Raw genomic sequence first — 57,671 nt, 5'->3', positions numbered from 1 at the left:
CGTTCGAGCAGCTCACCCGCCCCGCCTTCCCGCTGCCCGACAAGGAGCGCGAGGCGAACGACCTGGCGCGGTTCGAGGGCGCGACCGTCCCGGTGCGGACGCTGCTGCGGCTGCAACGGCGCGGCTGGCGGCGCGGCGAGGCGCAGGGCAACGGCCGGGAGCGCTGGATCTCCCGCAGGCTCGCCCACGATCACTACCTGGTGCTGGAGTTCGGTCCCGGCATCAGCCCCGGCTTCGACGAGCAGGACCCCGACCAGCGCGTCGAGCACGTGTGGCTGGCCGCCGCGCCCGGCCGCCACGGCAAGGTGCGCCCGGTCGGGGTGTTCGGCGACCTGGACCCCGTGCTGGCCTCCGAGCTGCTGCTCGACCTGACCACCCTGACGGAGAACACGTGAGCGACGAGAACCCCCTGGTCCTGCCCGAGGACTGGCTGGCCGAACTGCACCCCCGGCGCGGCGGCCTGCCCGTGCCCGGCGTGCGGATCGGCCACGACGTCCTCCAGTCGGCGGCGGCGCTGACCGCCAAGGCGATGCCCGAGGTCGAGAAACGGCTCCCCGACGGCGACCCGGAACTGTCCGAGCGCGCTCGCGCGCACCTGGCGGGAACGCCCGACCCGGTCGGCGCGGCCGTGGTCGCCGCCGTCGCGGCGACGCTCAGATTCGACGGCCGGATGGCCCGGGTGATGCAGGCCTGGACCGTCGAGCACGGCCTGCCGTTCGCCGTCTGCGCCTACGCGGAGCTGAACGACATCTGGCCGGGCCACCGCCCGCACAGGCGCGGACGCGACGACGCCCGCCTGCGGAGGACGGGCATCGACGACCACCGGCTGTGGAGCTGGTGGGCGCGCGAGAAGGTGGCGCGCCCGTTGCGCGTGCTGATGGCGGCCGCGTCCGAGCAGGAGTACCGCGCGGCGGTCGACCGGCTCGCGGAGCACCGCGCCACCCCGGCCCAGCGGGTGGTCGCCGCCTATCTGGTGCCGTCCCGGCAGGACTGGGTGGACGACGCGTGCGCCGCGCCGCTGGCCGAAGGGACCTGGGAGGAGTGCGGCTGGATGCTGCTCAGCTCGCTGGGGTCGGCCGCACAGCTCGCCCTTCTGGGCGACAGGGCCCTGCCGGACTGGTACGGCTGGCCGCGAAGCGTGCTCGGCTCGCTGCTGGAAGGGCTCGGCCCCGCCGCCCTGCCCGTCCTCACCAAGGCTCTGGACCGGCATCCGGGAGCCGAGGAGGAGGCCCAGCACTTCCAGGCGCTGGCCCTGCTGCCCGCCGACGACGCGTTCCGCGCGGTGCTGGACCGGCTCGGCCGCAAACCGGCCCGCCCCGCCCTGATCGAGGCGGCGCGGCGCGCACCCGCCCGAGCGCTGCGGCTGCTGGCGGCGACGGCGGCCGGATCGGGCAAGCACGCCGGTACCGCCGCCGACCTGCTGGACGCGCACCTGCGCGACCACCCCGACCTGCCCGTGGACGAGCTGCCCGACAACGTGCGCACGTTCGTCGAAACGCTCCCGGCCCGGCGGACGCGCGTGCCCGAGGCCCCGCCGGAGGCGCTGCCGCCGCTGCTGGTCGAACCGCCGTGGACGCGGCGTCGCGTCAAGACCGAGCCGATCGTCGTGGCGGGCCTGACCCCGCCCGACGGCACGGAGTTGGTCTGGGCACCGGGCGAGCGGGACGTCTGGACCGAATCCCGGGGTCCCGTCTACGACCCGCCCGACGACGTCGAATGGACCGAGCTGGTCGCCGGTTACCGTGAGGGGCGGCTCAGCCTGTGGGAGCGGGAGACCGTCCTGGTGGACGGCCCGGCGGACCTGGTCCGGCCGCTGCTCACCAGCGACGTCGAGCATCCGGTCTACTCGGCCCGGGACTGGCTGCGGTCGGTGGTGGCACGGTTCGGGATGGACACGCTGCCGCTGGTGCTGGCGTTCGCCCGCGAGCGACCCGGCAGCCAGGGCCACTACCTGCTGCCGTTCCGCAGCGCCGAGATCGCGGTGCTGATGGCCGGCTGGCTGGTGCGGCTGAAGTCGGCGCGCCGCACGGCCCGCAAGTGGTTCACCCGCCACGGCCTCGCGACGGTCCCGATGCTGGTGCCCGACGCCGTCGGGGAACCCGGCGCGCGGCGGCGCAACGCCGGTGAGGCCCTGCGCCTGCTGGCGGCCAAGCACGGGAACGAGGCGGTCGTGGCGGGCGCGCGCCCCTACGGCGACCAGGCCGCCGCCGCGATCGCGACGCTGCTGGCGACCGACCCCCTGGACGTGCTCCCGGCGCGCATGCCGCGCGTCCCCGCCTGGGCCGAGCCGCGCCTGCTCCCGCAGGTCGTGCTGCGCGGCCGGACGGGCGCGCTGCCCGAGCGGGAGACCGGCCACCTGCTGACCATGCTGGCGCTGTCGCGGCCCGACGAGCCCTACCCCGGCGTCGCGATCGTCGCCGAGGCGTGCGACCCGGGCTCGCTGACCGAGTTCGCGTGGGCGTTGTTCCACCAGTGGGAGACGGCCGGGGCCCCGAGCAAGGGATCGTGGGCGCTGACGGCGCTCGGCCCGCTCGGCGACGACCGCGTCGTGCGCCGCCTCGCCCCGCTGATCCGCGAGTGGCCGGGCCGGTCCGCGCACGCCAGGGCCGTCGCCGGGACGGAGGTGCTGGCCAGGATCGGCACCGACGTGGCGCTGATGCACCTGCACGCGATCTCGCGCAGGGCGAAGTTCCACGGGCTGCGCGGCCGCGCGCAGGAGAAGATCGAGGAGATCGCGGCCGGGCTCGGGCTCTCGGAGGACCAGCTGGAGGACCGCCTCGTCCCCGACTTCGGCCTGGACGCCGAGGGCGGCATGGCGCTCGACTACGGCCCGCGCCGCTTCCGCGTCGGCTTCGACGAGCAGTTGCGGCCGTTCGTGACGACCGAGGACGGCAAACCGCGCCGCACCCTGCCCAAGCCCGGCGCGAAGGACGACCCGGTGCTCGCGCCCGCCGCCCACGCCCTGTTCGCCGGGTTGAAGAAGGACGTGCGGGCCGTCGCCGCCGACCAGCGCCAACGCCTGGAGCGGTCGATGACGGAGCGTCGGCTCTGGTCGGTCGAGGAGTTCCGCGCCTACCTGGTGGAGCACCCGCTGATGTGGCACTTCGCGCGGCGGCTGGTCTGGCTCGCCGACGGCGTGCCGTTCCGCCTCGCCGAGGACCGCTCCTACGCCGACGTCGAGGACGACGAACTGCCCCTCCCCGCCACCGCGCGGATCGCGGTCGCGCACCCCGCCGACCTCGGGGACGCGCTGCCGGAGTGGGCGAAGGTGCTGGAGGACTACGAGATCCTGCAACCGTTCCCGCAGCTCGACCGGCCCGCCTTCCTGCTCACCGCGCAGGAGCGGGCGGGCGACCGGCTCACGCGCTTCGAGGGCGCGGGCCTGCCCGCCGTCGACCTGCTGCGCCTGCTCTGGCGCGGCTGGAACGACGGAAGCGCCGACGGGGACGGCCGCCAGTACGCGATGAGCCACCAGGTGGACGGCGGGCGCGTCGAGATCACGTTCGGGCCCGGCATCAAGTTCGGCTACCTGGAGAACAACCCCGACCAGACGCTCGGAACCCTCCGCCTGCACGGCCCCGGCCGCTTCGGCGACCTGCCCCCGGCCGCCGTCTCCGAACTGCTGCTCGACCTGACCACCCTGACGGAGACCCCGTGACCGACGAGAACACCCTCGCCCTCCCGACCGCGTGGCGTCGCCGCCTGCACCCGCGCCGGGGCGGCGTCCCGGTCCCCAAGGCCAAGCCCGCCGCCGACGCGGAAGACGTGCCCGACGTGCTGGTCTCCCCGCCCTGGACCCGCACGCCCGCCCGCACCAAGCCCGCCGTCCGCACCGACCTGACGCCGCCCGCCGACACCACCGCGACCTGGGCGGACGGCGAGCGCGAGGAGTGGGCGGCCGTCCGGCGCGGCCGTTTCCTGCGCGACCCCCGCGTGGACTGGAAGCGCCTGGTCCGCGACTACGAGGCGGGCACCCTCCAGTACGGCGACACGACCCTGATGACCGAGGGCCCCGAAGAGCTGATCCGCGACCTGCTGCCCGACTGGCGCGGCTACTACCACGCCGACGCCGACCGCTTCCTGCGCCCGGTCGCGGCCAAGTACGAGACGGCCGTGCTCCCGGCGCTGCTGCGCTCGGCCGGGCGCAACCCGAGCGTGTGCGGCGAGTTCCTGCTGCCGTTCCGCGGCCCCGAGGTCGCCCGGACGATGGCCGACCACCTGGTGCGGTTGAAGACCGGGCGCGCGAACGCGGAACGCTGGCTCGACCGGCACGGCCCGGCCGCCGCCCGCCTGCTGGTCCCCGACGCGCTCGGCCGGGCGGGCAAGGCCCGTCGCAACGCCGAGAGCGCGCTGCGGTACCTGGCCGGACGGCTCGGCCCCGACACGGTCGTGGAGATCGCGCGCGAGTACGACGACGCGGCGGCGACGGCGGTCGGGGACCTGCTCGCCGCAGACGACGCGATGCCCGCCACGATCCCGACCGTCCCCGCCTGGGCCGACCCCGCGCTGCTGCCTCCGGTGCGGCTGCGGGGGAGCGGCCGGGAACTGCCCGCCGCCGCGATCCGGCACCTGGTCACCCTGCTCGCCATGACCGGGCCGGGCGGCGCACGCCCCGAGACGCGCGCCGTCCGCGACGCCTGCGACCCCGGCTCGCTCGCCGCGTTCGGCTGGGCGCTGTTCGAGCGCTGGCAAGAGGCGGGCACCCCGGCCGACCAGAGCTGGGCGCTCGCCCAACTCGGCGTGACCGGGGACGACGCCGCCGTGCGCCGCCTCACCCCGATCATCCGTGCCTGGCCGGGCAAGGGCGGCCACGCCAGGGCCGCCGCCGGGCTGGACGTGCTGGCGGCGATCGGCACCGACGTGGCGCTGATGCACCTGCACGGCATCGCGCAGAAGGTACGGTTCGCCGCGCTCCAGGAGCGGGCCGGGAAGAAGATGGCGGAGGTCGCCGAACGGCGCGGCCTCACCCCCGACCAGCTCGCCGACCGCCTGGTGCCCCGCCTCGGCCTGGACGCGTCGGGCGGCCTGACCATGGACTACGGGCCGCGCCGCTTCCACGTGGGCTTCGACGAACAGTTCAGGCCGCTCATCACTGACGAGGATGGCAAGCTCCGCAAGACCCTCCCCAAACCGGGCGTCAAGGACGACCAGACGCTCGCCACCGACGCCTACAAACGGTTCGCGGAGTTGAAGAAGGACGTCCGGACCGTCGCCGCGCAGCAGATCCGGCGCCTGGAGACGGCGATGGTGGACCGCCGCCACTGGACGCCCGCCGAGTTCCACGAACATCTCGTCGGGCACCCGCTGCTGTGGCACATCGTGCGCCGTCTGGTGTGGCTGGCCGACGGGACGCCGTTCCGCGTCGCCGAGGACCGCACCCTCGCGGACGTGGAGGACGACGCCTTCGCCCTCCCCGAGAACGCGCAGATCGGCATCGCCCACCCGCTCGACCTGGGCGAGGCCGTCAAGGCGTGGGCGGAGGTGTTCGCCGACTACGAGATCCTGCAACCGTTCCCGCAGCTCGGCCGCCCCGTCCACGCCCTCACCGACGCAGAGCGGAAGGCCCGGAGCCTCGGCCGCTTCACCGACGTGACGGTCCCGGTCGGCCGCGTCCTCGGTCTGGAGCGGCGCGGCTGGCGGCGCGGCACCCCGATGGACGCCGGTGTCCAGGAGACGATCTCCCGCGCGCTGCCCGGCGGCCGGGAGGTCACGGTCCTGCTCGATCCCGGCATCCCGGTCGGCTACGTCGAGGGTGCCGGTGACCAGCGGATCGAGGACGTCATGGTGGTGCCCGGCGTGTTCGGCGACCTGGACCCGGTTGCGGCCTCCGAGGTGCTGGCCGACCTCGCGGAAATCGTCAGGGAGACCCCATGAGCGCCGCGTTCCCCGTCGAGGCCCTTCCCGCCGTCTGGCGGCGCGGCCTGCACCCGCGCCCCGGCGGAGCCGTCCCGTCCCCGATCGTGCCCGACCCCTCGGCGGCGACGGACCTGCGCGACTGGATCACCGCGTCACGGGAGCCGATCGAAGCGGCCCTGGGCGACGACCTCACCGACCCCGAGCTGGCCGCCGCCGTCCGCGCCCACCTGGCGGGCGACGCCGACCCGCTCGGCGCGGCCGGTCTGACGACGATCCTGGGCCGGACCGGCGACGCCACACTGCACGAGGCCGTGCTGAGATCGGGCGACGCCTGGATCACCGAGCACGGCCTGGAGTTCGCCGCCCGCACGCTGGTGGAGCTGACCGGCGTCGACACCGAGTTCCAGTCCTGGAGCTCCAACCCCGACGACAGGCGCTGCACCCTGCGGCGGCCAGAACACAAGCATCAGCTCGGCGGCCTGTGGGAGGCGCGCGAGACGCCGCGCCGCGTCCGCACGCTGCTGACCGCCGCCGCCGAACCGGAGCGCCGGGCGGTGGAGGAACGCCTCGCCGAGATGCGCGAGACCCCGCTGCGCCGCGCCATGGTCTCCTACCTGACCCCCGGTCGGCGGGACTGGCTGGACGAGTGCTGCGCCACCCCGCTCGACATGTACGCGAAGGAGGGCATGGCGACGTGGCTGCTCTGGGCCTCGGTCGGCACCGCCGAACAGGCCGCCGCACTCGCAGCCTGGTCGCCCCTGGGCTACTACGAGCTTGAGGGTGGCCTGCTGGCCTCGGCCTACGAAGGGATCGGCGAAGCGCTCGTCCCGTACCTGGCGACGGCCCTGGACTCCACCTGGGACGCCGCCGGGCGCAAGGTCGCGCTCAACCTGCTGGCCGCCCTGCCGTCCGACGAGGCGTTCGCGCAGTTGGTGGACCGCTCAGACAACAAGCACGTCCGCTCGGTGCTGCTGACCGCCGCCAAGCGCCACCCCGAACGGGCGTTGCGGCTGCTGCCGGCCGCGCCCATGAGTGCGGCCGTCGCCAACGTCCTCACCGAACTCGCTCTGACCTGCCCTGACCTGGTCTCCGCACGGCTTCTCGAACTGCCCGACGAGGCGCGCGCCGTCGTCCGCAGGGTCCTGGACGCCTCGGCCCGAGGCCCGGAGGCCACCCCCGCCGACCTGCCCGATCTGCTGGTGTCCCCGCCCTGGACGCGGAAGCGGAAGGCCGCCAAGCCCGTCGTGCTGGAAGGACTCGTCCCGCCCACCGAACCGGAAGCCGCCTGGGCGGACGGCGAACGGGCACGCTGGCTGGCCTCCGGCGACGCCCCCACCACCCCCGACGCCGACTGGGCGGCCGAGGCCGCCCGCGCCCTCGACTCCCCGACGAGCTGGTGGTGGCAGGGCGCGCAGGTCCTGACGCACGCGCCCGCCGACCTGGCCCGCCCGCTGCTGGCGGACTGGACCCCCGGCCGCGCGTGGTGGGCCGGGAGCTGGATTCCGGCCGTCGCCGCCCGCTTCGAGACCGCCGCCCTGCCCCTGCTGCTGCGGATCGTGCACCAGAGCCCGGCTCAGAGCGGCGACGCGCTGCTGCCGTTCCGCGCCCCCGAGGTCGCCCGGCTGATGGCCGACTGGCGGGCCCGCTTCAAGTCGAAGCGGCCCCTCGCAACGCGCTGGTTCGGCAGGCACGGCGCGGCCGCCGCCCGCCTCCTGGTTCCCGACGCCCTGGGCGCGCCCGGCCAGGAACGCCGCAACGCCGAAGCGGCACTGACGGGACTGGCCGCCGCCCTGGGCCCTGACGCCGTCGTCGCCGCAGCCGCCGAGTACGGCGACGCGGCCGCGCGAACGATCGAAACGCTGCTGTCGGGCGACCCGCTCGACCGTCTCCCCGCCCGCGTCCCCAAGCCCGGAGCCTGGGCCGATCCCGTCCTGCTGCCCCACGTCCTGCTGCGCGACCGGACTCTCGCCCTCCCGGCGGACGCCACCCGGCACCTGATCACGATCCTGGCGATGTCCCCGCCGGAGGAGCCGTACGCGGGACTGGAAGTGGTGCGCGAGCTGTGCGACCCGGCGTCGCTGGCCGCGTTCGGGCGCGCCCTGTTCGCCCGGTGGCTGGAGGCCGACGCACCGTCCAGGGACGGCTGGGCGCTGACCCAGCTCGCGCTGACCGGCGACGACGAGACGGTGCGCGTCCTCGCCCCGCAGATCCGCGCCTGGCCTGGCGAAGGCAGCCACAAGCGGGCCGTCAGCGCCCTGGAGGTGCTGGCCGCCATCGGCTCGGACACCGCGCTGATGCACCTGGACGGCATCGCGCGGAAGGTGAAGTTCAAGGCCCTCAAGAACCGCGCGCAGGAGAAGGCGCAGGAGGTCGCCGACAACCTCGGCCTCACCCCGGACCAGCTCGCCGACCGCCTGGTGCCCGACTTCGGCCTGGACGCGGACGGCAGCCTGGTCCTCGACTACGGCCCGCGCCGCTTCACCGTCGGCTTCGACGAACGGCTCAACCCCTACGTCCTGGACGGCACCGGCAAGCTTCGCAAGGTGCTGCCCAAGCCCGGAGCCAGCGACGACGAAGCCCTCGCCACGGCCGCCTACCAGCGCTTCGCCGGGCTCAAGAAGGACGTGCGCACGGCCGCCGCCGCCCGGCTCCGCCGCATGGAGGCGGCCATGGTGGAGCGCCGCCATTGGACGTCCGCCGAGTTCCAGGCCCTGCACGTGGACCATCCGCTGGCGTGGCACATCGCGCGCCGCCTGGTGTGGTTCGCGGACGAGAAGCCGTTCCGCATAGCGGAGGACCGCACGTTCGCCGACGCGCAGGACGAAGTGTTCACCCTCCCCGAAGACGCCCGGATCCGCATCGCGCACCCCATCGATCTGGGGGAGGGCACGAAGGCGTGGGCCGAGGTGTTCGCCGACTACGAGATCCTGCAACCGTTCCCACAGCTCACCCGCCCCGTTCACACCCTCACCGACGCCGAGCGCGCCTCCGGCCGCATCGAACGCTTCGCGGGCGTCACGGTGCCCGTCGGCAGGATCTTCGGCATGGAGCACCTCGGCTGGGAACGCAAGTCGGGCGGCGGCTCCTGGGCGCAGGACATGATCGTCCGACCCCTGCCCGGTGGACGCCGCCTGGTCGTCGGCCTGGACCCCGGCATCGAGCCGGGCGCGGCGGCCGACCAGACGCTCGGAGCCGCGACCCTCGCCGGGAACGCCGGCCTCGGCGCGCTCGACCCCCTCCTGGCCTCGGAGGTCATCGCCGAACTCGACACCTTGGCCGGTTGACGAACTTCGCCGTTCAAGAACGTTTTTGTCGGAAGGCTCCCCTAAGTTGATCCCCATGACCGACCAGCCCCCCACCTGGGCCGACGAAGACGCCCTGGTCCTGCCCGAGTCGTGGCGACGCCAGCTGCACCCCCGGCGCGGCGGGACGTCCGAGACCGCCGTCCGTGTCGACGCGAAGGCGCGGGAACGCGCCGAGAGCCTGATCGCGGCGTCCGGGGCGGCGCTGGCCGCGCTGTCGTCGCCGGACGCGACGCTGGACGAGGCCGCCCGGCGCCACCTGGCGGGCGAGCCCGACCCGCTGGGCGCGGCGGTGGTGTCGGCGGTCGTCGCGCGGGCCGTGCTGGACAGGGCGGAGCTGCCGACCGCCGAGCTGAACACGTTCGTGGACGCCTGGGCCGCCGAGCACGGCCTGCCGTTCGCGGTGTGCGCGCTGGTCGAGGCGGTCCACGTCGTCAGCCTCCGGGACAAGGGCAGGGAACCCCGCGTCCAGAGCAAGGCGAACGACAACGTCGAGGCGGCCGGAGCCCTGCGGCGGATGCGGCAACTGCTCGCGACCGTGGACGACCACGAGCACACGGCGGTCGTGAAGTGCCTGGAGGCGCACCGCGGGAAGGGGATCCGGCAACTGGTGGCCGCCTACCTGGTCCCGTCGCGACACGACTGGGTGACCGAGGCGTGCGTGGCCTCCCTGCAGGGCGGCGGCTACTACACCGCCCGCCCGCTGCTCCTGACCTCCCTGAGCACCGCCGAGCACATCGCCGCGCTCAACGACTCCCAGCTGAACTGGGGCGAATGCAACCTCACCACCCTCGGCAACCTGCTCGACGGCCTCGGCGCGGACGCGCTCCCGCTGCTGCTCCGCACCCTCGACCGCTCCTACCTGGACGCCACCGCGTACCGCCGCGTCCTGGACGCGCTGACCCTGGTCCCCGGCGACGAGGCGTTCCAGGCGCTGATCGACCGGCTCGACGCCAAGCACGTCCGGCCCGCGCTCCTCACGATGGCCCGCCGGTTCCCGCACCGGGCCGTGCGGCTGCTGAGCCCCGTCGCCGACGACCCGCGCGTGACCCCCATCCTGGTCGCCGTCCTGCGGGCCACCCCCGAACTGTCGCTCGACGGCCTGCCCGACAAGGTGCGCGCCGTCCTCGACACCGGCCCGGCCGTCCCCGAGGCGGCCCCGGAGGGCCTGCCCGCGCTGCTGGTCTCCCCGCCCTGGACGCGCGAGCGCACGGCGGCCAAGCCCGTCGTCGTGCCCGGCCTGACCCCGCCCGCCGACCGCCGCATGGTCTGGGCCCCGGGAGAGCGGGAGCAGTGGGGCAGCGGCGACGTGTCGCGCTGGAGCGACGACCACGGCCCCGGTACCGACTGGAAGAGGGCGATCCGGCAGCTCCAGGCCTTCCGCCACCAATCCCTTCCTTATACCGCCGCCTTGCTGATCAAGGGGCCGGCGAACCTGATGCGTCCGGTCCTCCGGGAATGGCGGCCCCACGAGTACTGGGACGCGGACGACAACGTCTGGGCGAAGGCCCTCGTCGCCCGCTATGAGGAGGACGCGTACCACGTGGCGTTGAGCGGTGCCAAGGCCAGCCCCGCGGCCTGCGGCGTCCTGCTGCTGCCCTACCTGAACGCCGAGGCCGCCGCCGTCATGGCCGACGCGCTGGCCCGGCTGAAGTCGGCCCGCAAGACGGCCGTCGCGTGGTTCGAGCGGCACGGCCTCGCCGCCGTCCCCCTGCTGGTGCCCGACGCGCTGGGCAAGAAGGCCAGGCCGCGCGCCGCCGCCGAGGCCGCCCTGCGCCTGGTCGCCGCCCGCGCCGGTGCCGACGAGGTCGTGGCGGCGGCGCGCGAGGAGTACGGGGACGTCTCCGCCGACGCGGTCGCGGCGCTGCTGGCCGCCGACCCCCTGGACATCCTGCCCAAGAAGCTGCCCGAGGTCGGGGAGTGGGCCGCGCCCGCCATGTTGCCGCAGGTGCTGCTGCGCGGCCGCGAGCGGGCCCTGCCGCCCGAGGCGGTCGGCCACCTGGTCATGACGCTGGCGCTGTCGAAGCCGGGCGAGGTCTACCCCGGCGTCGAGATCGTGCGGGAGGCGTGCGACCCGGCGTCGCTCACGGCGTTCGGCTGGGCGCTGTTCCGGGAGTGGGAGGCCAACGGCGCGCCCAGCAAGGAGAACTGGGCCTTCACCCAGCTCGGCCTGCTCGGCGACGACGCGGCGGTGCGCGACCTCACCCGGATGATCCGGGCCTGGCCCGGCGACGGCGGGCACGCCAAGGCCGTCGTCGGCCTGGACGTGCTGGCCGCGATCGGCACCGACGTGGCGCTGATGCACCTGCACGGCATCGCGCAGAAGGTGAAGTTCAAGGGCCTCCGGTCCCGCGCCCAGGAGAAGATCGGGGAGATCGCGGAGAAGCTGGAGCTGACCCCCGACCAGCTCGCCGACCGCCTGGTCCCCGACTTCGGCCTCGACGCCGACGGCGGCATGGTCCTCGACTACGGTCCGCGCCGCTTCACCGTCGGCTTCGACGAACAGCTCAAGCCGTACGTCCTCGACGAGACCGGCAAGCTCCGCAAGGCGCTGCCCAAGCCCGGAGCCAAGGACGACGCCGAACTCGCCCCGGCCGCCTACCAGCGCTTCGCCGCGTTGAAGAAGGACGTCCGCACCTCGGCCGCCGCCCAGATCGCCCGGCTGGAGGCCGCCATGGTCGGCGGCCGACGCTGGACGCCCGGCGAGTTCGAGACCTACTTCGTGCGCCACCCGCTGCTGTGGCACGTCGCGCGCCGCCTGGTCTGGCTCGCGGACGAGACCCCGTTCCGCATCGCCGAAGACCGCACGTTCGCCGACGTGGAGGACGACGCCTTCGCCCTCCCCGAGGACGTGCGGATCGGCATCGCCCACCCCCTCCACCTGGGCGAGAGCGCCGAGGCGTGGGCGGAGGTGTTCGCCGACTACGAGATCCTGCAACCGTTCCCGCAGCTCGGCCGCCCCGTCCACACCCTCACCGACGCCGAGCGTGCGAGCGGCCGCCTCGAACGCTTCGTGAACCTCACGGTCCCGGTCGGCGACGTCCTCGGCCTGGAGCGGCGCGGCTGGGAGCGCGCCGTCCCGCAGGACGCCGGGATCGAGCCGTGGGTCTCCAAGCCGCTGCCCGGCGGCCGGTGCCTGGTGCTCAATCTGAACCCCGGCATCATCGTCGGCCTGGTCACCGAGTACGGCGACCAGAGGATCGAGGACGTCCGGATCACCGACCGCACCGGCTACTACTGGGGCCGCACCGAAACGCGCCGCACCTTCGCCGAGCTGGACCCGGTCACCGCGAGCGAGCTGCTGGCCGACCTCACCGCCCTGGCGGACAAGGCGGCGAACAAGGCATGAGCGACGAGGACACCCCGGTGCCCCCGGCCGTCGAACGCGACCGCATCGACACGGTGCTCGGCCGCACCGTCCTAGCCCTGACCGACCTCGCCGACGCCGCGCGCTGACCCGCGCCGACCGAGAAAGACACCCGATGACCGAGCAGATGGTGCAACGCCCGCCCGCCGAGGTGCGGTTCGCCGACGAGCTGGAGCGGCTGCGCGAGACCGACACCGCGCCCCGGCCGCCCGGCTGGGCGCTGAGCCTGGCGGCCGCGCGCCGCTTCGTCGTCGGCGACGACGAGCTGGGGGTGCGCCGCAAGTTCGTCGGCGACCCCTCGCTGATCGACCGCGCCCTGGTCACCCTGGCCACCAGCCGCGGCCTGATGCTGGTCGGCGAGCCCGGCACGGCCAAGTCGCTGTTGTCGGAGCTGGTCGCGGCCGCGGTGTCGGGCGACTCCACCCTCACCATCCAGGGCGGCGCGGCCACCACCGAGGACCAGATCAAGTACTCCTGGAACTACGCGATGCTGGTCGCCGAGGGCCCCTCCACCCGCTCCCTGGTGCCCGCGCCGCTGCTGCGCGGCATGGCCGAGGGCAAGGTGGTGCGGTTCGAGGAGATCACCCGCTGCCCGCTGGAGGTGCAGGACTCGTTGTTGTCGCCGCTGTCGGACCGGGTGCTGGCGGTGCCGGAGCTGATCGGCCCCGACGCCATGGTGTTCGCCCGCGAGGGCTTCAACGTCATCGCCACCGCCAACACCCGCGACCGGGGCGTCAACGAGATGAGCGCCGCCCTCAAGCGCCGCTTCAACTTCGAGACCGTCTTCCCCATCGCCGACTTCGCCACCGAGCTGGACCTGGTGGAGGCCGAGGCCGCCGCGCTGCTGGAGCGCTCGGGCGTGCAGGTGCCGCCGCGCCGCGACGTGCTGGAGGTCCTGGTCACCACCTTCCGCGAGCTGCGGTCGGGCAAGGCGTCCGACGGGCAGGCGATGGACCGGCCGTCCACGGTGATGAGCACCGCCGAGGCCGTGTCGGTCGCGCACGCGGTCGGGGTGCGCGGCTGGTTCCTGCGCGGCGAGGCCGGGAGCGCCGCCGACATCGTGGAGTGCCTGGCCGGGACCGCCGCCAAGGACAGCGCCGACGACCTGACCCGGCTGCGCCGCTACCTGGAGCAGCAGGCCGCCCGCCGCCCCGGACCGCAGTGGAAGGCCCTGCACGCGGCCCGCCACCTGCTGCCGGGCCGGTGACCGCACCGGTGCCCGTGCTGGAGGATGCGCCGGAGAACGTGCCGGGGAACGTCGCCTTCATCGGCGTCCGGCACCACAGCCCGGCGTGCGCGCGGCTCGTGCGGCGCACGATCGCCGAGCTGCGCCCCGCGCACGTGCTGGTGGAGGGCCCCGCCGACTTCAGCCACCGCCTCGACGAGCTGCTGCTCGGCCACGGCCTCCCGGTGGCGATCTACAGCCACCACCGGGAGGCCGACCGGCTGCGCTCCTCCTGGTCGCCGCTGTGCGCGTACTCGCCGGAGTGGGTCGCCATCACCGAGGGCCGCGCCGCCGGGGCGCAGGTCCGCTTCATCGACCTGCCCGCCTGGCACCCCGCTTTCGCCGACCGCCGCAACCGCTACACCGACGCCGAGGAGCGCTACGCCGAGGTCACCGCCCGGCTGTGCCGCAAGTTCTCGGTCGACAACGGCGACGCGCTGTGGGACCACCTGGTCGAGATCGAGGACGACGACGGCCTCGCCGAGCGCCTCGCCACCTACTTCGACCTGGTGCGCGGCGAGACCGACGCGGGCGAGGACGACACCGCCCGCGAGGCGTACATGGCGCGCTGGATCAGGGCCGCCGTCGCCGACGCGGGGAACCGGCCCGTCGTGGTCGTCACCGGCGGCTTCCACCGCCCCGCCCTCCAGCGGCTGATCGCCGAAGAAGGGGCGGAGGAGGGCTGGCCGGAGGTGCCGAGCCCGCCCGACGGCGCGACCGGCGGCAGCTACCTGGTGCCCTACTCGTTCAAGCGCCTGGACGCCTTCACCGGCTACCAGTCCGGGATGCCGTCGCCCGAGTACTACCAGCGGTTGTGGGAGAGCGGCCCCGAGGCCGCCGCCGACGCCCTCACCGAGATCGTCGTGACGCGGCTGCGCCAGCGCAAGCAGGTCGTCTCCACCGCCGACCTGATCGCCGCCCGTACCCTCACCGAGGGCCTGGCGCGGCTGCGCGGCCACCGCGCCCCCGCCCGCACCGACCTGCTGGACGGCCTGGTCGCCGCGCTGGTCGGCGACGACCTGGACCAGCCGCTGCCGTGGACCGGGCACGGCCCGCTCACCGGCGGCGCGCACCCGGCCGTGGTGGAGATGGTCAAGGCCCTCAGCGGCCACCGTGTCGGCCGTCTCGCGGCGGGCACGCCCGCGCCGCCGCTGGTCCACGACGCCACCGCCGAGCTGGAACGCCACGGCCTGGACAAGGCCGGGCAGGTCACCCTGAAACTGGCGACCGAGCGCGGCCTGGCCCGCAGCCGCGTCCTGCACCGGCTGCGGGTGCTGCGCGTGCCCGGCTTCGAGCGCGACTCCGGGCCCGCCACCGGCGGCGATCCCGTCATGGAGGAGCGCTGGACGCTGGCGCCCTCCGACGACCGGCTGCCCGCCCTCATCGAGGCCGGGGCCTACGGCGCGTCCCTCGCCGACGCGGCCGCCGCCGTCCTGGACGAGCGCCTCGCCGCCGCCGGGTCGCGCGTCCGCGTGCTGGCCGCCGTGCTGTTCGACGCGGCGCTGTGCGGCTGCGCCGACCTGTCCGGGCAGATCGTCGGGACGTTGCGGGCGGGCCTCGCCGCCGCGTCCGACCTGGGCGACCTCGGGCACGTGCTCGCCACCGTCCTCGGCCTGTGGCGGCACGACCGGCTGCTCGGCACCGCCGGGAGCCCGCTGTTCGCCACCGTCATCGAAGGCTCGGTGCAGCGGGTGTTGTGGCTGGCCGAGGGCGTCCGGGGCGGCCCCGCCTCCGCCGACCTGGAACGCCTGCACGCCCTGGCGGCCACCCGCGACGCGCTCCGGCACGCCGCCGGGCCGCTCGGCCTGGACCGCGAGGCCGCGCTCGCCGTCGCCCGCCGCGTCGCCGCCGCCACCGACGCGCCGCCCGACCTGCGCGGCGCGGCGTTCGGGCTGGCCTGGTCGCTGGGCGACGCCGGGGACGCCGCACGCGCGGTGCGCGGCATGTCCGCGCCCGGCGTCCTCGGCGACTGGCTGGCCGGGCTGTTCGCGCTGGCCCGCGACGAGGTGATCGCCACCGAGGGAACGTCGGAGGACCCGACGATCCTCGCCGTGCTGGACGAGCTGGTCGCCGGGCTCGCCGAGACCGACTTCCTGGTCGCGCTGCCCGCGCTGCGGCAGGCGTTCGAGTTCTTCCCGCCCCGCGAGCGCGAGGCCATCGCGCGCGGCCTGCTGGAACGGCGCGGCCTGCGCGGCTCGCCCCGCGCGCTGCTGCGCACCACCGCCGACCCCGCGCTGCTGGCCGACGCCGCCGCGCTGGAACACAAGGCCAGTGCGCTGCTGGCCGCCGAGGGACTGCTTCCGGAGGAACGACCGGCATGACCACCCCGGACCTGGAACGCTGGCGCATGATCCTGGGCGCCCCCGCCGAGCGCCGCACCGGCGGTCTGTCCGGCGACGCCGCCGCGCGCGACGCCGCACTGGACTGGCTGTACGGACGCGATCCCGACCTCGCGCGGCGCGGCGTGCGGCGCGGCGGGGGAGGGGAGCGGCCCGAGAACCGGCAGGCCGGAGACGGCGCGTCGGTCGTCCACGCGGTGGACTGGCTGGACGCGGTGCACCGGCTGTTCCCCCGGGAGACCATCGAGCGGCTGGAGCGCGACGCCGTCGAGCGCTACGAGATCCACGAGATCGTCACCGACCCCGCCGTGCTGGAGCGCGTCGAGCCCGACCCGGCGCTGCTGCGCGCCGTCCTGCGCACCAAGCACCTGATGAACCCCGAGGTGCTGGCGATGGCGCGGCGCATCGTGGAGGCGGTGGTGCGCGAGCTGATGGACAAGCTCAAGGTCGAGATCCGGCGCTCCTTCCACGGCGCCCGCTCGCGCCGCCCCAGCAACTTCAAGATCGCCCGGGACTTCGACTTCAAGGGCACCGTGCGCGCCAACCTCGCCCACTACCGGCCCGACGAGCGCCGCGTCTACATCGAGCACCCGCGCTTCCTGTCGCGCACCGCGCGGCGGCTGGAGCAGTGGCAGCTGATCCTGCTGGTGGACCAGTCGGGCTCGATGGCCGGATCGGTGATCCACTCGGCGGTCACCGCCGCGTGCCTGTGGGGGCTGCCCGGCCTCAAGACGCACCTGGTCGCGTTCGACACCGCCGTGGTGGACCTCACCTCCGACGTCACCGACCCGGTCGAGCTGCTGATGCGCGTGCAGCTCGGCGGCGGCACCGACATCGCCAAGGCGGTCGCCTACGGCGCGTCGCTGGTGGAGAACCCGCGCCGCGCCATCGTCGCGGTCGTCACCGACTTCTACGAGGGCGGCGACGCGCACGCGCTGGTGCGGTCGGTGCGCCGCCTGTGCGAGCAGGGCACGCACGTGCTGGGGCTCGCGGCGCTGGACGAGGAGGCCAACCCCGACTACGACCGCGACATGGGCCGCCGCTGGGTCGACGCCGGGGCGCACGTGGGCGCGATGACGCCGGGGATGCTCGCCGACTTCGTCGCCGAGAGGATCGGCCGGTGACGCGCGCCGACCTGCTGGCCCTCACCCCCGACTCGCTGGCCGCGCTCGCCAACCGGGGCCTGGTCAAGCGCGCCGCCAAGGACGTGGACGCCGGGAACGCGCCCGAGCTGGAGACGGCCGCCGACGGCACCGTCACCGGCGTGTTCGCCGACGGCACGCGCACTGTCCTGCCCGCCGGGGCCGGGCTGGAGGCGGCCACCTGCACCTGCGCCGCCCAGGGCGTGTGCCGCCACCGCCTCGGCGTCGTCCTGGCCTACCAGCGGTCGGCTCAGAACGACGCTCCGCAGGAGGACGCCGGGCCCGCCGCCCCCGAGTTCACCGACTGGTCGCCGGGCTCCTTCGGCGACGACGCCCTCGCCGAAGTGCTCGGCGAACGCCCCCTCGCCGCCGCGCGCCGCGCCCTGCGCACCGGCTACGCCGCCCGCGTCCACCGGCCCACACCGGCCGACCCGGTCGCGTCGGTGGAGCTGGCGACCTGCACGGTGCGGTTCCTGGTGCCGGGCGAGCTGGGCTACGTGCACACCGACGCTGCCGCGCCGAGCCGCGGCGAGGTGACCGTCCTGGCGGTGTGGGCGTTCCGCGCCGCCGACGAGCGCGGCCTCACCGCCGCCGACGTGCGCGTGGACGTCGGCGGCGACACCGGGGGCAAGGGCTCCGGCATGGCGGACGCGCTGGAACTGGCCGGGCAGCTCCTGCTGGACGGCGCGATGCACGCCGGACCCGTCCTCGGCGTCGCGCTGCGCCGCACCGCCCGCGACCTGACCGCCCGCGACCTGCACTGGCCCGCCGCCGCGCTGGAGGAGACCGCCGTCCAGCTCGACGGCTACGTCCAGCGCGACGCCCAGTACGACCCCGAGCACTTCGCGGCCCTGCTCACCGAGATCCACGCCCGCCACCGCGCCTCCCGCCACGAGAACGGCAGCCCCCGCTCGCAGATCCTCGGCACCGACGAGAGCGCCGACACCCCGCTGCGCCGCATCCGGCTCGCCGCCCTCGGCTGCCGCGTCGGCGGCACCGCCGAGCGGCGCACCGCCGACGTCTACCTCGCCCACCCCGCCGCCGGGATCGTGCTGGTGCTCGGCCGCACCTGGAAGACCGCCGAGGACCAGCCGCTCACCGGCCACGACTTGGCCGGACGCCGGATCGCCGGGGCGGGCCTGCGCGCGTTCGCCACCGCCAACGTCGTGTCGGAGACCGCCTCGCGCGGCCCCGGCCGCAACGTGCGCCTCGCGCCCGGCCGCGTCGCCAAGACGACCGTCACCCCGCTCGGCGACACCTGGGAGAACCTGCCGCCCACTCTGCTGGCCCGCGACCTGGCGGCCCTGGACGCCGAGGTGGCGGCGCTGCCGCCGCGCCTGATCCGGCCCCGCGTCGCCGCCGAACTGGTCCGCGTCGTCCCCGTCGCCGAGGTGCGCGCGCTCGGCTACGACCCCGGCGGCCAGCGCCTGGAGGCCGTCATCGCCGACGAATTGGGCACGACCGCCGTCGTGTCGGCCCCCTACAACCCGCACGCGCCCGGCTCCCTGGACGCGCTGGCCGACGCGCTGCGCGACGGCCCGCGCCTGCTGTCGGGCACCGTCCGCCGCACTCACGGCGGCCTGCTCATCGACCCGATCGCGGTGCTGGCCTCCAGCGGCGTCGTGGTGCCGGACCTGGCCCCCGGCGACGGCGGCACCGCCCTGGACATGCACGGCGAACCCGAACCCGAACCGCTGGCCGCCGCCCTCGCCGAGGCGCTGTCGATCTGCGCCGACGCCGCCCACCGAGGCCTGCGCCACCTGCCCGGCGGCACCCCGGCCGCCATCGAACGCGCCGCCAAACGCCTGGCCGACACCGGGCTACGCGCCGCCGCCACGTCGCTGCGCGCATTCGGCACGGCGCTAGGCGGCGACGACCCGCAACAGGCCGCCGACGCCTGGCTGGACACGCAGATCCGCCTGCTCACCACCCAGGAACTCAGGTGAGGCGGGCGGCCCGGATCACCCGATGCGCACCGTCTCCACCCAGACGGGCGGCTCGGGTGCGCCCGCGCTCGTGTCCGTCGTCTCGCCGATCAGCACTGCGATGAGCCTGCACCCGACGGGCTCGTCCGGCCACGGTGTCCAGCCGTCGGTCAGCACGATCACCACGTCGGGGCGCTCTCGGGCGGCCAGTGCGGCGGTGATGCCCACCCGCATGTCGGTGCCGCCGCCCCCGGCCAGCCCGATCTGCTCCACCGCGCTCACCCGTGACACCGCCTGCACGTCGGCGTCGCAGGCCAGTACGGCCAGCCGCCGGGAGCCGACGCCGACCTCGCGTAGCACCCCGGTGACCTCGCCCAGCGCCGCCGCCAGGTCGTCGTCGCCCATCGACCCCGAGGTGTCGATGACGACCGCCACGCTCGGCAGCGGCCGTCGCAGGCTCGGCAGCACGACGCCGCGCAGCGCCGGGGTCCGGCGCGAGGGCCGCCGGTAGGTGTAGTCCACCGCCCCGCCCGCCCATGCGACCGCCTCGCGCACCGCGCCTGCCAGCACCCGCCGCCAGTCCACGACCGGCTCCAGCACCTGTTCCGCCCAGCGCTCCCAGCCGCCCGGCAGGGTGCCCCGGCTCCGCCGGTGGGCGCGCATCGCCTCGGCGGCGGCGCGGCGCAGCGCCTCGGCCTCCACCCCGCCGACCCCGGCGGGCCCGTCGGCGCCGCCCAGCTCCCAGTCGCCCGGACGCCCGTGCGCGCCGGACCCGCAGTCGTGCGGCGCGGGCTGGGGCGGCACGCCCGCCAGGTACTCCTCGAACAGCCGCCCGCTCGGCAGCCCGAACAGGCCCGGCTCCATCCGGCCCGCGGGCAGCGGCAACCCGTCGGCGAGCAGGTCGTCGTTGATCTCGCAGTCCTGCGCGATGTTGAGCCGCGCGTGGTCGCGCTGGTCGGCGGCCGGGAGCCGCGCGGCGCGGCCGTGGTGGTCGCGCAGCAGGTGCGCGACCTCGTGGATCCACACCCCGGCCAGCTCCGGCACCGGCGTGCGGTCCACGAACTCCGGCGACACGTAGCAGCGCCAGTGCCGGTCCACGCCCATGGTCGGCACCCGCGAGGTCGGCACGACCGTCAGCGCGTACAGCGCCGCCGCCAGGTAGGGGCGGTCGGCGGCGGCCCGGTAGCGGGCGGCCAGCAGCTTGGTCCGGTCCAGCGGCGTTCGATCCGGTGGCGTGCGGTCCGGCGGCTCGGTCGGGCTCATCGGCTCAGGTCCGCAGCGCGCCGGACAGCTGGAGCAGCTCCACGAACGCGTCGACGCCGTCGGGCACCGGCCAGTCCAGGTCGCGCATCGCCGCGAGGTCGGCGGCGGCGCGGGCCGCCACGTCCGGCACGCCCGCGTCCACGGCCTTGGCCAGCACCTCCCAGCCCGCCTCCCAGCGCCGCCGCGACGGCCGGGACTGCACGGCCGACACCACCGCCGTCAGGAACGCGAGCTGCCGGTCGCCCCGGTCGGGCAGCGCGAACCGGCCCGGGTCGGCCAGCACCCGGTCGGGGTCGGGCAGGTCGAGTTCCTCCAGGTAGGACAGCAGTTCCAGGCCCGCGCCGTCGCCGACCGCGCCGACCACCGCCGCCGACACCGCCTCCCGCGCCGCGCCGGTCGCGTACCCGGCGGCCAGCAGCCGCAGCGCCATCTCCCACGAGCGCGGCGACGGCCACGCCCCGCCGCGCGCCTCGGCGTCGCCGGGCAGGTGGTGCACCAGGCCCGGCCGCGCGGTGAGGAAGCCCGACACCGCGCCGCGCGCCCGCGCGACGGCCGTGCCGACACGGCCCGACTGGACGACGGGGAACGCGGCCTCGGGCCAGGTCCCCGCCATGCCGCGCGCGACGGTGCGCGGATCGTGCGTCCAGCGCAGGTGCACGAACCGGTTGGCCAGCGGCGGGCTGAGGTGCCAGCCGTCGGCGGCGCTGGACGGCGGGTTGGCCGCCGCCACGACCCGGACCGGCTCGGGCAGCGTCAGGCTGCCCACGCGCCGCTCCAGCACCACCCGCAGCAGCGCGGCCTGCACGGCGGGCGGCGCGGACGACAGCTCGTCGAAGAACACCAGGCCGCGCCCCGCCGCCGCCAGCCGCACCGCCCAGTCCGGCGGGGCCATCGGCACGCCGGTGGCGGCGGGGTCGTCGCCGATCACCGGCAGCCCGGCGAAGTCGGACGGCTCGTGCACGCTGGCGATCACCGTCTCCAGCGACACCCCCAGCCCGGCCGCCAGCCGCTCCATGCCCGCCGACTTGCCGATGCCGGGCTCGCCCCACAGCAACACCGGCAGGTTCGCGGTGACGGCGAGCGCCAGCGCTTCGAGCTGCACGTTGCGCGCGGGCTCGGTGCGCCAGGCGCGGGCGGCGCGGTTCAGCTCGTCGGCGGCGGCGAGGGGGTCGTGCGCGGGAGTGGTCATCGGTTGCTTTCCTTGTGGTTCACGGCAGGAAGTCCAGATCGGTGCGGCCGAGCCGCCGCGCCCGCCACGACAGCGGGCGGGCGTCGGCCTCGGTGACGCGCGGGTTCGCGCCCGCGTCGAGCAGCGCCCGCACCGCGTCCGCCGACCCGTGCTCGCGCACCGCGACCTGCAACGCCGTGCGCCCGTCGGCGTCCAGCACGTCGATGTCCAGCCCGGCGTCCAGCAGCCGGGGGAGCAGCGCCCGGTGGTCCATCAGGTGCGCCATGTGCAGCAGGGTGCGTCGGCGCGTGCCGCGCACGTGCGTGTCCACCCCGGCGTCCAGCAGCCACAACACCCCGGCGGTGTCGCCGTGCTCGGCGCGCAGGAACAGGTCGCGCACCTGCTCGCGCAGCTCGTGCGGCAACCAGCCCCAGCCGTCCTTCCAGGCGAGCACGACGGCCGTGCAGCCCGAGACCGAACCGCCCAGCGCGCGCAGCGTCTCTTCACGCCGCTGCTCCTCGGCGGTGTGCGGTACTTCCAGCTGGCCCTTGCGCAGCACGATCTGGTGCCGTTCGCCCTGGCAGCGGACTCGCAGCGGTTCGGGCGCGGGGGGATCGGGCGGGCCGACCGGCCCGTCGGCCGGAGGGCGGGCGGGGAACAGCGCGTCCCGGACCAGCGGGTGCAGGCCCTCGGGCGCGAGCCGCCCGTCGTGCAGCAGTACCAGGTCGGGATGCCGCTGCCAGACCGCCAGCGGGACGCACGGCGTGCCTTCGGCGGACGACGTGTGCAGGCGCAGATCCGCCAAGGTCAGCGAGAGGCGGGGACGGGCGTGCGTCCAGAACATCACGCTCTCCGTGCCGAGCGCGCGGAGCCTGGCGATCTCCTGCGCCAGCAGCGTCAGGTCGGCGCGCATCGGGCCCAGCAGGCCCGCCCAGTGAGCGTCGCTGGTGCCCGGCGTCGCGAGCACCTCCGACAGGCCCACGGCGTCGAGCGCCTCGTCGTACCTCCCGAGGTCCTGGAGGCGGCCGATCCATTCGGCGAACGCGACGGGATCGGCCCGGCCCGGGTCGGCGTCGGGCAGCTCGTCGCCGGTCAGCGGCGTGCCGTCGGCGCGGAAGCCGGGCAGCCGGTAGCCGCCGTACCGGGTGCGCAACCCGGCGGTGTGCCGGACGTCCCACAGGCAGCGGTGACCGCTCCAGTCCTCGACCGCGACGAGGACACGGCTGCCGGGCGGCCCGTCGGCCTGCGGCGTGCCGAGGCGCAGCCGCAACCGTTGCGGGGCCTCGCGCGCCGGAGGGGTGAGCACGTGCAGCGTCCGCCCGCCGTACTCGCCGAGCAGCAGCGTGCGGTGCGGCACGATCACGCACGTCTCGGACGCGAAGCGCGGCAGGTGCCAGCGCAGCAGGTCGGGCGCGAAGTGGCGCAGGTCCTCTTCCAGCTCCGGGGTGAGGTAGGCCGGGTCTATCTCCACGTCGACCTTGGCGGCGGCGCACGCGCCGCGCCAGTCGCCGGCCGACCGCCGCTCGGCGGCCCGCTCGATCATCGGGCGCGGCACCGCGTACCGGCGGGCCCGCTCCCAGGCCGCCTGCTCGGCCACGGCGGTCGGGTCGAACGGCTTCGCCCCGGCGGGGACGGACAACGATGACACGTGACTCCTCGGCGGATCGGAAGGTCAGGCGAAGCGCGAGCTGCGGACGGGACCGGGGGAGGGCACGCGGTCGCGCGCCCCGTCCAGCCACCGGTCGGCGACGGCGGTGACGAAGGCGGCCAGCAGGTGGTCGGGGTCGTCGGGCGTGCCGCCGTCGCCGAGGTCGGGCGCGGGGTCGGCGGCCAGGATGTCGTCGGCGATCGCCTCGGCGGGCCGCGCGTCGGCCTCGGACCGGCCCACCGACCCGTCGGGGGCCTGCCGCAGGACGCCGTCCCACTGGGCGGCGGCGTGCTGGTGCAGCAGGCCCGAGACGTCGGCGCTGACGGCGGGCGGATCGGTCCAGCAGGTGGCGTGCTCGTACAGGACCTGGCCCGGCGCGCGCTCCCACAACGCGCGCAGCACGTCGGGGGCGGCGGCGTTGAGGTCGTAGGCCACCACCAGCGTGCCGGGACGGGCCGAGAACGGCTCGGCGGGCACGCCCAGCAGCCGCGCGGCCGCCAGCCCCAGGATCCGCCCGGACCGGTCAGGCAGCAGCGCCACCGCCTGCGGGCGCAGCCCCGTCGTCTCCAACACCAGGCGCAGCCGCAGCAGGCCGCGCAGGCAGCTCTCGTAGCCGACGCCGGTGTAGGCGTAGCGGCCGGTCATGCCGTCGGCGAACCCGTAGGGCGACAGCTCGGCCAGGACGCCGCCGGTGAGTGTGAAGTGCCAGCCGCGCAGGTCGCGGTCGTCGGCGGGCCGGGCGGCGTCGGCGCGGCCGAGCATCCGCTCCAGCCGCGCGCGGGCGGGCAGCCACCCGCTGTCCTCCGGCGGCGGCAGCCGGTCGAACTCGGCGCGGGCGCGGGCCAGGTCGCCCGCCATGAGCGCGTTGTAGGCGATCAGGTAGCGGTCGGGCCAGGGCCGGAGCGCGCCGGACGAGCCGTCGAGCAGGGTCACGGCCTCGGCGTGCCGCTCCTCCTGCTCCAGCGCCTCGGCCAGCTTGAGCAGCGCCGCGCGGGCGTCGGGGACGATCTCCAGCACCCGCCGCAGGACCGGCACCGCCAGGAAGGCGACGCCGCGCTCGACGCACGCGCCGGCGAAGCCGTACAGCTCCCGCGCCCCGTCCGGTTCGGCGATCACGGCCGCCGCGGCCGCGCGCAGGTCGTCGAAGCCGGACCGGGCGGCGGCGGGCTCCATCAGCCGCGCCACGTCGGCCACCGGCATCCGGCCGGCGCTGGCCCGCAGGTGCCGCAGCAGCCCGCCGACGTCGCCCGCCTCGACCAGTGCGCGGCCCCGCGCGAGTTCCTCGCTCATGCGAGCGAACGCTACCGGCGAGGTCCGACGGAAATGTACCTCTTTTAGAGGAAGCTCCCCGTGCTGCGTGCGCCCGGTGCGCGGCCGCAGGAGAGACACGGGTCTCGTTTGGCGCGCGCGTCACGGGTAGATCCATGGACGCGACGTAGCCGCTAAGGAGGGGCAGAGATGACCACCGAGAAGGTCCCGCACACCGACACCATCGGCCTGGGCACGCCCCAGGGCGACCCCGAGACCACTCCGGCGCGCGTGCGCGACGACAGCGCGCGCACCCGTGACAACCTGCACGAGACCACCCTCAAGGACCGGGCGACCGGCAAGAAGGCGTGGTCGGGCGCCGGTGTCGCCGGAGTGGCGGCCGGGCTGGTGGCGGTCGTGTTGTGGCGCCGGCACGCCCGCGCCAAGGCCACCCGCTGGCAGCTCGCCAAGGCGCGGCTCGGCAGTGCCGCCGGCACCGCCAAGGCGACCGCCGCCCCCGCGCTGGGCACCGCCGCGGTGACGGCGGGCAAGGTCGGCCGCAAGGCCGGCAAGGCGGGTGCGGCCAAGGGCAAGGCGGGCGCCGTCAAGGCCAAGGCAAAGGCCGCCGAGACGGCCGCGCGGGTCCGCTCCTGACCTTTTGAGAGCCCGTGACGGGCGGCGGGGCCCCGGCCCCGCCGCCCGTTCGCCGTCTCACCCTTCCTTCGGCCGCCAGGTGCCCCGGTCCACGTCCAGCGACTCGGGGACGTGCAGCCGCACCATGATCCGCGCCGTGCCCGCCGGGACGCCGCGCGGCGTCAGCAGCGACACCCCCGCCATCACCGCGAACGCCAGCGGCACCGACCACGCCGCGGGCTGGGCCAGCAGCGCGCCCGCCGTGCCGTCCGGCGTGCCGCCCACGATCGTCCACGACACCGCGCCGCCCGCCGTCGTCCCGCCGGTCAGCAGCCCGGCCAGCGCCCCGGCCACCGTCAGCCGCCGCCACCAGATGCCGAGCACCAGCAGCGGGCAGAACGTCGAGGCCGCCACCGCGAACGCCAGCCCCACCACGTCGGCCACCGCCAGCTCCCGCGCGGCCAGCGCCAGCGCCAGCGGCACCGCCAGCGCCAGCACCGTCGCCAGCCGGAACGACCGCACCCCGCCGCGCAGCACGTCCTGGCCGATCACCCCGGCGACCGACACCGCCAGGCCCGAGGAGGTGGACAGGAACGCCGCCACCGCGCCGCCGGTGACCAGCGCCGTCAGCAGGTCCCCGGCCGCCCCGCCCACCAGCCGCCCCGGCAGCGTCAGCACCACCGCGTCGGTGCGGCCGGTCATCAGCAACTCGGGGGCGTACATGCGGCCGAGCACCCCGTACAGGGCGGGCATCAGGTAGAACGCGCCGAGCAGCGACAGCACGATCGCGGTCGTGCGGCGTGCGGCCCGCCCGTCGGGGTTGGTGTAGAACCGCACCAGCACGTGCGGCAGCCCCATCGTGCCCAGGAACGTGGCGAGGATCAGCGAGTAGGTGCCGTACAGCGGGTTGTCGCGGCCCGACAGCGGCAGCGCCCACTCCCGGCCGGTGCGGGCGGGCAGGTCCGCCACGTGCGGCACCGCCGCGCCCGCCGGGAACGTCACGACGGCGTCCTTGCCGATCCGGTGCGTCCCGGCGGTCAGCGTGACGGGCCGGGCGCGCAGGTCCGCGCCGTCCAGCCGCCCGGTGACGGTGACCTCGGCGGGCCGCTGCACCCGCACCGCCACCTCCGCGCCGACCCGCACGGTGGTGCGCTCGGGGAACACCGGCGGCGCGTCCCGCGTCAGCCCCGACGCGCCGTCGAAGCGCCAGGCCAGCAGCATGAACACCAGCGGCACCGCCAGCGCGGTCAGCTTCAGCCAGTACTGGAACGCCTGCACCAGCGTGATGCTGCGCATCCCGCCGATCAGCACGTTGACCGCCACCACCACCGTCACCAGCGCCGCGCCCGCCCACACCGGCGTGCCCGTCGCGGTGCGCAGCACCAGACCCGCGCTCTGGAGCTGCGGCATCAGGTACAACCAGCCGATCAGCACCACCAGCGCGGTGGTGGTGCGCCGCACCGCCGCCGACCCCAGCCGCGCCTCGGCGAAGTCGGGCAGCGTGTAGGCCCCCGACCGGCGCAGCGGCGCGGCGATCAGCACCAGCAGCACCAGGTAGCCGCCGGTCCACCCGACCGGCAGCCACAACATGTCGGCCCCGTGCGCCAGGATCAGCCCGGCGATGCCGAGGAACGAGGCCGCCGACAGGTACTCCCCGCCGATCGCCGAGGCGTTGCGCAGCGGCGACACCGTGCGCGAGGCCACGTAGAAGTCGCAGGTGGTGCGGGACAACCGCGGCCCGAGCGCGCCCAGCAGCAGCGTGGCGACCAGCACCAGCGACACCGCCGCGATCCCGGACGGGGCGGTCACCGGAGCGGGTCCCGGTCCCCGGCCGCCGGGTCCGCCCCGGTCACCAGCGCCGCGAAGTCGCGCTCGTTGCGCTCGGCGTGCCGCACGTACCACCAGCCCCCCGCCACGAACGCCGGGTACATCGCCCCGGCCAGCAGCAACCACGCCAGCGGCACGCCCAGCGGCGCGACCGTCCGCGCCCGCGGGGCCGCCGCGAACAGCAGCGGCAGCCCGCCGATCGCGGCCACCGCCACCGCGCACACCAGCAGCGCCAGCCGGAACTGGGCGCGCACCAGCGAGCGCATGTACGCCTCGCCGAGGCCGGTCTGCTCGTCGATCTCCCGGGTGACCGGCGGCGCGCTCCGCCGGGGCGCGCGGGCGCGCGGGCTGGTCACCAGCACCCGGGGCGGCGGCCCGGCGGCGCCCGCCCGCCGCTGTCCGGCACCGGAACGCACGGGCCCGCCCATCGCCGCCTCCTCGTGATCCCCATGTGATCCACATCACAGACGCCTAACAGGGTGCCGACCCGGGCGGTCGGCGTCAACCTACAGCGACCGAACGGTCACGCACCGGCGATCTCCGCGACGGCGGGCGGCGCGGGTCAGGAGGCCGTCACGCCGGGGCGGTACTTGGGCACCCGCAACGTCACCTTGGTGCCCGCGCCGGGCGCGGTCTCCACCGCCAGGCCGTAGTCGTCGCCGTAGACCTGCCGCATCCGCAGGTCCACGTTGGCCAGCCCGATCCCGGCCGCCTCCCCGGACCGCTCGCCCTCGGCGTCGCTCTCGCCCGACAACACCAGGCGCAACCGCTCGGGATCCATGCCGACGCCGTCGTCCTCCACGCTGATCGTGCACTCCGACCCGGCGTCGGCGGCGACGATGCTGACGCGGCCCGCGCCCGCGCCGTCCTCCAGGCCGTGTCGCACCGCGTTCTCCACCAGCGGTTGCAGGCACAGGAACGGCACCGCCACCGGCAGCACCTCCGGCGCGATCCGCGCGGTCACCCGCAACCGCCCGTCGCCGAACCGGGCCCGTTGCAGCAGCAGGTAGCGGTCGATGGAGCGCAGCTCCTCGGCGAGGGTGGTGAAGTCGCCGTGCCGCCGGAAGGAGTAGCGGGTGAAGTCGGCGAAGTCGAGCAGCAGCTCGCGGGCCCGCTCGGGGTCGGTGCGCACGAACGAGGCGATGGTGGTCAGCGAGTTGTAGACGAAGTGCGGCGAGATCTGCGCCCGCAGCGCCCGCACCTCGGCCTCCATGAGCCGCGTCCGGGACCGGTCCAGCTCGGCCAGCTCCAGCTGCGCGTCCACCCACCGGCCGACCTGCTCCACGGCCCGGATCAGCCCGGCCGGGACGTCCTCGCCGTAGGCGGCCAGCGCGCCCACCACCCGGTCGTCGGTGGTGAGCGGGACGACGACCGCCCGCCGGATCCGGCAGTCGGCCCGGCCGCAGCCGACCGCGTCCGGCCCCAGCACGGCGGTGCGGCCGTCGGCGGCCGGGCCCCGGGCGTGCGCCGCCGCGCCGTCGCCGTGGTGGCCGCCCGCGCCGTCCCAGGCCAGCAGCCGGTCCCCGGCGGTGATCGCGACGGCGGCGGTGCCCAGCAGGGCGCGCAGGTGCCGGGCGGCCTTCTGCGCGCCCTGCTCGGTCAGCCCGGCGCGCAGCGGCGGCGCGGCCAGCGAGGCGGCGTGCAGCGTCGCGAAGGTGGCGCGGTCGGCGGGGCTGCCCAGGGGGCGGCGGCCCCGCGCGTGCAGCGCCAGCGCGGCCAGCCCGGTCGGCACCGCCCCGGTGGCCATGGCCAGCAGCACGTTCATGCCGCCACGGTAACGGGACGCGGGCGGCCGCGAGGGTCACACGGGAGCGCGGCTCGACTGCCAGGCGCGTTCGGCCAGGATCGAAGCCCCGAACATCCCGGCCCGATGCCCCAGGGCGGCCCGCGCCAACGGCGGCGGGGCGCGGAAGGTGAACCGGTCGGCCAGCCGCGCGGTCAGCGGCACCAGCAGCCGGTCGCCGCTCTCGGCCAGCCCGCCGCCCAGCACCACCACCGCCGGGTCCAGCAGCATGGTCGCCGCCGTCAGCGCGTCGGCCAGCGCGTCCAGCGCCTCGTCCCACACCCGCTGCGCCTTCCGGTCCCCGGCCTCGGCGCGCGCCAGCACGTCCTCCGCGCCCAGGGCGGTATCGCCGTAGCGGCGGGGGAGGGCGGCGGCCGAGGCGTAGACCTCCAGGCAGCCGCGCTGCCCGCACGGGCACGGCTCGCCGCCGGGCCGCACCACCATGTGCCCGATCTCGCCGCCCGCGCCGGTGGTGCCCGGATAGGGGCTGTCGCCGATCACCACGGCGGCGGCGATGCCGGTGCCCAGCGGCACGAACAGGAAGTCGCCGCGCCCCCGGCCCGCGCCGTAGGCGGCCTCGCCGAGCCCGCCGGTGCGCACGTCGTGGCCGACGCCGACCGGCATCCCGAGGCGGGCGGCGAGCAGGTCGCGCAGCGGCACGTCGCGCCAGCCGAGGTTGGCGGCGTACACGGCGGTCCCGGCGGCCTCGTCCACGATGCCGGGCACCGCGATCCCCGCGGCGGCGGGCGGGCCGCCGGGGGAGGCGGCGGCCAGGTGCTCGGCGAACGCCAGGATCTCCCCGACCACCGCGTCCGGCCCGCGCTCGCGGCCGGTCGGCCGGGCCTCGGCGGCGACCAGCGCGCCGTCGGCGGCCACCAGGCCGCCCTTCATCGAGGTCCCGCCGACGTCCAAAGCGACAAAGGTGTTCATATGCTCCCATCCGCCTCAAGGCTCAGCGGAGCATAACCGGCCGCGCCGCCGGAGACGACGCCGGAAACGGCGGAACCCCCGGGCCACAGGGCCCGGGGGTTCCGGAGATGGTGGGCGATACTGGGATTGAACCAGTGACCTCTACCGTGTCAAGGTAGCGCTCTCCCACTGAGCTAATCGCCCGTGACGTGCCCCTGGCTGGGGTCTCACGTGGAGGTGGAGACGGGATTTGAACCCGTGTACACGGCTTTGCAGGCCGTTGCCTCGCCTCTCGGCCACTCCACCAGCGAGCGGAAGACGGGATTTGAACCCGCGACCCTCACCTTGGCAAGGTGATGCTCTACCACTGAGCCACTTCCGCTTGCGGCTGCGGGGTTCCCCCCGCCTCGCAGGAACAACTCTAGCGGAATCCGGGAGTGGTTGTGCACGTCGGCGGGTAGGACTCGGAGGTTCCGCGTGCGGCCGTCCGCCGGGGTCCCGGCAACGCGAAACGGCCCCCTCCCGGAGGAGGGGGCCGTTCTGTTTCGCTGAGCGGAAGACGGGATTCGAACCCGCGACCCTCACCTTGGCAAGGTGATGCTCTACCACTGAGCCACTTCCGCCTGCCCGGGGCGTGCCCCGTGCTTGCAGGACCAACTCTAACGGATGTTGGGACCACTCGCGAAAACGTTGGGCACCGCGTGCGCCGAACGGACCGGTTCCGGGGCCGCCACCGGGGCCGCCACGGGGGCGTTCGCGGCGGTCAGCGTGGACTCGGCGTGCAGGTCGTCCCAGAAGGCCAGCTCCTCGTCCTCCTGGAGGTGGGCGATGCGGCCCCAGAACTCGCGGTCCTCGGCCTGGTGGGCGGCGGCCAGCGACAACACGGGCATGACCGTGGTGTGGGACTCGGCGTCGTCCAGGTCGGCCGGGGTGAGGCCGGTGGGCAGTTCGACGGGGACGGCGGGGCGGTGGTGCCGGCCGCGCTTGCGGACCCGGATGGGCGGCGCGGTGGGGGCCTTGGCGGCGGCGGCCTTCCCGGCGGCCAGCGCGACGGTGCCGCACAGCACGAACGCCAGCAGGCCGCCGAGCACGACCTCCTGGTTCGGCACGACCGGCCCGGGGTGCGGGGCGCCGTCCTGCTGCTGGGTGCGCACGGCCGCGGCGGGGACCTGGCCGGTGACGGCCTCGACGGGGGCGGGCGCGGCGTGCTTGGGGGTGTACTTCTGCTCGGTCTTCGGCTCGACCTTGATCTTGCCGGGGTAGCCGAAGCCGACGATCTGGTCCATGTGCCGGACCTTGCGCATCAGCTTGTAGCCGTCGGCGTTGGCCTCGATGGTGTGGATCTGCTTGCCGTCCACCCGCTCGACCAGCCCGACGTGGTCGATCTGGTCGATGTCGTCGGAGCCGTTCCAGTCGAAGAACACCAGCGCGCCGGGGACCGGCTCGGTGCCGAAGGCGTCCTGCTTGGCGAACCACTTGGCGTGCAGGACCGTCGAGGCGAACTGCCCGGCCTGCTCCTCGACCCCGGCCTTGAAGGCGGCCCAGGCGAGGAACATGTCGCACCAGGGCGCGGTCTTGAAGTAGCTGTCGTGGTCGCCGTCGACGTTGTCGGCGTACCAGTCGCCGAACTTGGTGTAGCCGTCGCCCTTCTCGGTGTAGCCGAGCTGGTCCTTGGCGATCTCCAGGAGTTTCTTGCCCACCGGGTCCGTCTGCATGCCGCTCCGTTGCTCCCCTGAGCCCGCGCGCGGGCGTGATGATGCGGGCCAGGGACGCCTGACCGCCCGGAAAGTCACCGATCAAGGTCACGTTCCGATCTCGGGGAAATGTAGCCGAGGTAAAAACCCGACGGCAAGAGCTTCCGGATGAACTGGTCGATACGGACTATGGGGGCGGTGGTCAGCGGGAGGTAGAGGTAGTTATGTGTAGCCACGGGGCAAAACGGTCACCGGGCATGGCGCGGCACGAAGCACCTTCAAGGCCACCTCGCCCAGGAACACCCGGTGCGCGGCGGCGTCCTCGCTGCTGGCGCACACCAGGATCTCGCCCGGCAGCCAGTCGGCGTCGCCCAGCGCGTCGGCCACGTCGTCGCCCTCGGCCAGCCCCGCCGACACCTCCTCGGCGGGCAGTCCGGAGGAGTCCTGCGCCAGCCGGATCGCCAGCGCCAGGTCGTCGCGCAGCCGCCCGGCGGGCGCGTCGCCGACCGCCAGGGTGAGCAGCCGCAGCGGCACCCCCAGCGTGATCGCGGCGATCGCGGCGCGGGTGACGGCCTCGTCGGCCTGCGGGCGCTGCACGTACATGACGGTGATCCGCTCTAGTCCCTGCGGAGGGGGCGCATAGCCCGACGGGGCCAGCATGACCGCCTCGGTGGCCGAGTGCAGCAGGTTGTCGGCGGTCGAGCTGACGCCGATGCGGCCGCGCGCGCCGCCGGGCGGCGAGCCCATCACGATGAGGTCCGCGCCGACCTTGCCCGCCAGCGACGACAGGCCGCGCCCGACGCTGCGGCTCTCCTGGGTGGCGAACTGGGTGGCGAAGCCGACGGCGACGCCTGCGGGCCGTTCCGCCAGCAGGCCGCCGGCCTGCTCCAGCAGGGTGTTGGCCTCCCCGGCGGCGGCCACCCGGTCGGGCGGGTAGACGGCGCCGACGGTGAGGCGGCCGTGGGTGTGCTCGACGATCGCGCCCGCCAGCGCGAGCGCCTCGCGCCCGCCGGAGTCGGGCGCGTATCCGGCCAGGACGTGTTCTCCGATCATGTCCGCATCCTTCCCGGTCCGGCCGGGGTCGATCCCCGGCGGCCTGCCGAGTCCGTCGAAGTCTGGGGTAGATTCTGCGCACCTGAGTCGTATGAGCTGTTTGGGGGAATTGTGGCTCTGGCGCGCGCGTTGCCGGATCTGGTGGCCGGCCGGTGGACCGTCGACCCGGTCCACTCGGAGATCACCTTCACCGTCCGGCACCTGATGACCACGGTGCGCGGCAGCTTCGCCGCGTTCGGCGGGGCCATCGAGGTGGGCGAGGACCTGCTCGCCTCGTCGGCGCGCGCCGAGGTCGAGATGGCCTCGCTGGACACCCGCAGCGCCGAGCGCGACGCGCACGTGCGCTCCGCCGACTTCCTGGACGTCGCGCGCTTCCCCCTGATGACCTTCGCCTCCACCGCCGTGGAGCCCGCCGCCGTCGGCCGCCGCGCCCGCCAGCCCCGCTACCACGTGGACGGCATGCTGACGGTCAAGGACACCGGCTGCCCGGTCCGGCTGCTGGCCGAGTTCCACGGCGTCGGCCCCGACCCCTGGGGCGGCACCCGCGCCGGGTTCACCGCGACCACCACGATCAGCCGCCGCGACTTCGGCATCGAGTTCAACGTCCCGCTGTAGGGCGACAAGGTGATGCTCGGCGACACGATCGCCATCCAGCTCGAAATCCAGGCGGTCCTGGAGGACCCGGCCGCCTGACCTTGTCCGACGCGTCGCCCACCCCGCCCGCGCGGTCCTGAAGGATCCCGCCGTCCGACCCGGCCAGCGCGGCACCCACCCGCCTACGTGGTTCTGGCTAGAGACGGCGTAGGCAAGCCCGTCGGCCTCGCACGCGCGGCCGTCAGTCGGCGGGCACACCCCGCGCCACCATCTGCTGCCCGTCGGCCTCGCACGCGCGGCCGTTAGGGGAGAGCAGATGAGTCGCGGGGCTTGGTGTGGGGCCTACCGGCCGCGCGCAGGCGGCCCTGTCAGGGGGCGCGTACGCCCTGGCGGGCCAAGGCCAGCAAATCGCGTGCGGGTCCGGCCGGGCGGCGGCCCGCAGGCCATACCGCGCGCAGCGGGCGGCGCAGGTCCAGGCCCGGCACCGGCACCACCACCAGGCGCCCGCCCGCCACCTCGTCGGCCACCGCCAGCTCGCTCAGCACCACCGGCCCCGCGCCCGACACCGCCGCCGCCTTCAGCGCGGTCGTCGAGCCGAGTTGCAGCAGCGGCGCCGCCGCCCCGCCGTGCTCGGCCAGCGCCCGGTCCAGCACCTCGCGGGTGCCCGAGCCCTCCTCGCGCAGGATCAGCGGCGTGCCCGCCAGCTCGTCGATCCCCACGCCGCCGCGCCGCCGCGCCCACCGGTGGCCCGGCGCGACCACCACGACCAGCCGGTCGGCCGCCACCACCGTCCCGCTCAGCCCCGACGGCGTGCGCACGCCCTCCACGAACCCGAGGTCGGCCGCCCCGCTCCGCACCACCTCGGCCACCCCCGTGGAGTTGGCCGTGCGCAGCGTCACCGCCACCTGCGGGTGCGCGGCGCGCAGGGCCAGCAGCCAGTTCGGCACCAGGTACTCGGCGACCGTCAGGCTCGCCACCACCCGCAACCGCGCGTCGCGGTCCTCGCGCAGCGCGCCGATCCCGGCCTCCAGCGCCCGCGCGGCGTCGAGCACCTGCTGCGCCCATCCCGCCACCAGCGTCCCGGCCTCGGTGGGCCGCGACCCGCGCGGCGAGCGCTCCAGCAGCGCCACCCCGACCTGCGCCTCCATCGCGCGGATGCGCGCGCTGGCGGCGGGCTGGGTGACGCCCAGCTCGGCCGCCGCCCGCCCGACGCTGCCGAGCCGCACCACCGCCAGCAGCAACTCCAGGGCCGCCAGGTCCGGCACCCGCCGCGCGACGCTCATAACCCCAGCTTATGCCCTCATAGGGCGATGACCTCTACTGATCCCGCCCGGACCGGTCCACGGTGGACACATGGTGATCTCCGAACCGTTCCGCTCCGTGGGGCCCAACTGGCACGCCTGCGTCATGGGCACCGCCATCGTGGCGACCGGCGCGCACGTGCTGCCGGTCCAGGTCCCCGGGCAGCGCGCCTTCGCGGTGACGGTCTGGGCGTTGTCGCTGGCGGTGCTGGCGCTGGTCTGCGCCGCCCGCGCCGTCCACCTGACGCGGTACCGGGAGACGGCCCGCGCCCAGCTGGACGACCCGGCCGTCGCCGTCTTCTACGGCTGCCCGCCCATGGCGCTGCTCGCCGTCGGCCACGCCACCCTGCTCGTGGGCGCGGACGTGCTCGGCGCGCGCACCGCCGTCATGCTGGACGCCGCGCTCTGGACCACCGGCACCCTGTACGGCCTGGCCGTCGCCGCCGCCGTCCCGCACCTGATGATCACCCGGCACGACCTGCGCCCCGGCAGCGCCGCCCCCGCCTGGCTGCTGCCGGTGGTGGCCCCCATGGTGTCGGCGGCGACCGGCCCCGCGCTGATCCCGCACCTGCCGCCCGGCCAGCCCCGCGCGACCCTGCTGTACGGCTGCTACGCCCTGTTCGGGCTGAGCCTGCTGGCCACGCTGGCGCTGCTGCCGGTCATCTGGGCGCGCCTGGCGCACCACGGGCTCGCCCCCGTCACCCTCACCCCGACGCTCTTCCTGGTGCTGGGCCCGCTCGGGCAGTCCACCACCGCCGTCAACCAGCTCGCCGACGCCGCCGCCGTCGCGCCCGCCTACGCCCCCGCCATGCGCGCGTTCGCGGTGCTGTACGGGGTGCCGGTGATGGGGTTCGCGCTGCTGTGGCTGGCGCTGGCCCTGGCGGCGAACGTGCGGGCGCTGCGCGCCGGGATGCCCTTCGCCATGACCTGGTGGGCCTACACCTTCCCCGTCGGCACCTGCGTCACCGGCGCGGCCGCGCTCGCCAAGCACACCGGCCTGGACGTCCTGGCGGTCCTCGCCGTCGCGCTGTACCTGCCGCTGACCGCCGCCTGGGCGGTGGCCGGGACGCGCACGCTGCGCCTTCTGACACGGGCCCCTGCGCTGAGTAATGATCCAGTCGCGAACGGTCCAAGAAAGAGTACGATGCTGATCTGACGGAGACCCCCCGCGGCGCGGCGGCGCCGGGCGGGGAGGCGACCACGAGGCGGTGGTGGTGTCGCTCATCAGCATGGAACGGCGATCGGGCCGGCTCCCGGCGGAGCTCACCAGCTTCGTGGGCCGCCGGGCCGAGCTCGCCGAGATCCGCGGCCTGTTCGGGCGCTGCCGCCTGGTGACCCTGATGGGTCCCGGCGGCGTCGGCAAGACCCGGCTGGCCGTGCGCGCGGCGGCCGCCCTGGAGGCGGCCATGGAGGACGGCGTCTGCTTCGTCGACCTGTCGGCGCTGCGCGAGCCCGGCCTGCTCGCCCAGAAGGTCGCCGAGGAGCTGGGCGTGCTCGACCAGGACCCGGCCGGCGCGCTGGACGGCCTCGCCCTGGTGCTGGCCGAGCAGCGGGTGCTGCTGGTGCTGGACACCTGCGAGCACCTGGTGGACGCCTGCGCCCTGCTGGCCGAGGTGCTGCTGCGCGCCGCGCCCGGCCTGCGGATGCTGGTCACCAGCCGTCGCCCGCTGGACGTCACCGGCGAGCACACCCTGGTCGTCGCGCCGCTGGCCCGCCCCGAGGAGGGCGGCGTGCCCGACGCCGCCGCATCCTGCGAGGCGGTGGAGCTGTTCGCCGAGCGCGCCGCTGCGGTGTCGCCCGGCTGGCGGGTCACCGACGCCAACCGCGCCGCGGTCGCGCTGCTGTGCCACCGCATGGACGGCATCCCGCTGGCCATCGAGCTGGCCGCGGTGCAGCTGCGCGCCCTGTCGGTCGAGCAGCTCGTCGAGCGCCTGGACCGCCGCATCCTGAACGTGCGCGGTCGCCGCACCGGCCTGCCGCGCCACCAGACGTTGCGCGCCGCCATCGACTGGAGCCACGAGCTGTGCACCCCGCAGGAGCGGTTGTTGTGGGCGCGGCTGTCGGTGTTCGCCGGGGACTTCGGCCTGGAGGCCGCCGAGGAGGTCTGCGGCGGCGACGACCTCACCGCCGTGCTGGACGACCTGTCCGAGCTGATCGCCAAGTCCGTCGTGCTGCGCGTCGACCGCGACGGCACCGCCCGCTACCGCATGCTCGACACCCTCCGCGAGTACGGGGCCGAGCGGCTGGAAGAGCTGGGCGAGACCGCCGCCATGCGCGACCGCGCGTTCGCCTGGTACGCCGCGCGCCTGCGCCGCGCCCACGCCGAACTCGGCACCGCCGCCCAGCCCCGCTGGCAGCACTGGTTCCGCCACGAGCACGCCAACGTGTCCGCGCTGCTGGACCACGGCATGCGCGCCGCCGACGTCGACACGCTCGTCGCGACCGCGTCGGCGCTGGGCCGCCTCCTGGCGCTCGGCGGCCTCATCGGGGAGGCGCGGCACTGGGTCACGCGCATCCTCGACAGCCGCGACCTGCGCGACGACGTCCCCGCCGAGCCGCTGGCGCTGGCCGCGCTGCTCGCCACGTTGCAGAGCGACCCGGACGGCGCGGCCGAGTGCCTGGAGCCCGCCGAGCGGCGCGCCCTGGCCGACGGCGACCGCTGCGGGCTGGCCTACGTCCGCGAGAGCCAGGGCCTCGCCGCCCTGTACGCCGGGCGCGCCGAGGAGGCCGCCCGGCTGCTGGCCGAGTCCGTCGGCCTGCACCGGCAGGCGGGCACCGACGACGTGCTGGTGCCGACCGCCACGCTGTTCCTGTCGGTCGCCTGCGCGCTGAACGGCGACATCGCGGCGGCGACGCGGCACGCCGCCGACGCCGTCGAGGCCACCGAGGCGGCGGGCGAGTTGTGGTGCCGCTCCTACGGGCAGTGCGCGCACGGCATGGCGCAGATGCTGGGCGGCGACCCCGAGCAGGCGCTGCCCTGGCTGCGTGAGGGCCTGCGCATCAAGCGCGACCTGGGCGACCGCATGGGCGTCGCGCTGGCCCTCGACATGATCGGCGCCACCCTGATCACGCTGGGCGACGCCGCCGCCGGGATGCGGCTGTTCGGGGTCGCCGACCGGCTGCGCGAGTTCACCGGCACCACGCTGTTCGGCCCGCTGCACTCGACGTTGCGGACGTTGTACGAGCAGACGGCCCGCGACAAGATCGGCGAGGACGACGCCGCGTCCGCCCTCAGGGAAGGCGTGCTGCTGGAGATGGACCGGGCCGTGGCGGTGGCGCTGGACGAGATCCCCGCGCCCGGGGCCGCCGCGGACGCCGCCCCGCCGCGCGCCGCCGACGCCGGGGACGCCGCGCCGGGCCGCCGCGAGCTGACGCCGCGCGAGCTGGAGATCGCCGGACTGGTCGCCGAGGGCCTGTCCAACCGGGAGATCGCCGACCGGCTCGTCATCGCCAAGCGCACCGTCGACTCGCACGTCGAGCACATCCTCGGCAAGCTCGACTACTCCTCGCGCGCCCAGGTCGCCGCCTGGTTCGCCCGGCTGCACTGACCGGTGGGCAAGACGAAGTAGGTATGGAAGATAGGCAGCACTACGTATGCGCCCCGTCACGTTCCGCTCTACGGTCGGATGAGGTCGGCAGAACGCCGGCGTGGGGGGCTGAGGGCGATGGCGCGGGAACGAAGAACCGGAGAGCGGACCTGCTTCGCGTGGGAGGTCGTCGAGCGGCCGCACGGATCGCAGCGGTTGGGGCCGTGCGGAGTGAGCGGCAGCAAGCCCAGCGCGGTGCGGGCGCTGACCGAGGCGCTGGGCGGCGCCGCGCCCGGCGCGGTGGGGGAGGTCTGGGAGGCCCGGCCGAGCCAGGTCCGCGCGGCGGTGTTCGTCTACGAGTCGCTGGTGGCGCGGGTGGTGCCGGACGGCCCGGAGGTGTCGGTCCAGTGGGAATGACGCTCTAGCCCGTGGCCGCCGCCGGGTGGCCGGTCCGGCGTCGTCGCGCAGCGACCCGGGTCTCCTCGGGGCGTCGGAGATGAGCTACTCGCCGGTGACACCGTCCGACAACTCGCGGACGACGTCCAGATGCCCGAGGTGGCGGGCGTACTCCTGGAGCAGGTGGAACAGGATCCAGATCAGCGACGGCGGCTGCTCGGCCCCGTCGAACCGTCCGCCGGGCGCTGCGAAGGCGTCGAGGTCCGCACCCGCCACGATCTCCCGCGAGCGCTCGCAGGTCGCCAGGAACGCCGCGCGCAGGTCGGCGAAGGTCTCGTCCTCCGGCACGTGCCAGCGGTCCTGCTCCTCGTCGCCCGGCCTGCGGTCGCCCCACGGCGCGGCGATGGGCTCGGCGAGGAAACCCCACTGCAACCAGCGGATCTCGACGTAGGTGAGGTGCTTGAACAGCTCCAGCGGCGTCCAGCCGGACGGCAGCACGCTCGCGCGCAGCCGCTCCTCGGGCACGCCGTCGAGCTTGCGCAGCAGCGCGTCCCGGTAGAAGTCGAGGTAGCCCGACAGCAGCGCGCGCGGGTCGGTGAGGGTGCCGGACGGCTCGGCCGGAGGCTCGATCGGGGTGACCATGACGGCGACCCTAATGCGTCGTCATCGCTGGTGGGCGCGCAGGTCCTTCAGCAGCAGATGGGCGTCCGGAAGCCGCGCCGCGTCCTTCGACGAGCGGTAGATGCCCCACTTGGGGGCGACCCCGGCGTTGCCATACCAGGTGGCCAGGCCGTCGCGCGCGACGTCGGCCACCACCCGCCCGGCGTCGTCGGCGACGCGCCAGCGCACCCGCCCCTCGGCCGCGTACCGGATCTCCAGCTCCACCGTGCTCCACCGGCCGCGCAGCGGCGCGAGATCGGCCGCGCCGAGCAGCACCCCGGCGTGCAGGGCGTTCAACTCGACCGTGTCGCGCCCGCCGCGCCGCCGCAACGAGATCACCAGCACCGGACGGCCCGTCCCCACCGCGAACTGCTGGTGCACGTGCGTGAACGAGGTGGTGGCCCGCAACGCCCCGGTCAGGTACCACGACCAGGAGAACCGCCAGGTCTCACCCTCGGCGGCCCGGCGCTCCCGACCGCCGATGCGCATCCCCGCGACTTCCTGCCGCTGCCGGTCGGGCAGGGTGTCCACGTCGCACGGATGGATGTCGAACCGCCACATGGTGCCGAGCGCGCGGATGTGCGGGACGCCTGGATGCGAGCCCGCCCGGTCGTCCTCGATCCGCGCGAAACCGCGCAGCCCGTCCCGCCGAGGATCAGGCGCCCACACCAGCCGACTCGCCATCAGTGCTCGTCGGGGGCCTGTAAACCCCCACCGCCGGTGGCCAGAACATAAGCGACGATCACTTGGCGGTCCTCCGCTCAGGGGACGGTCATCGTCTCAGTCGAAGGCGGTCGAACGAGGACGGACCCGCCGCCCGCGACGTGCTGGAGGGGTTCTGGCGGTCGCTGATCGTCGCCGAGCTGGACGACCGTTACATCGACGGCTTCGTGCGCCTCAGCGTGCCCGAGCCGCCCGCCGACCCCACCCCGGCGCAGGTCGTCGCCTACGCCGGGATGGTCGCGGTCGCCGCCGACCGGTCGTTGCGGCACCGGATGCGTTCGCGCGGCCGGATCAACGCCGCCGCCATCTCCGACGAGGGCCGGCTCATGGAGGGCGTCGGCGAGGCGTGCCGGATGGCCGTCCCCGTCATGGCCGGGGGAGGGGATCCCGGCCCGGCGCTGACCCGCTTCGTCGAGACGCACGCCGCCGTACGAGGCGGCTCCGACACCGCCGGTTTCCGCCGCGCCCTCCACACCGAACTGCTGCTGGACCAGGACCCGCGCCTACAGCACGCGGTGCCGTTCCCACACCTCGCGCAGGCTCGCGCCGCCGAGCAGTTCGGAGAGCACATCCGACTCGGTCGTCACGCGCGCGTTGGCGAGCGCGACCACCTCCGCCTCCAGCTCCGCGGGCACCACCACGACGCCGTCGTCCTCGGCCACCACCAGATCGCCGGGCGCGACCCGCGCCCCGCCGCACTCGACCGGCTCCTGCGCCGCCACCACGCGCATCCGCGCCCGGTAGTCGATCGGCAGCGTGCCGCGCGCGAACACCGGGAAGCCCAGCTCCAGCACCTTGGCGCGGTCGCGCGCGTACCCGTCGCACACCAGCCCCGCCGCGCCCCGGCCGAGCGCGGCGGCCGAGAACAGCTCGCCCCAGCAGGCGCTGCGCGCGCTCCCGCCGGCGGCCACCACCACGACCTCGCCGGGCCGCACGCCGTCGATGAAGTCGATCATGTCGTCGTAGGGGTCGTCGCCCGCCCGCTCGACGGGGACGAACTGCACCGTGCGGGCCCGTCCCACCGCGCGCATGCCCTCGCGCAGCGGCCGGATCGCGGCGGCCAGCACCTGGCGGCGCGCCCCGGCCGCGTCCAGCGAGTCGGCGACCTGGGCGGCCGCGGCGCGCGGGTCCAGCCCGCCGGTGCCCTCAGCGGATGACATGGCCCCGCCCCGGCTGGAAGGCGTACTTCCGCTCGATCTCCGGCGTCAGCGTGACGCCGAGGCCCGGCGCGGCCGGCGGCGCGACGTGCGAATCGCCGAGGGCCAGCGGCTCGTCCATCAGCTCCTCGCGCAGCGGGTTCGGCAGCGTGCACAGCTCGATCAGGTCCATGCCGGGCGTGGCGAACGCGGTGTGCACGCTCGCCATCAGGTTCACCCCCGTGGACCAGATGTGCGGAACGCAGTCCAGGCCGCGCCCGAACGCCTCGGCCGCGATCCGCCGGAACTCCACCGGACCGCCGACCATGCCCACGTCGGGCTGCACGACGTCGGCCCCGCCGTGCTCCATCAGCCGCTCGAACTCCTGCCGCGTGGAGTAGCTCTCCACCCCCGACACCGGCACCTCCAGCTCCTTGCGGGCGGCGGTGTAGCCCGCCACGTCCTCGGCCCGGCACGGCTCCTCGTACCAGCGCGGCCCGTACCGCTCCAGATGACGGCCGACCTTCAGCACGTCCTCCAGCGGCCACGGCGCGCCCGCGCAGCCCTGCACCGCGTCCAGCACGAACCGCGTCTCCGGCCGCAGCGCCGCCAGCACCCGGTCCACCAGGCCGATCGTGCGCTCGGGGCCGGTCATCGCGCGGAATTTCACGGTCGTGAAACCCCGTGCCTCCATGTCGGCGCACCAGGCGACGACCTGCTCCTCGTCCACGCCCAGGCCGCCGCTGGCGTACACCTCGATCCGCTCGTGCGCCAGGTCGCCCAGCAGCTCGCGCATCGGCACGCCGCGCGCCTTGCCGACCGCGTCGAAGCAGGCGACCTCCACGGCCGCGACGACGCCCGCCGCCACGCCGCCGCGCGCCCAGAACGCGGTGCGGTCGCGCAATGCGTCGCCGACGGCGCCCGGCTCGTCGATGTCCAGGCCCACGGCGTAGCGGCGCAGCGCCTCCACCACGCCCGGCACGGCGAGCGCGCCCATGATGCCCTGCGCGACCTCGCCGACGCCGGTGACGCCGGTGTCGGTGGTGATCTCCACCAGCGCCGCGTCCCAGGTCTCGATGCGGCCGCCCACCCACTCCAGCGCGGGCCCCGGCCCGGTGTGGTCATGGCTGAGCAGGATGGGCCGCAGCCCAGTGATCTTCACGTCGTCCCTCCCTTTCGGCGCCCTCACCGTACGGGCGGCGGCGGAGCGACGGCAACAGATTGGCCCGACCAATTTGCCTCACCCTCTAGACCGGACGCCATGAAAGTGGTGAGAATCGGGCTGAGAGCAGCAGATTGGTAGGGCTAATCGGGGTAGCCCGCGATCCCCACGGAGTGCCCATGACAGTGCGCAGACGCAGTGGCCGCCGCCGCGGCACGGCCGCCGCGACCGCCGGGGTGATGGCGGCGACGCTGGCCGCCGTCCCCCTCGGCGCCCCGGCGGCCGGCGCGGCCCCCGCCCGCCGCGGCCCGGCCCCCGGCCAGGTGACCGTCCCCCTGGCCTTCGACAACGACGGCATCGCCAGCGACGCCGCGCCCAAGGACGGCAGCCTCGCCGACGGCTGGAACTACGCCGCCGACGACATGCCCGCCAAGGGCCGGGTCACCCTGGGCGGCGTCGCCTACGACTGGCCCGGCCAGGCCACCGGGGCCAAGAACAACCTCGTCGCCAACGGCCAGACCATCGACATCCCCGACGGCCGCTACCTGGAGGCCGGCCTCCTGGCCGCCGCCACCTGGGGCGAGACGACCGGCCCCGTCACCGTCACCTACACCGACGGCAGCACCTCGCGGGTCCAGCTGACCGTGCCCGACTGGGCGTCGCAGGGCGGCGTCATCGTGGCGCGCAACCGCTTCGCGCCCGACGGCGGCAAGTCGGCGTTCGGCGGCGGCGTCTTCGCCCGCCCGGTCGCCTTCGACCAGCGCCGCGTCGCGACCTCCATCACGCTGCCGCCCGCCCCGGCGGGCAAGGCCCGCGCGCACGTGTTCGCGCTCAGCCTCCAGCCGCTCGGCCAGGGCGTGGTGCCCAGGGTGCGGGCCGCCCGCGCCGGGACCCGGATGCTCAAGCCCGGCGTGCAGGCCGCCGACGTGACCGTGCAGAACGTCGGCGACGCCTGGGTCACCCCGGCGCGCCCGCTGACGGTCACGGTGACCGGCCCCGGCGTCACCACCAGGCAGGCCGCCGTCATCACCGCGCTGCCGCCGGGGGAGGAGGCCCGCGTCCAGGTCGGCATCGCCCCGACCGGCGGCGTCGCGAACGTCACCGGCACCGTCACCGTCACCCTCGACGGCCAGGCGGCCGACACCCTCGCCGTCCCGATGACGGTCGGCGTCGGCGACTACACCGCCGACAACGCCTCGCTGAACAGGCACGAGGCCCCGCAGTGGTTCAACGACCAGAAGTTCGGCGTCTTCATCGTCTGGGGCCCCTACTCGGTGCCCGCGTGGGGCCCGGTGCCCTCCTACGCCGAGTGGTACTGGAACGCGATGAACCGCAAGGACTCGCCGACCTACAAGCACCACCGCGACACCTACGGCACCGCCAAGTCCTACGACTCGTTCGTCAACGAGATCGGGGCGAAGTTCAACCCGCGCGACTGGCTCGGCCTGGTGCGCGACAGCGGCGCCAAGTACTACGTGTTCACCTCCAAGTTCCACGACGGCTGGGCGATGTACGACAGCGCCGTCACCGGCCGCGACACCGTGGACCAGGGGCCGCGCCGCGACTTCGTCAAGGAGCTGGTGGACACCAACCGCGCCGAGTTCCCCGAGATCAAGAGCGGCCTCTACTACTCGCTGCTGGAGTGGTACCACAAGGGCTACAGCGACGACCCGGCCCAGCCCAGCAACCCCTACACCGGTGAGAAGCTGCCCTACACCGGCGCGCCCGAGGTGGCGAGCTTCCCCCGGGACCACATGATCCCGCAGATGACGGAGATCACCCAGAAGTACCGGCCGGACATCGTGTGGTGCGACGGCGGCTGGAACAAGCCCACCGACTGGTGGCAGACCTCCGGCTGGCTGGCCAGGTGGTTCAACGAGGCCAAGGCCCGGGGCCAGGAGGTGACCGTGGACGACCGCTGCGTCACCCACGGGGACTACACCACCCCCGAGTACTCCAAGCCGCCGAACACCATCGTGCGCAAGTGGGAGGCCAGCCACGGCATCGGCCACTCCTACGGCTACAACCAGAACGAGAAGCCCGCCGACTACCAGAGCTCCGACCAGCTCGTGGACGACCTGGTGGACATCGTCAGCAAGAACGGCAACCTGCTGCTGGACATCGGCCCGGCCGGCGACGGCACCGTCCCGCAGGTCATGCGGGACCGGCTGACCGACATCGGCGCGTGGTTGCGCGTCAACGGCCCGGCGATCTACGGCACCACCTACTGGAACCGGGGCGGGGCCGAGGACGGCGACGTGCGCTTCACCGTCAAGCAGAACGAGGCCCTGTACGCGACCTCGCTCACCGACCCCGGTCCGCAGCTCACCCTGACCGCGCCCGTGCCGGTCAAGGCGGGCACGACGATCCAGATGCTCGGGTCCACCAAGGCGCTGACCTACCGCCAGGAGGGCGGCAAGCTGATCATCGACGTCCCCGAGGAGGTCCGCAGGACCGGCAAGTACGCCTGGTCGTTCAAGATCTCACTCTGACCCGTGCGGTCACGCCGCCCCCGGACGCGGGCCCGGGGGCGGCCCCACGCCGTCCGGCGGGGACCCCGCGCCCGGGAGCACCCGCTCGGGCGCGTCGCGGAAGAACGCCTCGACCGCCGCGATGTGCGCGCCCGCCACGGCCGCCGCGCGGGTGGCGTCGCGGTCGCGCAGCGCCTGGTAGATCGCCTCGTGCTCGCCGATGGACCGCGCGAACACTCCCTGGTCGGCGTGCCCGCGCCACACCCGCGCGCGCAGCGTCCGCCCGCTCAGCGCGCCGATCAGCGCAGCCAGCACGGCGTTCCCGGCGGCCTCGGTGACGATCTCGTGGAAGCGCACGTCGGCGGCGACCACCTCGTCCACGCTGCCGTCGCCGCGCTGCGGGTCGTGCCGCATCTCCTCCAGGCAGGCGGCCAGCGCGGCGAGCTGCGCGTCGGTGATGTGCGCGGCGGCCTGGGCGGCGGCGGCCGACTCCAGCACCCGCCGCACCGACAGCAGGTCCAGCACGGTGGCGGCCGGGGACAGCTCCACCAGCATCGCGACCGCGTCCAGCAGCAGGTGCGGGGCGAGGCTGGTGACGTAGGTGCCGTCGCCCTGCCGCGCCTCCAGCACGCCGAGCAGGGTGAGCGCCCGGATCGCCTCGCGCAGCGAGCTGCGCGAGACCCCGAGCCGCGCCGCGAGGTCGCGTTCGGTGGGCAGCCGCTGCCCGGCCGTGAACTCGCCTGCGACGATCATCGTCTTGAGCCGGTCGATCGTCTCCGTGATCACCGAGCCGCGCTTGTCCATGCGCGCCAGCGTAGGGCTCCCGCCCGCCCGGCCGGGCCGTCCGGCGGCGCGGCGCTCAGTCCCACTCGCCGATGTTGGAGCGCAACCAGTCCTCGACCTCGCTCACGTGCACCGACGCGGCGGCGCGCGCGGCCTCGGGGTCGCGCGCCAGCAGCGCGCGGTAGATGCGCTCGTGCTCCAGCCGCATCCGGCCGAGCGCCCCGGCGTCGCGGTGCCCGCGCCACACGCGGGCGCGGAAGGTGCGGGTGGACAGGCCCGCGACGATGGCCTCCAGCGCCGGGTTGCCCGCCGCGCCCACGATGGTCTGGTGGAAGGCGAGGTCGGCGGCGATGATGTCCTCCACCCGCTCGCAGGCGGCCATCCGGTCCAGGTGGGAGCGCACGGTCTCCAGCGTCGCCTCGTCGATGCGGGCGGCGGCGATGGCGGTGGCGGCGGGCTCCAGGATGCGCCGGATCTGGAGCAGGTCCACCAGCGAGGAGCCGCGCGAGATCTCGGCGACCACCCCGAAGGTCTCCAGCAGGTCCTTGGGTTCGAGCCGGGTGACGTAGATGCCCGCGCCGTGCCGCGCCTCCAGCACGCCCATCACCGTCAGCGCGCGGATCGCCTCGCGCATGGAGCTGCGCGACAGGCCGAGCTCGGTGGCGAGGTCGCGCTCGGTGGGCAGCCGCTGGCCGGGCGCCAGCTCCCCGGCGGCGATCTTGTGCTTGATCTCCTCGATGGCCCGATGGGTGACCGTGGTCCGGCCCCCGCTGTCGTCCGTCACCGCGCCGCTCCCTCCGCTGGGTGCTGCCATCCTGCCGTAGCGCCGAGAGGTCATACCAATAAACGTAAGTAACAACTTTGTTACGGGGTATTGCGAGGAAGTATCCCCATAGTGGTCTGATGTCTCCACCAGTGGTCTGATCAATTCCGTAGTGGTCGGGCCAATACCGGGTCCGAGGGTTCCCCCTCGCGCAGGACCTCCCGAGGGAGACAGATGATGCGCAACACGACCGTCCTGGCCGCGGCCCTCGCCCTGGCCGCCGTGCTGGCGGCAGGCTGCGGCAGCACCAAGGACGACGCGGCGGGCGGGGGCGGCGGCGCCAAGGGCGCGGCCGGCGGCAGGGTCGGGGTGGGCCTGCCCCTGCTGACCTCGCCGTTCTGGCAGTCCTACAACGACTACATGCCGCAGAAGGCCAAGCAGCTGGGCGTGGACGCGCTGCCCGGCGTCAACTCCAACGCCGACCCGACCCAGCAGATCACCGACATCAACAACCTGCTGAACCAGAACGTCAAGGGCCTGGTGGTCGCGCCGCTGGACAGCGCCGCGATCGTCGCGGGGCTGAACCAGGCCGAGCGCAAGGGCGTGCCGGTGGTGGCGGTGGACGTCGCGCCCGAGAAGGGCAAGGTCGCGATGGTGGTGCGGGCGAACAACCGCGCCTACGGCGAGCAGGCGTGCAAGCACATCGGCGACAAGGTGAGGACCGGCAAGGTCGTGCAGATCATGGGCGACCTCGCCTCGGTCAACGGGCGCGACCGCTCCGAGGCGTTCCGCGACTGCATGAAGAAGGACTACCCCGGCATCAAGGTGCTGGAGATCCCCGCCGAGTGGAAGGCCGAGAAGGCCGCCTCCGGCCTGGACACCGTGCTGAACGGCAACCCCGACCTCAAGGGCGTCTACATGCAGGCGGGCGGCGTCTACCTGGCCCCGACGCTCCAGGCGCTGCGCGGCAAGGGCAAGCTCGTCAAGGCCGGTGACCCCAAGCACATCGTGGTGGTGTCCAACGACGGCATCCCGCAGGAGTTCGAGGCGATCCGCAGGGGCGAGATCGACGCGACCGTCTCCCAGCCCGCCGACACCTACGCCGAGTACGGCCTCTACTACGTCAAGGCGGCGATGGAGGGCCGGACGTTCCAGCCCGGCAAGACCGACCACGGCAGCGAGATCGTCAAGCTGCCCAACGGTCTGCTGGAGGACCAGCTGCCCGCGCCGCTGGTGACCAAGGAGAACGTGGACGACAAGTCCCTCTGGGGCAACACGGTCAAGTGATGGCGGCCCTGAACCACGACGCGGACGACACCGCCCGGCCGCTGGCCGAGGTGGCGGGGGTCCGCAAGAGCTTCGGTCCCACCGTGGCGCTGGCCGACGCGCGCCTGACCGTCCACCCGGGCGCCTCGCACGCCCTGGTCGGCCGCAACGGCGCGGGCAAGTCCACGCTGGTGAACATCCTGACCGGGATCTTCGCGCCGGACGCCGGGCAGGTGCGCTTCGACGGCGCGCCCGCCCCGGCGCTCGGCGACCGGGACGGCTGGCGCTCCAGGGTCGCCTGCGTCTACCAGAAGTCCACGATCGTCCCCGACCTCACCGTCGCCGAGAACCTGTTCCTCAACCGGCAGCCCGGCGGGCGCGGCCTGATCGGCTGGAAGCGGATGCGCCGCGAGGCCGCCGACCTGCTGGCCGCCTGGGACGTGGCGGTGGACCCGGACCTGCGCGCCGGGGACCTCGGCGTCGAGAGCCGCCAGCTGGTGGAGATCGCGCGGGCGCTGTCGTTCGGCGCGCGCTTCATCATCCTGGACGAGCCCACCGCCCAGCTCGACAACGCCGAGATCGAGCGGCTGTTCGGCCGGATGCGCGCCCTCCAGGAGTCGGGGGTGACGTTCCTGTTCATCTCCCACCACCTCCAGGAGGTCTACGAGGTCTGCCAGACCGTCACGGTGTTCCGCGACGCCCGCTGGATCACCACCGCGCCGGTCGCCGACCTGCCCAGGAACGCGCTGGTCCAGGCCATGACCGGCGAGGCCACCGACCTCGGCTCCGGCCCCGCCGGGCCGCGCGTCCCCGCCGACGCCCCGGTCCGCCTGGAGACCCGCGAGCTGTCCGGCCCCGGCTACGGCGGCGTCGACCTCACGGTGCGGCGCGGCGAGGTCGTCGGCCTGGCCGGGTCCAGCGCCAGCGGCAAGATCGAGTTCGCCGAGACGCTGGCCGGGCTGCGCCGCCCGGCCGCCGGGACCGCCGCGCTGGACGGCGTGCTGCTGCCGGCCGGCGACGTGCGGCGCGCGCTGCGCGCCGGGGTCGGGTTCGTGCCGCGCGACCGGCACCACCAGGGCCTGGTCCCGGACCTGTCGGTCGGCGAGAACGCCGCGATGACGGTCACCGACCGGCTCGGCCGGTTCGGCGTCATCGCCCCCGGCCGGCTCGCCGCCCACGCGCGCGACGCCATCGACGACCTCGGCGTCGTCACCGCCGGACCCGGCCAGCCGGTGTCGGCGCTGTCGGGCGGCAACCAGCAGAAGGTGGTCATGGCGCGGGCGCTGGCGACCGGCCCGAAGCTGCTGGTGCTCATCAATCCCACCGCGGGCGTGGACGTGCGGTCCAAGCAGGCCCTGCTGGCGGTGATCGGGCGGGTCCGGGAGACCGGCACCTCGGTGATCATCATCTCCGACGAGCTGGACGACCTGCGCCCGGCCGACCGGGTGCTGGTGTTCTTCCACGGCCGGGTCACCGCCGAGCACGCGGCGGGCTGGAGCGACCAGGAGCTGGTCGCGTCGATCGAAGGGGTCACCACCGATGACTGACATGCCCGCAGGCGGCCGGACGCGCGCGGCCGTGCCCGCCGCGCCCGCCGCGACGCTGCGCCGGATGCGCGAGTTCGCGCTGGTCCCCGCGCTGGTCGCGATGATCGTGCTGGGCGCGGTGGTCAACGACAGCTTCCTGACCAAGCAGAACATCATCTCCATCCTGGGCGCCTCGGCGGCGCTGGCGCTGGTGGTGCTGGGCGAGTCGCTGATCCTGATCACCGGCAAGTTCGACCTGTCGCTGGAGTCCACCGTGGGCATCGCGCCCGCGCTGGGCGCGCTGCTGGTGATCCCGGCGGCCTCGGCCGGGTTCGGCACCGAGCTGCCCACGGCGGTGGGCCTGCTGGTCATCCCGCTGGTCGGCGCGGCGCTCGGCGCGCTCAACGGCTTCCTGGTGGTGCGGCTGCGGCTGAACGCCTTCATCGTCACGCTGGCGATGCTGATCGTGCTGCGCGGCCTGCTGGTGGGCGCGACCGAGGGCAAGACGTTGTTCGACATGCCCGACGCGTTCTTCGCCATCGCCACCACCACCTTCCTGGAGCTGCCGCTGTCGGTGTGGATCGCCGCGGCCGCGTTCGGCGCCGCCGGGTTCGTGCTGCGCTACCACCGCCTGGGCCGGGCGCTGTACGCGATCGGCGGCAACGCCGAGGCGGCCCGCGCGGCGGGCGTCCGGGTGGAGCGGGTGACGTTCGCGGTGTTCGTCGTCGGCGGCGTGCTGGCGGCGGTGGCGGGCCTGGTGCTGACCGGCTACGTCGGCGCGATCAACGCCGGCCAGGGCCAGAACATGATCTTCACGGTGATGGCGGCCGCGGTGATCGGCGGCATCGGCATGGACGGCGGCAAGGGCACCATGACCGGCGCGCTGACCGGCGTGCTGCTGCTCGGCGTGGTGCAGAACCTGCTGACGCTCGCGCAGGTGCCCTCGTTCTGGATCCAGGCGATCTACGGCGGCATCATCCTGTTCGCGCTGATGATCGCCCGGGTGACGTCCGGCCGGGCGCAGGACTGAGCGGGGGCCGCACATGAGGATCGACGCGCACCACCACCTGTGGGACACCGCCGTCCGGGAGTACGGCTGGATGGACGGCGACTGGGCCGACCCGCTGCGCGGCCGCTTCGACGCGGCCCGCTACGCGACGGCGGCCGGCCCGCACGGCGTGGCGGCCTCGGTCGTGGTGCAGGCGCTCCAGGACGAGGCCGAGACCCGCGACCTGCTGGCGGTCGCCGACCGGGACGCCACGGTCGCGGCCGTGGTCGGCTGGGTCGACCTGACCGCGCCGGACGTCGCCGCCGCGCTGGCCGGGCTGGCCGCCGGGCCGGGCGGACGGCGGCTGGCGGGCGTCCGGCACCTGGCGCAGGACGAGCCGGACCCGTTCTGGCTGCTGCGCGCCGACGTGCTGCGCGGCGTGCGGGCGGTCGGCGCGGCCGGCCTGGCGTACGACGTGCTGGTCCGGCGACCGCAGTGGGGGACGGCGCTGGAGTTCGCGCGACGGCTGCCGGAGGTCCCGCTGGTCCTGGACCACGCGGGCAAACCGGGCATCGCCGCCGGGGAGTTCGCCCCGTGGGCGACGTGGATCGAGGACATGGCGACCCTGCGCAACGTGACGGTGAAGCTGTCGGGCCTGGTCACGGAGGCGGCGGACGGCTGGCGGCCCGCCGACGTGCTGCCCTACGCCCACCACGTGCTGGAGACCTTCGGCCCCGGCCGGGTGATGTTCGGCTCGGACTGGCCGGTGTGCACGCTGGCCGGGACCTACGAGCAGGTGACGGCCTTGGCGGAGGAGGCGTGCGCGACCTTGGACGAGACGGGCCGCGCGGCGGTCTTCGGTGGCACCGCCCAACGCGTCTACGCCCTGCCCCGCTGAGCCTGGGCTTTCCGCCGACCCGTCCCCATCCACCTGTCCGGGCCGCCCCACCTCAGCGGGGCGGCCCGGACGCCGTGCCCTCCTAGTTGGCCCGCCCCGGCGTTTGGCGGCGGCCCTCATACCCGGACGCCGTGCCCTCTCTACCCGTGCCGCCCCGGCCCCCAGGGCCGGGGCGGCACGGCAAGGGGTCCGGAATAGACCATCGGTCCCTCCTGTTCGATAGGGTAGTTGAAACTTTTATCAACACGGAGGCGGGTCATGCAGTTCGGGATCTTCAGCGTCGGTGACGTCACGCCCGACCCGACCACCGGCCGGACCCCCTCGGAGGCCGAGCGGATCAAGGCCATGGTCGCCATCGCCCAGAAGGCCGAGGAGGTCGGCCTGGACGTCTTCGCGACCGGCGAGCACCACAACCCGCCGTTCGTGCCGTCCTCGCCGACCACCATGCTCGGCTACATCGCGGCCAAGACCGAGAAGCTGGTGTTGTCCACCGCGACCACGCTGATCACCACCAACGACCCGGTGAAGATCGCCGAGGACTACGCGATGCTCCAGCACCTGGCCGACGGCCGGGTGGACCTGGTGATGGGGCGCGGCAACACCGGCCCGGTCTACCCCTGGTTCGGCAAGGACATCCGCGACGGCATCGCGCTCGCCGTGGAGAACTACGCGCTGCTCCACACGTTGTGGCGGCAGGACGTGGTGGACTGGGAGGGCCGCTTCCGCACCCCGCTCCAGTCGTTCACCGCCACGCCCCGCCCGCTGGACGGCGTCCCGCCGTTCGTGTGGCACGGCTCCATCCGCAGCCCGGAGATCGCCGAGCAGGCCGCCTACTACGGCGACGGCTTCTTCGCCAACAACATCTTCTGGCCCAAGGAGCACTACCAGCGGCTGATCGACCTGTACCGCCGCCGGTTCGAGCACTACGGCCACGGCTCCGCCGACCAGGCGATCGTCGGCCTCGGCGGCCAGGTCTTCATGCGCAAGAACTCCCAGGACGCCGTCCGCGAGTTCCGTCCCTACTTCGACAACGCGCCCGTCTACGGGCACGGCCCGTCGATGGAGGAGTTCATGGCCGAGACCCCGCTGACGGTCGGCAGCCCCGAGCAGGTCATCGAGCGCACCCTCAAGTTCCGCGAGTACTTCGGCGATTACCAGCGCCAGCTGTTCCTGATGGACCACGCCGGCCTGCCGCTGAAGACCGTGCTGGAGCAGCTCGACATCCTCGGCGAGGAGGTCGTGCCGGTCCTGCGCAGGGAGTTCGCCGTCGGACGCCCCGCGCACGTCCCCGACGCGCCCACCCACGCCGCCCTGCTCGCCGCCAGGAACGACAAGGAGACGGTGACCCGATGACCACCCGCACCCTCGCCGTCGTCTCCGCCGGACTCGGCCAGCCGTCGTCCACGCGGCTGCTGGCCGACCGGCTGGCCGACGCCGCCGCGACGGCCCTGCGCGAGCAGGGCGCCGACGTCGAGCTCGTGCCCGTCGACCTGCGCGACCACGCGCACGAGCTGATGGACAACATGCTCACCGGCTTCCCCGGCGGGAAGTTGCGCGAGGTACTGGAGAAGGTCGGCCGCGCCGACGGCCTGATCGCCGTGACGCCGGTCTTCAACGCCTCCTACAGCGGCCTGTTCAAGACCTTCTTCGACGTCCTGGAGCCGGGCACGCTGGAGGGCGTCCCGGTGCTGCTCGGCGCGACCGGCGGCACCGCGCGCCACTCCCTGGCCATCGACTTCGCGATGCGCCCGATGTTCGCCTACCTGCGCGCGCACGTCGTGCCCACCGCCGTGTACGCCGCGTCGGAGGACTGGGGGAGCAACGGGACGGCCGGGGGAGCGGACGCGCTCACCGAGCGCGCCGCCCGCGCCGGCGCGGAGCTGGCCGCCGTGATCGGCGGCACCGCGCCCGCCGTCAAGCCCGACCCGTTCGACGAACCCGTCCCGTTCGAGGACCTGCTCGCCGGACGCTGAGGAGTGGCCGGACGCCCGGTTCCCTCCCCCTGTCCCCGCCTATCCGCGGAAGATTTTTCTGGCCACCGCCCCGTAGGCGTCCACCGGCTCGTCGGCGTCGCCCTCGTCGGGACGCCACCGGGGGAGGGGCACCAGGCCGGGGTCCAGCATCTCCAGGCCCGTGAAGTAGTCGGCGAGCTGCTCGGGCGTGCGCAGGTGGTAGGGCGCGCCGCCCGCCTCCACCAGGCGGCGGCCGCCCCGGACGACGGCCTCGCAGGTCGCGGTGCCGTCCCACAACACCAGCAGGCTGCCGGACGGCGCCGCCGCCATCGTCCGCCGCACGATCGAGCGCACCGCGCCGTGGTCGGCCTCGTAGCCGAGCACGCCCATGAACATGACCGCGACCGGCTCGGAGAAGTCCAGCACGCGCGCGGCCTCGGCGAAGATGCGCACCGGGTCGTGGTAGTCGGCCTGGAGGAACGCGGTGCGCCCCTCCGGCGAGGTCGCCGCCATCAGGGCGCGCGCGTGGGCCAGCACCAGATCGTCGTTGTCCACGTACACCACACGGGATTCCGGCGCGACGCCCTGGGCGATCTGGTGGGTGTTCTGCGCGGTGGGCAGGCCGGTGCCGATGTCCAGGAACTGCCGCACCCCCGCCCGCGCGGCGTGCCGCACGGTCCGGATCAGGAAGCGGCGCGACTGCTTGGCCATCGCGACGATGCCGGGGTACACCCCCGCCACGGCGTCGCCCGCGGCACGGTCGGAGGCGTAGTTGTCACGGCCGCCCATCCAGTAGTTCCACATCCGGGCCGCGTGCGGCGCCGGGACGCCGTGACCGGCGGGGTGGCGGGCGGGCATGTCGGGGGTCGTCTCCTCTGCGTGCGGATGATCTATCTTGGCGTCGAAGCGCACGCGCGGGAAGGGGCGGACCGGAAACCGGTTTCAGGAGGCCGCGCGCCGCAGCCCGGCGACCGCCTCGGCGTGCAGCGCGGCCCGCCCGGTGTCGAGGGCGTACTCGGCGAGGGCGACGCTCAGGAAGATCGCCAGGACCCGCGCCCGCAGCTCGGTGCCGGACGGTACCGGGCCGTAGGCGTCGAGGAAGGCGGCCCGGTCGTCGTCCCGGAACGCCGCGTACGCCAGCGACAGGTCCACCGCCGGGTCGGCCAGGCAGAGATCGCCCCAGTCGATGACGCCCGCGGCTCGCCCGTCCGGCCGTACCAGCAGGTGCCGGACGTGCAGGTCGCCGTGCGTCACGACGGACGGGCCGTTGCCCGCGCCCAGCCGTTCGCCTTCGGCCAGCAGGTCCATGACGTCCGGGACGGGGCCCCAGCCCTCCAGCCGGGCCAGGCGCTCGCGGGCGAGTGGGGCCCGGACGGCCGGGTCGCCGCGCTTGAACGGGTCGTGCGGTAGCTCGGCGTCGAGTGTGCAGGCGTGCAGGGCGCGCACGAACGCCCCGGCGTCGGCGGCCAGGGGGCCGCGTTCACCGTCCGGCAGTTCCGTTTCCACCAGCTCGCGCCCCGGCACGATTCGGGCCGCCCAGAACGGCCACGGGAACCGCTCCGACGGCTCGCCGACGACCTCCGGCACCGGGATCGGCAGCGGCAGCCGCCCGGCCAGCCGGGGCAGCACGGCGATCTCCCGCTCCACCCCGGCGACCGCGATCCGCCGCCTCGGGAACCGCAGGATCCACGCGTCGTCGGCCAGGAAGACGGTGTTGTCCCACCCGGTCGCCAGCGGCCGCACCCGGCCGAACCGGCCCCCGAACAGCGTCGCCGCCCCGGCCGCGTCCACGGTGATCTCGGCGTCCCACTCGCGTCCCCCCATGCGGGGGAGCCTGTCACATGAAGCGGCGGATCACCCGCTCCTTGACCTTGCCGAACGGCGGGTAGACCACGCGCACCGTGTCGGGCGCGAGCGGCTTGTCCAGCACGGCCTTGGCATGGCTGAACGTCTCCACCGAAAGCCGCCCGTGGTAGGCGCCGAGCCCGCTCTCGCCGACCCCGCCGAACGGCAGGCCGGGCACGGTCAGGTGCGCGTTGGGCAGCCCGAAGCCGACCGCGCCCGAGGAGGTCTCGGTCAGCACCCGCCGCCGGGTCTCCTCGCTGCCGGTGAACGCGTACAGCGCCAGCGGCTTGTCCCGCTCGTTGACGAACGCCAGCGCCGCGTCCAGGTCGGGCACCCGCAGGACCGGCAGCACCGGCCCGAAGATCTCCTCGCGCATCACCGGCGCGTCCGGCGCGACGTCGGCCAGCACGGTCGGGGCGATGTAGCGGTCTCCCCGGTCGGTCCGTCCGCCCACCACGACGCGCCCGCTGTCCAGCAGCGCCGCGACCCGGTCGAAGTGGCGCTCGTTGACGATGCGCCCGTAGTCGGGACTGCGCTGCGGGTCGCTCCCGTACATCTCCTCGACCGCCGCCGCCAGGTGCTTCTCCAGCTCCGGCGCGACGTCGCCGATCGCCAGTACATAGTCCGGCGAAGTGCAGCTCTGCCCGGCGTTGAAGAACCGGCCCCACGCGATGCGCCGCGCGGCGGCGGCCAGGTCCGTCCCGGCCTCCACCAGCACCGGCGACTTGCCGCCCAGCTCCAGCGTGACCGGCGTCAGGTGCCGCGCGGCCGCCGCCATCACGATCCGTCCCACCGTCCCGTTGCCGGTGTAGAAGACGTGGTCGAAGCGCTGCTCCAGCAGATCGGTCGTCTCGGGCACCCCGCCCTCGACGACGGCGACCGCGTCGCCGTCCAGGTACTCCGGCAGCAGCCGCGCCAGCGCCGCCGAGGAGGCCGGGGCCACCTCGCTCGGCTTGAGCACCGCGCAGTCGCCCGCCGCCAGCGCGCCGACCAGCGGCGCGAGCGAGAGCTGCACCGGGTAGTTCCACGGCGCGATGATCAGCACGACGCCCAGCGGCTCCAGCATCGTGCGGGCCCGCGCGGGCAGCAGCGTCGCCGGGACCGGCACGCGCCGGGGCCGCAACCACCGCTCCAGGTGCCGCAGCGTGTGGTCGATCTCGTTGACGACGAACGACAGCTCGGAGCTGTGGGTCTCCACCGGGCTCTTGCCCAGGTCGGCGCGGAGCGCCTCGGTGAACACCCCGCCCTGCTCGGTGAGCAGGGCGCGCAGGGCGCGCAGCTGCCGTCGCCGCCACTCCAGCGGGCGGGTCCGGCCGGTGCGGAAGGTGGCCCGCAGGCGCTCCACGGTCGCCGCGCCGGTGGTCGTGCCCGTCGCTGCGTCCGATGCCTGCTGGACGGTCGTCTCCTCGTGCACTGCGCCTCCTCGGTCGAAATGCAACGCTCCGTTGTACTTTGACCGTAGAGCGTGCCGCGCGACGATCGCAACGCAACGTTGTGTTGCCTTAGTCTCAGTGCCATGACCACCGCAGGGACCACCGCAGGCGGCCCCCGCCGCAAACGGCAGATCTTCGACGCCACGCTGCACGCCCTGGCCCGCGACGGCTACGACGCGATGACGATCGAGGGCATCGCCGACGACGCCGGGGTCAACAAGACGACCATCTACCGCTGGTGGCCCTCCAAGCCCGCGCTGCTGCGGGCCGCCCTCATCGACGCGCCGCTGCTGGACCTGCCCGTCCCCGACACCGGGACGCTGCGCGGCGACCTCGAAGCGCTCACCGCGACGCTGATCGGCTTCCTGACCGCCGAGCCCGCCGGAGCCGTCGTCCGCGCCGCGCTGGGGGCGGCCGTGGGGGACGCGTGCCTGGCCGCGCAGTTCCGGGACTTCTTCGCCGACCGCCTGGCCCGGGAGCGGCCCGTCGTGGAGCGCGCTATCGCGCGCGGCGAGCTGCCGCCCGGCACCGATCCGATGTTGCTGATGGACCTGCTGAGTGGGGCGATCTGGGTGCGGGGGGTGTTCCGGGGACTGCCGGTGGACGGGGAGTTCGCGCGGCGGACCGTTGCCGCTGTCCTCGACGGGATCGGCTCCGGGAACGGTCCGAAAAAAGGCGAAAAGTCCTCATGATTGGCCGCTGACTGCTAGATTCTCCGCGCAGGTCGTGCGGGCTTTTTCGCGGTGAACGAGGTTGCCAGGTGAACGAGACGGCCGAACGGGGCCCGGACCCGTCGCGTCCCCGGGGAGGACGCCGTCGCCGTCCCAAGCAGAGCTGGGGCGAGCGCCTGGAGCGCAGGCCGGTCGTGCTGGCGATGGTGGGCGGGGGCGTGCTGGTGTGCGGCGTGACGGCGTTCACGTTGCAGGCGGGCGGCGGCGCTGGGGCCGCACCGTTCCAGGGCCCCGGCTACAAGGTGCCGGGCTGTGCGGACGAGTGCGCGGACGCAGGTCCGGCGGCCCGGAGCGCCGACCCGACGCGCGAGGTGGCGGTGCCGCCGCGCGAGATCAACCCGGCGGGATCGTCGCGACCCAGCACCACGGCGTCACCGAGCCCGTCGGCGAGTTCGTCTGCGAGCCCGACACCCGGCCCCTCCGGAAGCCCGTCGGCGACACCGTCGCACGGCCGCGGGCGCGACGACGGTGACCGGCGCGGCGGCGGACGTGGTGGACGGCCGCCTTCGTCCGGCGGCGGCGGTTCGGGTCTGGTGGCGCTGTACTCGACGGGCAACACGTGGGACTCGGGCTACATCGGCGCGGTGACGGTGGTGAACCGGGGATCGAGTTCCATCTCGGGTTGGCAGCTCACGGCCTACTTCTCACGAACCGAGATCACGGCGGCGTGGAGCAACCGGGGCTCGGTGTACAGCACCCATGGGGGCAACCGTTTGGGCGGTTCTGGGGGAACGCTGGCTCCTGGGGACAGCGTGACGGTGGGGTTCCAGGCGTCTGGACGCCCGGGGGCACCGTCCTCGTGCACTTTGAACGGGCGCCCCTGCGGGGGGTAGGGGTGTGTAGGAAGCTTGCGGGGGCTGGGGTTGCTGGGTATCTGCACCAGCCCTGCGGGGGTGGGGGTTAGTGGTCGGGTGGCGGGCGCGGGGCTGGGGTGGGCGCTCGGGTGCGGGAAACCCGTGTGGGTTGAGGTTGGTGGTCTGACGCGGGGCGCGGGGGCGCGGGGCTGAGGCTGGTGGCCGGGTGTGGGAAACCTGCGCGGGCTGGAGGTTGTTGGGCACGTGCACAAACCCGCGCGGGGCTGGGGTCGTTGGTTGGGTGCGGGGCGCGGGGTTGAGGTGGGCGGTCTGGTGTAGA

Annotated in this window: 44 protein-coding genes and 4 tRNA genes (1 of these 48 running past the window's edge); 23 read left to right on the top strand and 25 right to left on the bottom strand. The window is 74.8% G+C overall.

Going from position 1 to position 57,671, the window contains the following annotated elements:
• The 9 genes from AH6_RS16670 to AH6_RS16630 all read left to right on the top strand — a co-directional run.
• Positions 1–395, top strand: the 3' portion of a protein-coding gene (locus AH6_RS16670) for a DUF4132 domain-containing protein (protein WP_067480533.1). 2,971 nt of this gene lie to the left of the window's left edge; only the last 395 of its 3,366 coding nucleotides appear in the window; its start codon lies beyond the left edge, outside the window; the stop codon is at positions 393–395.
• A complete protein-coding gene (locus AH6_RS16665; protein ID WP_067480530.1) occupies positions 392–3,658 on the top strand; it encodes a DUF4132 domain-containing protein in 3,267 nt (1,088 codons plus the stop codon). Before AH6_RS16670 ends, AH6_RS16665 begins: the two co-directional genes overlap by 4 nt.
• Positions 3,655–5,874 (top strand): DUF4132 domain-containing protein, encoded by a 2,220-nt coding sequence (locus tag AH6_RS16660; protein ID WP_067480527.1) that lies wholly within the window; start codon positions 3,655–3,657, stop codon positions 5,872–5,874. The genes AH6_RS16665 and AH6_RS16660 overlap by 4 nt, the downstream gene beginning before the upstream one ends.
• Positions 5,871–9,140: a DUF4132 domain-containing protein gene (locus AH6_RS16655; protein WP_067480524.1), complete on the top strand. Its 3,270-nt coding sequence runs from the start codon at positions 5,871–5,873 to the stop codon at positions 9,138–9,140. Before AH6_RS16660 ends, AH6_RS16655 begins: the two co-directional genes overlap by 4 nt.
• Before the next feature lie 55 nt (positions 9,141–9,195).
• The gene (locus AH6_RS16650; protein WP_067480521.1) at positions 9,196–12,507 is read left to right on the top strand and encodes a DUF4132 domain-containing protein; all 3,312 of its coding nucleotides are present in this window, start codon (positions 9,196–9,198) and stop codon (positions 12,505–12,507) included.
• Between the two features lie 133 nt (positions 12,508–12,640).
• Positions 12,641–13,732, top strand: a complete 1,092-nt coding sequence (locus tag AH6_RS16645; protein ID WP_067480518.1) for an AAA family ATPase — start codon at positions 12,641–12,643, stop codon at positions 13,730–13,732.
• Positions 13,729–16,071 (top strand): DUF5682 family protein, encoded by a 2,343-nt coding sequence (locus tag AH6_RS16640; RefSeq protein WP_218005854.1) that lies wholly within the window; start codon positions 13,729–13,731, stop codon positions 16,069–16,071. Before AH6_RS16645 ends, AH6_RS16640 begins: the two co-directional genes overlap by 4 nt.
• Entirely contained in the window at positions 16,068–17,213 is a 1,146-nt protein-coding gene (locus AH6_RS16635; RefSeq protein ID WP_067480515.1) for a VWA domain-containing protein, read from the top strand. Before AH6_RS16640 ends, AH6_RS16635 begins: the two co-directional genes overlap by 4 nt.
• The gene (locus AH6_RS16630) at positions 17,210–19,177 is read left to right on the top strand and encodes a YehQ family protein (RefSeq protein ID WP_067480511.1); all 1,968 of its coding nucleotides are present in this window, start codon (positions 17,210–17,212) and stop codon (positions 19,175–19,177) included. Before AH6_RS16635 ends, AH6_RS16630 begins: the two co-directional genes overlap by 4 nt.
• Positions 19,178–19,192: 15 nt before the next feature.
• On the opposite strand, the gene AH6_RS16625 is transcribed toward AH6_RS16630, so the two are convergent.
• The 4 genes from AH6_RS16625 to AH6_RS16610 are packed head-to-tail and all read right to left on the bottom strand — an operon-like array spanning position 19,193 to position 24,525.
• Positions 19,193–20,419, bottom strand: a complete 1,227-nt coding sequence (locus AH6_RS16625; protein WP_067480509.1) for a vWA domain-containing protein — start codon at positions 20,417–20,419, stop codon at positions 19,193–19,195.
• Between the two features lie 4 nt (positions 20,420–20,423).
• Entirely contained in the window at positions 20,424–21,608 is a 1,185-nt protein-coding gene (locus tag AH6_RS16620; protein WP_067480506.1) for an AAA family ATPase, read from the bottom strand.
• Positions 21,609–21,627: 19 nt separating this feature from the next.
• Positions 21,628–23,235 (bottom strand): ankyrin repeat domain-containing protein, encoded by a 1,608-nt coding sequence (locus AH6_RS16615; protein WP_157431522.1) that lies wholly within the window; start codon positions 23,233–23,235, stop codon positions 21,628–21,630.
• A gap of 24 nt (positions 23,236–23,259) precedes the next feature.
• The gene (locus AH6_RS16610) at positions 23,260–24,525 is read right to left on the bottom strand and encodes a hypothetical protein (protein WP_067480498.1); all 1,266 of its coding nucleotides are present in this window, start codon (positions 24,523–24,525) and stop codon (positions 23,260–23,262) included.
• 168 nt (positions 24,526–24,693) lie between these two features.
• Between AH6_RS16610 and AH6_RS16605 the strand changes: the two genes are divergently transcribed.
• On the top strand, positions 24,694–25,137 hold the full coding sequence (locus tag AH6_RS16605; RefSeq protein ID WP_067480495.1) for a hypothetical protein: 444 nt from the start codon (positions 24,694–24,696) through the stop codon (positions 25,135–25,137).
• Positions 25,138–25,194: 57 nt separating this feature from the next.
• Here AH6_RS16605 and AH6_RS16600 read toward each other — a convergent pair whose 3' ends face one another.
• The 10 genes from AH6_RS16600 to AH6_RS16555 form a co-directional block, all read right to left on the bottom strand.
• Positions 25,195–26,925, bottom strand: a complete 1,731-nt coding sequence (locus AH6_RS16600; protein ID WP_067480492.1) for a sodium/solute symporter — start codon at positions 26,923–26,925, stop codon at positions 25,195–25,197.
• Positions 26,922–27,371 carry a hypothetical protein gene (locus tag AH6_RS16595; RefSeq protein WP_067480489.1) on the bottom strand — a complete coding sequence of 150 codons (450 nt, stop codon included), beginning with the start codon at positions 27,369–27,371 and terminating at the stop codon, positions 26,922–26,924. The genes AH6_RS16600 and AH6_RS16595 overlap by 4 nt, the downstream gene beginning before the upstream one ends.
• 134 nt (positions 27,372–27,505) lie before the next feature.
• Entirely contained in the window at positions 27,506–28,708 is a 1,203-nt protein-coding gene (locus AH6_RS16590) for a sensor histidine kinase (protein ID WP_067480486.1), read from the bottom strand.
• Positions 28,709–28,744: 36 nt separating this feature from the next.
• The gene (locus AH6_RS16585) at positions 28,745–29,656 is read right to left on the bottom strand and encodes an ROK family protein (RefSeq protein ID WP_067480483.1); all 912 of its coding nucleotides are present in this window, start codon (positions 29,654–29,656) and stop codon (positions 28,745–28,747) included.
• Positions 29,657–29,764: 108 nt separating this feature from the next.
• A tRNA-Val gene (locus tag AH6_RS16580) sits at positions 29,765–29,839 on the bottom strand.
• Between the two features lie 28 nt (positions 29,840–29,867).
• A tRNA-Cys gene (locus AH6_RS16575) sits at positions 29,868–29,941 on the bottom strand.
• A gap of 4 nt (positions 29,942–29,945) precedes the next feature.
• Positions 29,946–30,017 (bottom strand) — tRNA-Gly (locus AH6_RS16570).
• Between the two features lie 169 nt (positions 30,018–30,186).
• A tRNA-Gly gene (locus AH6_RS16565) sits at positions 30,187–30,258 on the bottom strand.
• A gap of 36 nt (positions 30,259–30,294) precedes the next feature.
• Positions 30,295–31,350 carry a CHAP domain-containing protein gene (locus AH6_RS16560; protein ID WP_067480480.1) on the bottom strand — a complete coding sequence of 352 codons (1,056 nt, stop codon included), beginning with the start codon at positions 31,348–31,350 and terminating at the stop codon, positions 30,295–30,297.
• A 201-nt stretch (positions 31,351–31,551) separates the two neighbouring features.
• Positions 31,552–32,382, bottom strand: a complete 831-nt coding sequence (locus tag AH6_RS16555) for a universal stress protein (protein WP_067480477.1) — start codon at positions 32,380–32,382, stop codon at positions 31,552–31,554.
• Positions 32,383–32,493: 111 nt separating this feature from the next.
• Between AH6_RS16555 and AH6_RS16550 the strand changes: the two genes are divergently transcribed.
• A complete protein-coding gene (locus AH6_RS16550) occupies positions 32,494–32,997 on the top strand; it encodes a YceI family protein (protein WP_083982956.1) in 504 nt (167 codons plus the stop codon).
• 347 nt (positions 32,998–33,344) lie between these two features.
• On the opposite strand, the gene AH6_RS16545 is transcribed toward AH6_RS16550, so the two are convergent.
• The gene (locus AH6_RS16545; RefSeq protein WP_067480474.1) at positions 33,345–34,259 is read right to left on the bottom strand and encodes a LysR family transcriptional regulator; all 915 of its coding nucleotides are present in this window, start codon (positions 34,257–34,259) and stop codon (positions 33,345–33,347) included.
• A gap of 70 nt (positions 34,260–34,329) precedes the next feature.
• Here AH6_RS16545 and AH6_RS16540 point away from each other — a divergent pair, with 70 nt between their 5' ends.
• The 3 genes from AH6_RS16540 to AH6_RS16530 all read left to right on the top strand — a co-directional run bounded on the left by AH6_RS16540 (position 34,330) and on the right by AH6_RS16530 (position 38,221).
• A complete protein-coding gene (locus AH6_RS16540) occupies positions 34,330–35,433 on the top strand; it encodes a TDT family transporter (protein ID WP_067480471.1) in 1,104 nt (367 codons plus the stop codon).
• Positions 35,434–35,506: 73 nt separating this feature from the next.
• Positions 35,507–37,825 carry a LuxR C-terminal-related transcriptional regulator gene (locus AH6_RS16535; RefSeq protein ID WP_067480581.1) on the top strand — a complete coding sequence of 773 codons (2,319 nt, stop codon included), beginning with the start codon at positions 35,507–35,509 and terminating at the stop codon, positions 37,823–37,825.
• Positions 37,826–38,035: 210 nt separating this feature from the next.
• On the top strand, positions 38,036–38,221 hold the full coding sequence (locus AH6_RS16530; RefSeq protein ID WP_067480468.1) for a hypothetical protein: 186 nt from the start codon (positions 38,036–38,038) through the stop codon (positions 38,219–38,221).
• An 84-nt stretch (positions 38,222–38,305) separates the two neighbouring features.
• Here AH6_RS16530 and AH6_RS16525 read toward each other — a convergent pair whose 3' ends face one another.
• The 5 genes from AH6_RS16525 to AH6_RS16510 form a co-directional block, all read right to left on the bottom strand.
• A complete protein-coding gene (locus tag AH6_RS16525; protein ID WP_067480465.1) occupies positions 38,306–38,842 on the bottom strand; it encodes a DinB family protein in 537 nt (178 codons plus the stop codon).
• Between the two features lie 21 nt (positions 38,843–38,863).
• Complete coding sequence (locus AH6_RS16520; protein ID WP_067480462.1) at positions 38,864–39,544, bottom strand: hypothetical protein; 681 nt, start codon at positions 39,542–39,544, stop codon at positions 38,864–38,866.
• A gap of 77 nt (positions 39,545–39,621) precedes the next feature.
• Positions 39,622–40,056, bottom strand: a complete 435-nt coding sequence (locus AH6_RS43785) for a hypothetical protein (protein ID WP_157431521.1) — start codon at positions 40,054–40,056, stop codon at positions 39,622–39,624.
• 30 nt (positions 40,057–40,086) lie between these two features.
• Positions 40,087–40,743 (bottom strand): RraA family protein, encoded by a 657-nt coding sequence (locus AH6_RS16515; protein ID WP_067480459.1) that lies wholly within the window; start codon positions 40,741–40,743, stop codon positions 40,087–40,089.
• Positions 40,730–41,881, bottom strand: coding sequence for a mandelate racemase/muconate lactonizing enzyme family protein (locus AH6_RS16510; RefSeq protein WP_067480456.1), 1,152 nt, complete (start codon positions 41,879–41,881; stop codon positions 40,730–40,732). The genes AH6_RS16515 and AH6_RS16510 overlap by 14 nt, the downstream gene beginning before the upstream one ends.
• A gap of 179 nt (positions 41,882–42,060) precedes the next feature.
• On the opposite strand from AH6_RS16510, the gene AH6_RS16505 reads away from it, so the two are divergent.
• Positions 42,061–44,373: an alpha-L-fucosidase gene (locus AH6_RS16505; RefSeq protein ID WP_157431520.1), complete on the top strand. Its 2,313-nt coding sequence runs from the start codon at positions 42,061–42,063 to the stop codon at positions 44,371–44,373.
• A gap of 9 nt (positions 44,374–44,382) precedes the next feature.
• On the opposite strand, the gene AH6_RS16500 is transcribed toward AH6_RS16505, so the two are convergent.
• Together AH6_RS16500 and AH6_RS16495 are read right to left on the bottom strand one after the other, a co-directional pair.
• Positions 44,383–45,156 (bottom strand): FadR/GntR family transcriptional regulator, encoded by a 774-nt coding sequence (locus tag AH6_RS16500; protein WP_067480450.1) that lies wholly within the window; start codon positions 45,154–45,156, stop codon positions 44,383–44,385.
• 55 nt (positions 45,157–45,211) lie between these two features.
• Complete coding sequence (locus tag AH6_RS16495) at positions 45,212–45,919, bottom strand: FadR/GntR family transcriptional regulator (protein WP_067480447.1); 708 nt, start codon at positions 45,917–45,919, stop codon at positions 45,212–45,214.
• A gap of 213 nt (positions 45,920–46,132) precedes the next feature.
• Between AH6_RS16495 and AH6_RS16490 the strand changes: the two genes are divergently transcribed.
• The 6 genes from AH6_RS16490 to AH6_RS16465 all read left to right on the top strand — a co-directional run bounded on the left by AH6_RS16490 (position 46,133) and on the right by AH6_RS16465 (position 52,549).
• A complete protein-coding gene (locus AH6_RS16490) occupies positions 46,133–47,185 on the top strand; it encodes a sugar ABC transporter substrate-binding protein (RefSeq protein ID WP_067480444.1) in 1,053 nt (350 codons plus the stop codon).
• Positions 47,185–48,711 carry a sugar ABC transporter ATP-binding protein gene (locus AH6_RS16485; protein WP_067480441.1) on the top strand — a complete coding sequence of 509 codons (1,527 nt, stop codon included), beginning with the start codon at positions 47,185–47,187 and terminating at the stop codon, positions 48,709–48,711. The genes AH6_RS16490 and AH6_RS16485 overlap by 1 nt, the downstream gene beginning before the upstream one ends.
• Positions 48,704–49,720 (top strand): ABC transporter permease, encoded by a 1,017-nt coding sequence (locus AH6_RS16480; RefSeq protein ID WP_067480427.1) that lies wholly within the window; start codon positions 48,704–48,706, stop codon positions 49,718–49,720. The genes AH6_RS16485 and AH6_RS16480 overlap by 8 nt, the downstream gene beginning before the upstream one ends.
• Before the next feature lie 13 nt (positions 49,721–49,733).
• Positions 49,734–50,576 (top strand): amidohydrolase family protein, encoded by an 843-nt coding sequence (locus tag AH6_RS16475; protein ID WP_067480424.1) that lies wholly within the window; start codon positions 49,734–49,736, stop codon positions 50,574–50,576.
• A 258-nt stretch (positions 50,577–50,834) separates the two neighbouring features.
• Positions 50,835–51,929 carry an LLM class flavin-dependent oxidoreductase gene (locus AH6_RS16470; RefSeq protein ID WP_067480421.1) on the top strand — a complete coding sequence of 365 codons (1,095 nt, stop codon included), beginning with the start codon at positions 50,835–50,837 and terminating at the stop codon, positions 51,927–51,929.
• Positions 51,926–52,549 (top strand): CE1759 family FMN reductase, encoded by a 624-nt coding sequence (locus AH6_RS16465; protein WP_067480418.1) that lies wholly within the window; start codon positions 51,926–51,928, stop codon positions 52,547–52,549. Before AH6_RS16470 ends, AH6_RS16465 begins: the two co-directional genes overlap by 4 nt.
• A gap of 39 nt (positions 52,550–52,588) precedes the next feature.
• Here AH6_RS16465 and AH6_RS16460 read toward each other — a convergent pair whose 3' ends face one another.
• The 3 genes from AH6_RS16460 to AH6_RS16450 form a co-directional block, all read right to left on the bottom strand.
• A complete protein-coding gene (locus AH6_RS16460; protein WP_067480415.1) occupies positions 52,589–53,386 on the bottom strand; it encodes an SAM-dependent methyltransferase in 798 nt (265 codons plus the stop codon).
• 84 nt (positions 53,387–53,470) lie between these two features.
• On the bottom strand, positions 53,471–54,352 hold the full coding sequence (locus tag AH6_RS16455; protein WP_067480412.1) for a phosphotransferase: 882 nt from the start codon (positions 54,350–54,352) through the stop codon (positions 53,471–53,473).
• A gap of 13 nt (positions 54,353–54,365) precedes the next feature.
• Entirely contained in the window at positions 54,366–55,787 is a 1,422-nt protein-coding gene (locus tag AH6_RS16450; protein WP_218005853.1) for an aldehyde dehydrogenase family protein, read from the bottom strand.
• Positions 55,788–55,889: 102 nt separating this feature from the next.
• On the opposite strand from AH6_RS16450, the gene AH6_RS16445 reads away from it, so the two are divergent.
• Positions 55,890–56,498 (top strand): TetR/AcrR family transcriptional regulator, encoded by a 609-nt coding sequence (locus AH6_RS16445; RefSeq protein ID WP_067480409.1) that lies wholly within the window; start codon positions 55,890–55,892, stop codon positions 56,496–56,498.
• Between the two features lie 68 nt (positions 56,499–56,566).
• Entirely contained in the window at positions 56,567–57,370 is an 804-nt protein-coding gene (locus tag AH6_RS42520; protein ID WP_157431519.1) for a cellulose binding domain-containing protein, read from the top strand.
• Positions 57,371–57,671 lie beyond the last annotated feature (301 nt).

The sequence above is a fragment of the Actinomadura hibisca NBRC 15177 genome (genome assembly GCF_001552635.1).
Taxonomy (GTDB): Bacteria; Actinomycetota; Actinomycetes; order Streptosporangiales; family Streptosporangiaceae; genus Spirillospora; species Spirillospora hibisca.
This window is presented reverse-complemented; position numbering and strand designations above follow the sequence as displayed.

Bases quoted from the DNA above. Each gene is read 5' to 3' on its own strand.
- AH6_RS16655 (WP_067480524.1), top strand. From the start codon at position 5,871: ATGAGCGCCGCGTTCCCCGTCGAGGCCCTTCCCGCCGTCTGGCGGCGC.
- AH6_RS16650 (WP_067480521.1), top strand. From the start codon at position 9,196: ATGACCGACCAGCCCCCCACCTGGGCCGACGAAGACGCCCTGGTCCTG.
- AH6_RS16645 (WP_067480518.1), top strand. From the start codon at position 12,641: ATGACCGAGCAGATGGTGCAACGCCCGCCCGCCGAGGTGCGGTTCGCC.
- AH6_RS16635 (WP_067480515.1), top strand. From the start codon at position 16,068: ATGACCACCCCGGACCTGGAACGCTGGCGCATGATCCTGGGCGCCCCC.
- AH6_RS16625 (WP_067480509.1), bottom strand. From the start codon at position 20,419: ATGAGCCCGACCGAGCCGCCGGACCGCACGCCACCGGATCGAACGCCG.
- AH6_RS16620 (WP_067480506.1), bottom strand. From the start codon at position 21,608: ATGACCACTCCCGCGCACGACCCCCTCGCCGCCGCCGACGAGCTGAAC.
- AH6_RS16610 (WP_067480498.1), bottom strand. From the start codon at position 24,525: ATGAGCGAGGAACTCGCGCGGGGCCGCGCACTGGTCGAGGCGGGCGAC.
- AH6_RS16605 (WP_067480495.1), top strand. From the start codon at position 24,694: ATGACCACCGAGAAGGTCCCGCACACCGACACCATCGGCCTGGGCACG.
- AH6_RS16595 (WP_067480489.1), bottom strand. From the start codon at position 27,371: ATGGGCGGGCCCGTGCGTTCCGGTGCCGGACAGCGGCGGGCGGGCGCC.
- AH6_RS16590 (WP_067480486.1), bottom strand. From the start codon at position 28,708: ATGAACGTGCTGCTGGCCATGGCCACCGGGGCGGTGCCGACCGGGCTG.
- AH6_RS16585 (WP_067480483.1), bottom strand. From the start codon at position 29,656: ATGAACACCTTTGTCGCTTTGGACGTCGGCGGGACCTCGATGAAGGGC.
- AH6_RS16560 (WP_067480480.1), bottom strand. From the start codon at position 31,350: ATGCAGACGGACCCGGTGGGCAAGAAACTCCTGGAGATCGCCAAGGAC.
- AH6_RS16555 (WP_067480477.1), bottom strand. From the start codon at position 32,382: ATGATCGGAGAACACGTCCTGGCCGGATACGCGCCCGACTCCGGCGGG.
- AH6_RS16545 (WP_067480474.1), bottom strand. From the start codon at position 34,259: ATGAGCGTCGCGCGGCGGGTGCCGGACCTGGCGGCCCTGGAGTTGCTG.
- AH6_RS16540 (WP_067480471.1), top strand. From the start codon at position 34,330: ATGGTGATCTCCGAACCGTTCCGCTCCGTGGGGCCCAACTGGCACGCC.
- AH6_RS16535 (WP_067480581.1), top strand. From the start codon at position 35,507: ATGGAACGGCGATCGGGCCGGCTCCCGGCGGAGCTCACCAGCTTCGTG.
- AH6_RS16525 (WP_067480465.1), bottom strand. From the start codon at position 38,842: ATGGTCACCCCGATCGAGCCTCCGGCCGAGCCGTCCGGCACCCTCACC.
- AH6_RS16520 (WP_067480462.1), bottom strand. From the start codon at position 39,544: ATGGCGAGTCGGCTGGTGTGGGCGCCTGATCCTCGGCGGGACGGGCTG.
- AH6_RS16515 (WP_067480459.1), bottom strand. From the start codon at position 40,743: ATGTCATCCGCTGAGGGCACCGGCGGGCTGGACCCGCGCGCCGCGGCC.
- AH6_RS16505 (WP_157431520.1), top strand. From the start codon at position 42,061: ATGACAGTGCGCAGACGCAGTGGCCGCCGCCGCGGCACGGCCGCCGCG.
- AH6_RS16500 (WP_067480450.1), bottom strand. From the start codon at position 45,156: ATGGACAAGCGCGGCTCGGTGATCACGGAGACGATCGACCGGCTCAAG.
- AH6_RS16490 (WP_067480444.1), top strand. From the start codon at position 46,133: ATGATGCGCAACACGACCGTCCTGGCCGCGGCCCTCGCCCTGGCCGCC.
- AH6_RS16485 (WP_067480441.1), top strand. From the start codon at position 47,185: ATGGCGGCCCTGAACCACGACGCGGACGACACCGCCCGGCCGCTGGCC.
- AH6_RS16480 (WP_067480427.1), top strand. From the start codon at position 48,704: ATGACTGACATGCCCGCAGGCGGCCGGACGCGCGCGGCCGTGCCCGCC.
- AH6_RS16475 (WP_067480424.1), top strand. From the start codon at position 49,734: ATGAGGATCGACGCGCACCACCACCTGTGGGACACCGCCGTCCGGGAG.
- AH6_RS16470 (WP_067480421.1), top strand. From the start codon at position 50,835: ATGCAGTTCGGGATCTTCAGCGTCGGTGACGTCACGCCCGACCCGACC.
- AH6_RS16465 (WP_067480418.1), top strand. From the start codon at position 51,926: ATGACCACCCGCACCCTCGCCGTCGTCTCCGCCGGACTCGGCCAGCCG.
- AH6_RS16460 (WP_067480415.1), bottom strand. From the start codon at position 53,386: ATGCCCGCCCGCCACCCCGCCGGTCACGGCGTCCCGGCGCCGCACGCG.
- AH6_RS16455 (WP_067480412.1), bottom strand. From the start codon at position 54,352: ATGGGGGGACGCGAGTGGGACGCCGAGATCACCGTGGACGCGGCCGGG.
- AH6_RS16445 (WP_067480409.1), top strand. From the start codon at position 55,890: ATGACCACCGCAGGGACCACCGCAGGCGGCCCCCGCCGCAAACGGCAG.